Here is a 57531-nt window from a genome sequence, read left to right as displayed (position 1 = left end):
GCGCGGTCCTGCGGGGCGCGGGGCTCGAGGGCCGTCGCCAGGACGCGGTCGTCGAGGCGGACGAGGACGACGAGGGGGTGCTGCCGGTGCTGCGCATGGGGGTGATGCTCCAGGGGCCAGGCCGTCTCCGGAGCGGAGGCGGCACGGGGTCCGGCTCAGGCGCCGCGCGGCGCCGAGCCGGGTCGACTGCCTCAAAATAGGCCGAAAACTCCGCTGGCGGATGAAATCGCAAGAAGATGCGCAATTGTTGCCGAGATGGGGCGGCGGGAGATGCCCGCGCCCGGCGGCGAGGGCCGACAGCGCCCATGCAGAAGGCCCCCGGGGCCGTCTGGCGACGGGCCCGGGGGCCTTGGAGGGAGGTGCCCGAGATAGGATTCGAACCTACGACTTCCTGCTCCGGAGGCAGGCGCTCTATCCCCTGAGCTACTCGGGCGGGGGCCGACGACGCAGGCGCAGGGCCGCGATCGACCCGTCGACTCTATCACCACGCGCGCCGTGCGGCGCACGCGGCCCGGCTGCCCGGGCGGATCGGCCGCCGCCGGGGCCGCAGGTACACTGACCCGGTGACTCCCGAAGAACTCTCCGCCGCCCTGTCCGCCGGTCTCGAGCAGGCCGTCTCCTCGGGGGAGCTCACCCTCGCCGAGGACGCGCAGCTTCCTGAGGTGAAGGTCGAGCGGCCCAAGAGCCGAGAGCACGGGGACTGGGCCACGAACGTCGCCATGCAGCTGACCAAGAAGCTCGGCCTGCCGCCGCGGGAGGTCGCCGGCATCCTGAGGCCCCGCCTCGAGCAGATCGACGGGATCGCCTCGGTCGAGATCGCCGGGCCCGGGTTCCTCAACATCGTCCTGGACGCCGCCGCCGCCGGCGAGCTCGCGCGCACCGTCGTGGAGGCCGGCCGGGACTACGGCCGCGGCGAGGCCATGAAGGGGCAGAGCATCAACCTGGAGTTCGTCTCCGCGAACCCCACGGGCCCGATCCACCTGGGCGGCACCCGCTGGGCTGCGGTCGGCGATGCCCTGGCCCGCGTCTTCGAGGCCCAGGCCGCCGAGGTCACCCGGGAGTACTACTTCAACGACCACGGCGCCCAGATCGACCGGTTCGCCCGCTCCCTGCTGGCCCGCGCGAAGGGCGAGCCCGCCCCGGAGGACGGCTACGGCGGCGAGTACATCTCGGACATCGCCCAGCGCGTCCTGGCCGCGGACCCCGGGGCGCTGGACTCGGCGGATCCGCAGGAGGCGTTCCGCGCCGCCGGCGTCGAGTTCATGTTCGGGGACATCAAGGAGTCGCTGCACGAGTTCGGCGTCGACTTCGACGTCTGGTTCCACGAGGACTCCCTGTTCCAGGACGGCTCCGTCGAGCAGCTGCTCGAGCAGCTCAAGGGCAGCGACGCGCTGTACTTCGCCGACGGCGCCTGGTGGATCCGCTCGAGCGATCACGGCGACGACAAGGACCGCGTGGTCGTCAAGTCGGACGGCGACGCCGCCTACATCGCCGGCGACATCGCCTACTACCGCAGCAAGCGCGAGCGCGGCGCCGACCTGTGCCTCTATCTGCTCGGGGCCGATCACCACGGCTACGTCGCCCGCCTCAAGGCCGTCGCCGCGAGCCTGGGCGACTCCCCGGACCGGGTCGAGGTCATGATCGGGCAGATGGTCAATCTCGTGCGGGACGGGGCGGCCGTGCGCATGTCCAAGCGCGCCGGGACGGTCGTCACCATGGAGGACCTCGTCGAGGCCGTCGGCGTGGACGCCGCGCGGTACTCGCTGACCCGGTACTCGATCGACTCGAACATCGACATCGACCTGGACCTGCTGACCAGGCGCTCGAACGAGAACCCCGTGTTCTACGTCCAGTACGCCCACGCCCGCACGTGCGCGGTCGGGCGCAACGCCGAGGCCGTGGGCGTGTCCCGGACCGCCGAGGACGACGCAGCGTCCTTCGACGCCTCCCTGCTCTCGCACGAGACCGAGACCGAGCTGCTGGCCGGGCTGGGCCAGTACCCGCGGGTCGTGGCCGAGGCCGCCCAGCTGCGCGAGCCCCACCGCGTGGCCCGCCACCTCGAGGCCCTGGCCGGGTCCTACCACCGCTGGTACTCGGCCTGCCGCGTCACCCCCCAGGGCGACGAGCAGATCACCGACACCCATCGCACCCGCCTGTGGCTCAACGACGCCACGCGCCAGGTCCTGGCCAACGGCCTGGACCTGCTGGGCGTCAGCGCCCCGGAGAGGATGTGAGCATGACGCACGACAGCACCGAGGATCCCGATCAGGTCGAGGACGTCGTGACCACGGGCTTCCGCCTGCAGCCGGTCCCGCTGCTCGAGCCCGCCCGGCAGGAGGACATCCACACCGGCCCCAGCCCGCTGGCCCCGCAATGGCTCGAGATCCCGCAGGACTGGGCCCAGCTCGACCCCGTCATCTGGCCCGAGCAGTTCGGCCGGGACGAGGACGGCACCCTGACCGTCTCGGGGATGCCCGTCACGGCCCTGGCCGAGACCTACGGCACGGCCCTGTACGTCGTCTCGGAGGACGCCTTCCGCGAGCGCGCCGCGCAGTTCCGCCGCTCCTTCGAGGAGGCCTTCGCCCGGATCGGCGCCGAGGTGTCGGTGTACTACGCGGGCAAGGCCATGCTGACCCCCGAGATCGCCCGCTGGGTGCAGGAGGAGGGTCTGCGCCTGGACACCTCCTCCGGCGGCGAGATGGCCGCCGGTCTGCGCGGCGGCATGCCCCCCGAGCGCATGGCGCTGCACGGCAACAACAAGTCCGCCGCGGAGATCACCATGGCGCTCGACGCCGGCGTGGGCCGCATCGTCGTGGACTCCCTCCAGGAGATCGAGCTCGTCGGCCGCCTGGCCCGCACGCTGGGGGTCAGGGCCCCCGTGATGATCCGGGTGACCCCGGGGATCCACGCCGAGACCCACGAGTTCATCGCGACCGCGCACGAGGACCAGAAGTTCGGCCTGTCCATGGCCGCCGACGGCGGCGAGTCCCCGGCGCTGCATGCCGTGAGCGCCTGCGTGGCCCACCCGGACATCGAGCTGACCGGCCTCCACTGCCACATCGGCTCCCAGATCTTCGACGCCGACGGCTTCGCCCAGGCCGCCGATCGCGTCCTCGGCCTGATGGCGGAGATCTCGACGCGCTTCGGCGTGCGCCTGCCGCAGCTGGACCTCGGCGGCGGCCACGGCATCGCCTACACGGCGGCGGACACGCCCCGCTCCGCCGCGGCGATCGCCGAGGACATCGCCGGCGCGGTGCAGTCCTCCTGCGCCCGCCTGGGCCTGGACGTCCCGCACGTGTCCTTCGAGCCGGGGCGCTCGATCGCCGGGCCGGCAGGGATCAGCCTCTACACGGTCGGGACCTGCAAGTCGGTGCCGGTCGGGGACGGGCTGCGCCGTCGCTACATCTCGGTCGACGGCGGCATGTCCGACAACGCCCGCCCCGTGCTCTACGGCGCGGACTACTCGGTCGTCGTGGCGGATCGGGCGCACGAGCACCGCGGCGAGGCCGCGGCGCTGTCGCGCGTGGTCGGCAAGCACTGCGAGTCCGGCGACATCCTGGTCCACAGCGCGTACCTGCCCGAGGGCGTGCGCGCGGGGGACCTGCTGGCCGTGCCCGCGACCGGGGCCTACTGCTGGGCCCTGTCGAGCAACTACAACTGGCTCCCTCGCCCTGCCGTGGTCGCGGTGCGCACCGCGGACGGCCGCCCCGAGGCCCGCATCATCGTGCGCCGCGAGACCGAGGACGACCTCTTCGCCCGCGACGTCTCCCAGGATCCCGAGGGCTCCCGGCCGCTGCGCCTCGAGGCCCGCTGACGCGCAGCGGCGCGCCGCCCTGGGACGGCGCGCCGCGGCCGTCGCCCCCCGTCCCACCGCCCGCCCCGACCCCATTCGTCTGGAGCACATCCGTGTCAGTCACCCCTTCCGCCGCCCCCGACGTGCGATCCGACGTCGTGCGCATCGCCCTGCTCGGCGCCGGCAACGTCGGCGCCGAGGTGGCTCGCATCCTGCTGGAGCAGTCCGAGGAGCTCGGCCGGCGCATCGGCGCCCGCCCGGAGCTGATCGGGATCGCCGTGCGCGACACCTCGGCCCCCCGCACCGTCGACCTGCCGCAGGAGCTGCTGACCACCGATGCCGACGCCCTGATCGAGGCGGCCGACGCGGTCGTGGAGCTCACGGGCGGGATCGAGCCGGCGCGCACCCGCATCCTGCGCGCCCTGGAGGCGGGCAAGCCCGTCGTCAGCGGCAACAAGGCGCTGCTGGCCCGCCACGGCGCCGAGCTGCACGCGGCCGCCGACGCGGGGCGGACCACCCTGAGCTACGAGGCCGCCGTCGCCGGGGCGATCCCGATCGTGCGCCCGGTCCTGGAGTCGCTGTCCGGGGACCGGATCAATCGCGTGCTCGGCATCATGAACGGCACGACCAACTACATCCTCGACCAGATGGACACCACGGGCGCCACGTTCGACGACGCCCTGGCCGAGGCGCAGCGCCTGGGCTTCGCCGAGGCCGATCCGACCGCCGACGTCGAGGGCCACGACGCCGCCTCCAAGGTCGCCATCCTGGGCGGGCTGGCCTTCCACTCGTCGTACACGTTCGACGACGTGTACTGCCGGGGCATCCGCGGCATCACCGCCGCCGACGTCGAGGCCGCGCGCTCGGCAGGCTTCGTGATCAAGCTGCTCGGGGTGGCCGAGAAGGTCTCCTCCGGGGTCAACCTGCGCGTGGTGCCCACCATGATCCCCCGCAGCCATCCGCTGGCCAGCGTCCGCGGCGGGTACAACGCGGTGTTCGTGGAGGCGGAGGGCGCCGAGGAGCTCATGTTCTACGGCCCCGGCGCCGGCGGCGGTCCGACCGCCTCGGCCGTGCTCGGCGACCTGGTCTCCGCCCTGCGCCGCGTGGTCGCGGGCGGCCCCGGCATCGGCCCGGCCGTGCACGCCGACCTGCCGGCCACCGGCGTCGACGACGTCCTGACCAGCTTCTCCCTCACGCTGCTGTGTCCGGACCAGACCGGCGTCCTGGCGGCCGTGGCCGGGGTCTTCGCCGAGCACGGGGTCTCCGTGTCGACCATGCGCCAGGACGACGTGCCGAACGACCCCGACCGCCCCGGCGAGGAGCTGGCCCAGATCCGGATCGTGACCCATCGGGCCCGCAATGCGGATCTGGTCCGCACCGTCGAGGCGGTCCGGGAGCTCGATGCCGTCTACGATCTCTCCGGTCTCATCCGCGTCGAGACCGCGGACTGAGCCGGACCGGACCGTCCCGCAGGACCGGGCGGCCCCGGAAGCGGTCCGCCCGCGACAGCCCAGAGGAACCCGCAGCGAATCGAGGAGCATCAGCAATGGCACACCAGTGGCAGGGCGTCATCAACGAGTACCGCGACCGCCTCCCGGTCACCGACGCGACGCCCGTGGTCACCATGGGCGAGGGCGGCACGCCGCTGATCCGCGCCCGGGCGCTGTCCGAGCTGACCGGATGCGACGTGCGGGTGAAGTTCGAGGGCATGAACCCGACGGGCTCCTTCAAGGACCGGGGCATGACCATGGCCATCACGAAGGCCAAGGAGGAGGGCGCCGAGGCCGTCGTGTGCGCCTCGACGGGCAACACCTCGGCCTCCGCCGCGGCCTATGCGAAGCAGGCGGGGCTGCGCTGCGCCGTCCTGGTCCCCGAGGGCAGGATCTCGATGGGCAAGATGGCCCAGGCCGTGGCCCACGGCGCCGACATCATCCAGATCACCGGCAACTTCGACAACTGCCTCGAGGTCGCCCGCAAGCTCTCCGAGTCCTACCCCGTGTTCCTGGTCAACTCGGTGAACCCGTACCGCATCCAGGGGCAGAAGACGGGCGCGTTCGAGGTCGTCGACGCCCTGGGCGACGCCCCGGACCTGCACATCCTGCCGGTGGGCAACGCCGGCAACATCACGGCCTACTGGAAGGGCTACCAGGAGTACGCCGCGCCGTTCACGGCCGAGGACGGCACGGTCCTGCAGCCCGTCGCCACGAGGACCCCGGCCATGTGGGGCTTCCAGGCCGAGGGGGCCGCGCCCCTGGTCGCCGGGCACCCGATCGACGACCCCGACACCGTGGCCACCGCGATCCGCATCGGCAATCCGGCCTCGTGGGACACGGCCGTCGCCGCGCGCGACGAGTCCGGCGGGCTGATCGAGTCCGTCACCGACACGGAGATCATCGCCGCTCAGCGCTTCCTGTCCTCGAGGGACGGCGTGTTCGTCGAGCCGGGCTCGGCCGCCGGCGTGGCGGGGCTGATCAACAAGCACGAGCAGGGGCAGGTGCCCTCCGGGGCCCGGATCGTGATCACCGTGACCGGCCACGGCCTCAAGGACCCGCAGTGGGCGGTCAAGGGCGCCGAGGCGGAGGATCCGCACGCCACGGAGCCCGTGCGCGTCGACTTCGACGTCGTCTCCGTGGCTGCGGCCCTGGGCCTGGAGTGAGCCCGGTGGCGCAGAACCTCGACTGGCGCGACGTCCTGGTCCCGGGGCGGTCGGTCTCGGTCAGCGTCCCGGCCTCGACCGGCAACGTCGGGCCGGGCTTCGACAGCCTGGGCCTGGCCCTCGAGCACCGCGACACCGTCGAGCTCACCGTCCTCGCCTCGGGCCTGGAGTTCGAGCTGCAGGGCGAGGGCTCCGAGTCCGTGCCGCGCACCGAGGACCACCTGCTCGTCCGCTCGGTGCGCGCGGCGTGGACGGCGGCGGGGCTCGCGGATCAGCCGGGCATGCGCATCGCAGCCCGCAACCGCGTCCCGCACGGCCGGGGCATGGGCTCCTCCGCCGCGTGCGCCGTCGCCGGCGTCGTGGCGGGCAACGCCCTGCTGGCCGAGGGCCATCGGCTCGACGACGACGGCGTCTTCCAGGTCAGCGCGAGCATGGAGGGCCATCCCGACAACGTGGCCCCGGCGCTGCACGGCGGCCTGACCATCTCCTGGGGCGAGCCCGGGGCATGGCGCACGGCGCCCGTCGACGTCCTGGACGAGATCGTCCCGATCGTGGCGATCCCCAACTACGAGGTGTCGACGGCGCTGGCGCGCTCGCTGCTGCCCGAGACCGTCGCCCACCGGGATGCCGCTCGCAACGCCGGGCGCGCCGCTCTGCTCGTGGAGGCGATGACCCGTCGCCCCGAGCACCTGCACGCCGCGACCGCCGACAGCCTCCATCAGCCCTTCCGCGCCCCGGCCATGCCGCCGAGCGCGGCGCTCGTGTCCGCCCTGCGCGAGCGCGGCCATGCCGCGCTCATCTCCGGCGCGGGACCCACGGTCCTCGTGCTGGCGGCCTCCGCCGCCGAGGCCGACGCCGTCGAGGCGGCCATCGCCGAGCCGGCCGCCGGGCAGGACCGCAGCGGCGAGCACATCACCTGGCGTGTTCTGCGTCTGACGGTGCCGGAGCAGGGTGCTACCCTGAGCATGCACCCGCACAGCATCTAGGGTGCATCCGGGCGTTCGAGCCCGACCCGACGAGCCCCAGGCCCGTCGGCGGTCCTCGATCTCCTCGCCCGATCCGACGCAGGCCCCCGCCCTCAGCGGCAGGGCGGCTCGTCGAGCTCCGACGCGACTGCCTCCGGTCTGCCCTGTGCGCATGCCATCGGGCGTCGCAGGGGCCCAGGGGAGACGTCGTCGGAAGCGATCGCGGCCATCTGATGCGCGCGATCAGGCCCGCAGCTCGCGGCCCACCATCTTGCACACGAGGTCCGGCGTCTGAGTGCCGTGGCCTCCCCGCCGAGGGAGAAGGAAACCTTCGTGACCGATTCCACCGACCTGACCCCAGGTGCGGAGCAGTCCGCCGATCAGCCCCAGGGCACGGGGCTGTCCGGGCTCAAGCTCGCCCAGCTGCAGGCGCTGGCCGCCCAGCTCGGCATCACCGGCGCCCGTCGCATGCGCAAGTCGCTGCTGGTCGACGCCATCCAGGCCCATCAGCGCGGCGGCGCCGTCGCCGAGCGCGATGCCGAGGTGGCCGAGAAGATCGAGCAGACCGCGCAGCGGGCGGCGGCGAAGGCCCAGACCGGCGACGACGCCGGCTCCTCGGCCCAGCGCGGCGCCGAGCAGGACGCCGAGTCCGCCGACCTGCCCGAGGTCTCGGCCCGCACGGGCCGCGGCCGCCGCGCGTCCGGCTCCGCCGGGGCCCCTGCCGAGCAGAAGGGCGCGGAGCAGAAGGACTCCGGTCCGAAGGACGACGCGAAGGACGCCGAGCAGGGCGACGCCGCGCAGGATGCGCAGGACGACCAGCAGCGCTCCGAGGGCGGGCGCCCGTCGCGCTCCCAGCGCCGCGGCCGGGGGCGCCAGGGCGGCTCCGAGGAGCAGTCCGGCGACCAGCAGGGCGATGATCGCCGCGACGGCGGCCGCAGCTCCTCCGACGCCGACGAGCAGCAGAAGGGCCGCTCCCGTCGCGACGGCGGACGCGACTCCGAGGCGGAGTCCTCGGAGGACGGCGGACGCCGACAGAACGGCCAGAACGACGCCGCTCAGCAGGGCGACGGCGGCAAGGGCGGCCGGAACCAGAAGGGCCGCGGCAAGGGCCAGGGCGGCCAGAGCGGCGGCGACGGCCAGCAGGGCGGCAAGGGCCAGAACGGCGATGGCCAGCAGGGCGGCGGCAAGGGCCAGAACGACGGCGGCAAGGGCGGCAAGCAGCAGTCCAAGCGCGCCGGCGGCGGCGACCAGAACGACGGCGACGAGGGCGGATCCCGCCGCAGCCGTCGCAACCGCAACCGCAACGACCGCGGCGGCGACCGTCGGAACAACCGCCGCAGCCGCGGCGGGAACGGCCCGGAGGTCGATGACACCGAGCTGACCGAGGACGACGTCCTGCTGCCCGTGGCCGGCATCCTGGACGTGCTCGACAACTACGCGTTCGTGCGCACCTCGGGCTACCTGCCCGGCCCGAACGACGTCTACGTCTCGCTGGCCCAGGTCAAGAAGAACAACCTGCGCAAGGGCGACGCCGTCGTCGGCGCCATCCGCGCCCCGCGCGAGGGCGAGGAGCACCACCGCGGGCAGCGGCAGAAGTTCAACGCGCTGGTGCAGCTGACCAGCGTGAACGGCAAGAAGCCGGAGGAGCAGGGCGATCGCACCGAGTTCTCCAAGCTCGTGCCGCTCTACCCGCAGGAGCGCCTGCGCCTGGAGACCGAGCCCAAGAAGGTCGGCCCGCGCGTCGTCGATCTGGTCTCGCCCATCGGCAAGGGCCAGCGCGGCCTGATCGTCTCCCCGCCCAAGGCCGGCAAGACGCTGATGCTGCAGTCGATCGCGAATGCGATCACCGCGAACAACCCCGAGGTCCACCTCATGATGGTGCTCGTCGACGAGCGCCCCGAGGAGGTCACGGACATGCAGCGCACGGTCAAGGGCGAGGTCATCGCCTCGACCTTCGACCGCCCGGCCGACGACCACACCACGGTCGCGGAGCTGGCGATCGAGCGCGCCAAGCGCCTCGTGGAGCTGGGCATGGACGTCGTCGTGCTGCTGGACTCGATGACCCGCCTGGGCCGCGCCTACAACCTCTCGGCGCCGGCCTCGGGCCGCATCCTCTCCGGCGGCGTGGACTCGGCGGCGCTGTACCCGCCGAAGCGTTTCTTCGGCGCGGCGCGCAACATCGAGAACGGCGGCTCGCTGACCATCCTGGCCACCGCCCTGGTGGAGACCGGGTCCAAGATGGACGAGGTCATCTTCGAGGAGTTCAAGGGCACCGGCAACATGGAGCTGCGGCTGTCCCGCCAGCTGGCGGACAAGCGCATCTTCCCGGCCGTCGACGTCAACTCCTCCGGCACGCGCCGCGAGGAGAACCTCATGGGCGCCGACGAGCTGCGGATCATGTGGAAGCTGCGTCGCGTGCTCTCGAGCCTCGACCAGCAGCAGGCCCTCGAGCTGCTGACCAACAAGCTGCGCGACACGCAGTCGAATGCGGAGTTCCTCATGCAGGTCCAGAAGACCACGCTGAACGTGAAGGCGGACGACGACCGCTGACCCGCCCGCGCCCAGCCCCGGCGACCGCCTGCCGCGCAGTCGGTCGCCGGGGCTGAGTCGTCCCGCAGCACCCGCATCGCCCGGACAGCCGCGTCCGGCCGCCCCGCCCGGGCGGCCGCCGGGGCCCGCGGCCGCACCGCCACCAGGAGATCCCTCCCGTGACCGATCACGACGCCCACGAGGACACCGGGCCCCTCGACGCCCTGCTGCAGGAGCACGAGCAGCTCCAGCAGCGCCTGGCGGATCCCGCCGTGCACGCGGATCAGCTGCTCGCGCGGCGGCTCAACCGCCGGTACGCCGAGCTCGACCGGGTGGCCGAGGCGCACCGGGAGCTCGAGCGCCTGCGCGCGGATCTCGGCACGGCCGAGGAGCTCGCCGCCGAGGCACCGGAGTTCGCGGCCGAGGCCGAGCAGCTGCGCGCGCGGATCGATCCCGCCCGCGAGCACCTGCGCCGGCTGCTGATCCCGCGCGATCCCGACGACGCCCGCGACGCGATCCTGGAGATCAAGGCGGGGGAGGGCGGCGCCGAGGCGGCGCTGTTCGCCGGGGACCTGCTGCGCATGTACCTGCGCTACGCCGAGGCACAGGGCTGGAAGACGGAGGTCCTCTCCGACACCCCTGCGGATCTGGGCGGGCACAAGGACGTCCAGATCGCGGTCAAGGGGCGGTCCCAGGACCCCGCCGAGGGGGTGTGGGCCCGGTTGAAGTACGAGGGCGGCGTCCACCGCGTCCAGCGGGTGCCCGCGACCGAGTCCCAGGGCCGCATCCACACCTCAGCCGCCGGCGTCCTGGCCTTCCCCGAGGCCGACGCCCCGGAGGAGGTCGAGCTCGTGCAGAACGACCTGAAGATCGACGTGTACCGCTCGTCCGGGCCCGGCGGCCAGTCCGTGAACACGACCGACTCCGCGGTGCGCGTCACCCACCTGCCCACGGGCATCGTCGTCGCCATGCAGAACGAGAAGTCCCAGCTGCAGAACAAGGAGGCGGCCATGCGCGTGCTGCGCGCCCGCATCCTGGCCCACCAGCAGGAGCAGCGCGACGCCGAGGCCTCGCAGGCCCGCCGCAGCCAGGTGCGCACGATGGACCGCTCCGAGCGGGTCCGCACCTACAACTTCCCCGAGAACCGGATCGCGGATCACCGCACGGGGTACAAGGCGTACAACCTGGACGCGGTGCTCGACGGCGCGCTGGGCCCGGTCATCGACTCGGCGATCGAGCTCGACGAGCGGCACCGGCTCGAGGCGATCGGGCAGGGCGCCGGATCCCAGGGCGGCGCCTGATGGCCGAGACCCTGGCCCAGGCGCTGCGGCGGGGCACCGAGCAGCTCTCCCGCGCCGGCGTCACCGCGGCCGAGGCGGACGCGATCGCGCTCGCCGGGCACCTGCTCGGCCTGGACCGCGGCGAGGTCTCGGCGCGGGCCATCATCGGGGCACCCGCGCCCGAGGGCTTCGGCGAGCTCGTGGAGCGCCGGGCCGCCCGGGAGCCGCTGCAGCACATCGTGGGCACCGCGCCCTTCCGCCGCCTGGAGATCGCGGTCGGCCCGGGGGTCTTCGTCCCGCGCCCGGAGACCGAGCTGCTCGTCGAGCTGCTGATCGACCGGCTGCGCGACGAGCAGGCCGAGGGCCTGGCCCGCCCGGTGGTCGTGGACCTGTGCACGGGCTCCGGGGCGATCGCCGCGGCCGTGGCCGACGAGGTCCCCCACGCCGAGGTCCATGCGATCGAGCTGGACCCGGACGCGCTGGAATGGGCGCATCGCAATCTCGACGGCCGCCGGGTGACCCTGCGGGCCGGCGATGCCACCCGGGTGCCCGAGGACCTGCGCGGGCGCTGCGCGGCCGTCGTGTCGAATCCGCCGTACGTCCCGGGGGCCGAGCCGATCACCCAGCCGGAGGTCGCCGACCACGACCCGGCCGTCGCCCTGTGGGGCGGCGGGGACGACGGCATGCAGATGCCCCGGCGCATCCTGCATGCCGCGGCAGGCCTGCTGCGTCCCGGGGGGTGGTGCGTGCTCGAGCATGCGCAGTCGCAGGAGGACGCGATGGCCGGGGCGTTCCGCGCCGCGGGGCTGGAGGCGGTCCAGGGCCATCACGACCTCGCCGGCCGGCCCCGGGCCACCAGCGGCGTCCTGCCGGAGCGGCCCTGAACCGGCGCATCCCGGGCCGGGGCGGCGGAGTGCAACAATGAGCGACGTGAACGAGACCCCCAGCGACGAGCCCCAGAACAGCACCGACCCGCAGCGCGAGGACGCACGGAGCACCGACGCGGGCCGCGCCGGCCCGCAGGAGCAGGGCGAGGACCGCCGGCCGACGGCTCCCGGGCAGGCGCAGTCCGCGGACGAGGCCCAGCCCGACGAGGACGCTCCGTTGCCCGCCGAGTTCTTCACGATCACGGGCGAGCGCTCGCGCGCGGCAGCGGTGGATGCGGCCCGTCGCGAGCTGGCCCGGCACGAGGTCGTCGTGATGCCCACGGACACGGTGTACGGCATCGCCGCCAATGCGTTCTCCGCCCGGGGCGTCGAGCGGCTCCTGGAGGCCAAGGGCCGCGACCGCACCATGCCGCCGCCCGTGCTCATCGCCCACGCCGGGGTCCTGGAGGGGCTGGCCGACGAGGTCTCGGAGGAGGCCCGCGCCCTGGCCCAGGCGTTCTGGCCGGGAGGCCTGACCCTGATCTGCCACGCGCAGCCCTCGCTGCAGTGGGATCTCGGCGAGACGCGGGGCACGGTCGCCCTGCGCGTGCCGGACGACGCCGTCGCGCAGGCCCTGCTGCAGGAGACGGGCCCGCTCGCGGTGTCCTCGGCGAACCGGACCGGGATGCCCGCGGCCGTCACGGCGGAGCAGGCGCGCGAGATGCTCGGCGACTCGGTGCGCGTGTACCTCGAGGACGGCCCGCGCACCGAGGGCATGGACCCGGCGCCCTCGGGTGTCGCTCCCGCGCCGGTCTCCTCCACGATCGTCGACTGCACGGGCGGGACGCCGGTCGTCGTGCGCCACGGCCGGATCTCCCTGACGCGCCTCCGGGAGATCGTGCCGTCCGTGATCGGGGACGGCGGCTCCGGCGCCGCGCCCGGGACGGCCGAGGCCGGCGGCGCACCCGCGCAGGAGCCGACGCAGCCGCCGGAGGACGAGCAGGCCGCGGCGGAAGGAGCCTCGAGCGGCGGAAGCACCGTCGCCGATCCGGAGATCGGGATCGTCGAGCAGGCCCGGGCCGAGCAGGAGCGCTCCGAGGACCGGGAGGCGGACTTCACGGGCGCGCGGACCGCCGGCGCTTCGACGGCCGCCGCGGTGGTGGCCGCCGGTGGACGGCGCGCCGCGTCATCGTCGCGCGGCGCCCCGGATCAGGACCGCACGCGCACGAGCGCGCCGTCCTCCGAGGAGACCCGTCCGCTCGGGGTCGCCGAGGCCAGCGCCCTCGTGGCCTTCAGCGCACCGGGCGACGATGCGCCGACGGGGCAGCTGCGCGACACGGGGGTGGATCAGCAGCGCTGACCCGGCAGGGCCGGCGGCGCCGCGCCGATGACGCGCGCCCGCCGCGGCGCGATGCGGACGCGGCATGCGGGGAAGCGCTCAGCCGGCCTGATCCGTGTGCACGGCGCGCAGCACCGGCGTGATGGCCGGCGCGGGCAGCAGCCCGTGCTCCTGGACCCAGCCCGGGACCTGCTGCTGGCCGAACCACGTGACCTCGATCCGCCGCAGGGCGCCGTGCCAGCGGCTTCCGGCCGCGCTCGAGACGAGATGCCCGAGGCTCAGGGCCGCCCGGCACAGGACGGCGGGCAGGTGCCGGGGCTCGCGGCGCCCGGCATCGCGCAGGATCGACGCCGTCGTGGCGCCTTCCCACGGCTGCAGCAGGATCCGCGGCAGCTCGCCCTCGTGCGTGCCGAGGGTCTCCACGAGCTCGGCCAGCGCCTCGACCGAGGTGACGGGCGTGTGCGCGGTGCCGGCGCCGGCCACCGAGCTGAACGGCGACCCGGCGAACCTCGCCAGCCGCCGGGTGGTGCGCCGCCCGCGGCCCTGGACGGATGTGGCGCGCAGCAGCACCAGCTCCGGGAGGGCGGTGCGGTCCCCGGCGTCGCGCTCGAGCACGCGCAGCAGAGCGCGCTCCGCCAGGGCCTTGGAGAAGGAGTAGGGGGAGAAGGGATCCGTCTGCTCGGTCTCGTCGAGGCAGTCCGCGCTGCCCTGGACCGCGGCGGTCGACAGGTGGATCACCCGGGTGGCCCCCGTGCGCTCCGCCGCGGCGAGGATCAGCAGGGGCAGCAGCGCGTTGGCGCCCACGAGCGCGTCCTGATCGGAGCCGTCCGGCTGGGCCATGCCGGCGGCGTTGACGACGACGTCCGCTCCGGCGAACGAGTCGGCGAGGTAGTCGATGACGGATTCGAGGTCCCGCGCGCGCTCCATCAGGTGGTGCACGGTCCGAGCGCTGCTCGACAGCCGAGGCGCCGAGACGCGCTGGACGGCATGCCCCTGGGCCTCGAGCCGGGCGGTGATCGCCGAGCCCGCGAACCCGCTGCCTCCCACGACTCGCCAGTTCCTCGCCGTCATGAGCTGTCTCCTGTCTGCCGTCGGGAGCCGCGGCGCCGCGGCCTCATCGCTGCTCATCGTACAGACGGCACCGCGCGCGACAGGCCCGCGGGCGGCCTCAGGAATGCCCCGGTTCGGTCCCAGATGGAGCGGAGGAACCGGTGCTACTGTTCCGGAGATCTCAGGGGCCGCCGGACAGCCGTGGGCTGCACGGCGCACCGTCCGCGGCTCGTCTTCCCCCGGTGAGGAGCTGTGCTGTGCCCGACTCTGCACGAGAGCCCGTGGTCGCGGCCGTCGTCGTGAGCTGCAATCGACGCGACCTGCTGTCCACGACGCTGCAGGGCCTGGCCTCCGGCCGGCGGGTCCCCGACGTCCTCGTCGTCGTGGACAACGCCTCCGAGGACGGCGCCCCGGCCGTCGTCGAGCAGTTCGCCGCGACCGTCGCGGGGCGCCCCGGGGCCGCCCCGGAGGTCGACCTGATCCGCCTGCCGCGCAACGTCGGGGGAGCCGGGGGCTTCACCGTCGGTCTGGACCGGGCCGCCCACCACCACCGCGCCGATCTCGTCTGGGTCATGGACGACGACACCGAGCCCCTCGAGGACACGCTGTCCACGGCACTGGCGGCCTGGCGGGACTACGACCCGGAGGGCGGCCGTCGTCCGGCGTTCGTGGCCAGCCGCGTGCTGTGGACCGACGGGTCCGATCACCCCATGAACTCGATGATCGAGCGCATCGGGGCGGGCAGGCGGCGCCGGCGCCTCGCGGAGGCCGTCGGGGCTCGCACGATCCGCTCCGGCTCCTTCGTGTCCCTCCTGCTCGACGGCGACGCCGTCCGGGCGGCCGGCGCCCCGTACGCGGACTTCTTCATCTGGAACGACGACTTCGAGTACTCGACCCGCCTGGCCCGGTGGGGCGATGCGGTCCAGCTGCCGGCCTCCCAGGTCGTGCACCACACGCGCAGGCCGGTGACCACGGACGTCGATCCCGGGCCGCGCTTCTACTACGACGTGCGCAACAAGCTCTGGGTCTTCACCCGCAGCGCCTCGCTGGCCCCGTGGGAGAAGGTTCTCTACGGCGGCGCGACGGCCCGGCTGTGGCTGCGGACGCTGCGCCGGTCCCGGGAGCGCGGGCAGGTCCTGCGCCGCCTCGGGGCGGGCGTGCGCGACAGCCTCCGGGCCCCGCGCGGCAATGCGGAGGTCCTCGACGGGGTGTGGGCCCTGCAGGGCCCTGGGACGGACGGGCCGAGCGCGGCGTCGGATGCTCCGGCGGGGGAGGGCGAGCTGCCGCCGTTCTCCCTGCTGCTGCCCGTCTACGACGGCGACTCCCCGGAGCGCTTCCGGCGAGCCGCCCTGTCCTCCGCGCTGGAGCAGACCGTCCGCCCGTCCCAGGTCGTGATCGTGCGCGACGGCCCGGTGCGGCCGCAGCTGCAGTCCGTGCTGGACGAGATCACCGCGCAGCTGCGGGCAGCGCAGCCGCCGATCGAGGTCGTGCGCGCGGACCTGCCCGCCAACCGGGGGCTGACCGCCGTCCTCCGCCACGGCCTCGCCCTGTGCTCCCACGACGTGATCGCCCGGGCCGATGCCGACGACGTCTCCTACCCGGGGCGCTTCGCGGCCCAGCTGCCGCTGATCGCCGGAGGCGCGGATCTGGTCGGGTCCTCGATGCACGAGATCGACGACCGGGAGGAGGTCCTCGCCGTCCGCGCGGCTCCCACGGGGAGGCAGCGCATCCAGGAGGTCTCCCGGCTGCGCAATCCCGTCTCCCATCCCACCGTCGTCTTCCGCCGCCGGGCGGTCGACGCCGTCGGCGGCTACCAGGAGGTCCCCCTCGCGGAGGACTACTGGCTGTGGGTCCGGCTGCTGCGCGCGGGGGCCGACGTCCGCAACGTCGCCGAGCCGCTCGTGGGCTACCGCGTCTCCGACGGGGCCTACCGCCGCCGCGGCGGTCCGGAGGTCTTCGCCGCGGAGATGCAGCTGCAGTCGCGGCTGCACGCCATCGGGCACATCAGCCGGCTCGAGCTGGCCCGCAACATCGTGGTGCGCGGCGGCTACCGCTTCATCCCCCGCCGGCTGCGCGAGCGCAGCTACCGCGCGCTGGTCCGCGCCCGCGCCGCCTGAGCGGCTGCGCCCTGGCGGGGCACTTCCCGGCTGGGAGCGCGAGAGCGCCTAGTCTGGGACGACCGCAGGCGCGGATCCCGCGGCCTCCCGGCTCTGCCGGCACGCGGCATCCGCACCGCCCATCCTCACCGTCCAAGGAGGGACCGACCTCGATGCAGTCATCGCACGACGGAGACGGCGCCGCAGCCGTCCCGCGGGGATCCTCCTCCGCCGCCTCCGGCACGGGCCGCGCGGGGACCGCGGAGAAGCCCCCGGCCTGGCTGTGGATCCAGATGATCCTGGACTCGCTGTCCTGGATCGCGGCGATGATCGTGGCGCTGGTGCTGCGCTACGAGCTGCACCTCGAGTTCATCAGCACGTGGGGGATCCTGCTGGTGTGCGCGGTCGCGGTCGTCGCGCAGCTGGCGGTGGGCTACTCGTTCGCGCTGTACCGGGGCCGCTACTCCTTCGGCAGCTTCGACGAGGCCAAGCTGCTGGTCGTCGTGACGCTGATCGTGGCGGCCGTCGTGCAGATCCTGCTGCTCGTCGCGGGACCGTCGATCGGCGTCCCCCGCTCGGTCGGGCTGATCGCGTTCCCCTTCGCGTGCCTGCTCATGGCGGCCTTCCGCTACCTCAAGCGCATGTACCAGGAGTCCCGGTCCAAGCCGGGCGAGGCCGCTCAGCACGTGGTCGTCTACGGGGCAGGGCAGTCCGGGACCTTCATCATCCAGCGCATGATGCAGGATCCGGACTCCGAGTACCTGCCCGTCGGGATCATCGACGACGACCCTGCGAAGAAGCACCTGCGCATCTCCTCCGTCCCCGTGCTCGGCACGCTCGACGACGCGACCCGCGTTCTCGAGCAGACGCGCTCGCAGATCCTGCTCGTGGCCATGTCGGGGGCGGACTCGAAGAAGCTGCAGCGCGTGGCCGACACCGTGGCCGGGACGGGCACGCGGGTCATGACCGTGCCGCCGCTGAGCAGCATGCTGACCGGCTCCGGCACGCGCGTGGACATCCGCGACGTCAATCTCGAGGACCTCATCGGCCGCAGCCCGGTGGACATCGACGCCCAGGGCATCTCCGGCTACGTCACCGGCCGGCGCGTCCTGGTGACGGGTGCCGGCGGGTCGATCGGCTCCGAGCTGTGCCGCCAGCTGCTGGCCTTCGAGCCCGGCGAGCTCATGATGCTGGACCGCGACGAGACCAACCTCCAGTCCACCCAGATCTCCATCACGGGCCGGGGCCTGCTCGACGGCCAGGACACGGTGCTGGCCGACATCCGCGACGCCGAGGCCCTCGAGCGCATCTTCGTTGAGCGCCGCCCGGAGGTCGTCTTCCACGCCGCCGCGCTCAAGCACGTCTCCCTGCTCGAGAGCTACCCCGACGAGGCCTGGAAGACCAATGTGCTCGGCACCCTGAACGTGCTCGAGGCGGCCCGCCGCGCCGACGTCGGCGTCTTCGTCAACGTCTCGACCGACAAGGCCGCCAACCCCACGACCGCCCTGGGGCACTCCAAGCGGGTCGCGGAGAAGCTCACCGCCTGGATGGCGCAGCAGACGGGCCGGCGCTACGTCTCGGTGCGCTTCGGCAACGTGTTCGGCTCCCGCGGGTCGATGCTGCCGCTGTTCACCGAGCAGATCCGCCAGGGCGGGCCCATCACCGTGACCGATCCGGAGGCCACGCGGTACTTCATGACGATCCCCGAGGCCTGCCAGCTCGTGGTGCAGGCAGGGGCGATCGCCCGGGGCGGCGAGGTGCTGATCCTGGACATGGGGGAGCCCGTGCGGATCATCGACATCGCCGAGCGGCTGCGCACCCTCTCGGGCCGCGAATCGGTCGAGATCGTGATCACGGGCCTGCGGCCCGGGGAGAAGCTGCACGAGGAGCTCATCGGGCTCGGGGAGTCCGACGAGCGGCCCTTCCACCCCAAGATCTCGCACGCCCGGGTGGCCGCGCTGTCGCCCGAGGGCCTCGACCGGCACACCTGGAAGCTGCGGGGGAACATGCCCACCACGGGCATGATCCCCGTCGTCCGCTCGCACACCCAGCCCTCGCCCACGGACTTCCGCTCCGCGCGACGCGAGTCCAGCTCGGTGCACGACATCACGCGCAAGGACGATGCCGAGGGCAGACGCCCCGGCGAGGACGCCCCGCAGCTCGACGCCGCCCGTGCACCCCGCGACCGGGACACCGCCTCATGATCGCCGCCGCGCCGCTGGCCGCCCAGGAGCCCGCTCCGCCCTCGGTCCTCTCGACGGATCCGGGCGCCTGGCCCACGCCCGACGAGCTGCAGACCCTCCTGCGCCTGGCGCTGTCCTTCGGCACCGCCGCCCTCGTGCTGAGCCTGCTCCTGCCGCTGGCCGTGAAGCCCGTCCTGCGCCGGCTCGGCGTCGTGGACATCCCCAACGAGCGCTCCTCGCACACGCGCACGGTGATCCGGGGCATGGGCCTGGCCGTGGCGGTGGCCGTGGTGGTCGTGCAGCTGCTGGCCGTGGCCCTGGGCGCCGTGGCCGTCGACCGCTCGGTCGCGCTCGTCGTGCTCACGGGCACCGCACTGGCCGCCGCGCTCGGCTGGACGGAGGACATCCGCGGCCTCTCGGTGCGCTGGCGCCTGGCCGGGCAGCTGCTCATCGGGGCCGGCTGCGCGGGGGCACTGACCCTCATCCTGGAGACCGGCATCTGGTGGTGGCCCGTGTGCGCGGTCGCCGTGGTGGCCTACATCAACGTCGCCAACTTCATGGACGGCGTCAACGGCATCTCCGGGATGCACGGCTTCGTCGTGGGGCTGGTCTACTCGTGGGCCGGGGCCTCCAACGACATGCCCTGGATGATCGTCGCGGGGCTCGTCGTGGCCTTCGCCTTCCTGGGCTTCCTGCCCTGGAACTTCTCCCGCGACTCGGTCTTCCTGGGCGACGTCGGGTCGTACCTGCTCGGGGGATCCCTGATCCTGATCGCGATCGCCGCGTTCCTGTCCGGGGTCTACGTCGAGTACCTGCTGCCCGCGCTGTCGGTCTACCTGGCAGACACCGGCTGGACCCTGCTGCGCCGGATCCGCCGCGGCGAGGCGTGGTGGCGCCCGCACCGCGAGCACGTCTACCAGCGGCTGACCGACGTCGGGCTCTCCCACGCCGCCTCGTCGCTCACGGTCGCCGCGTTCACCCTGGTCTGCTCGCTGATCGGCCTGGCGGGCCTGTGGCTGCACGGGCTGCCCGCCGTCGTCCCCGGTGTCGCCGTCCTGCTGGTGCTCGTGCTGTACCTGAGCCTTCCCCGGATCCTCGACCGGGGCCGGACGCGCCCCGGGGCCCCGCACAGGGCCGGCGCGTGACGCGCCCGAGCGCCGGCCGCGGGCCGATGCGCACCGTCCCGGGCAGCCCCTGGGCGGTGATGCTGCGCCACGCGGCCCTGCCCGCGCTGATCGCCCTGCTCGCCGTGGTCGCCCTGGCCGCGGCCGTCGACGGCGCGGACGCCGCCGGCAGCGCCGGTGTCGCAGGCGCTGCGGTGCTGGCCCCGTTCGCCGCGACCGGGCTGATCCTGTGGGCCGCGAGCAGGGTGTCGCCGCAGGCGCCGGCCCTGGCCATGGTCAGCAGCTACGTGGTCCTGGTGCTGCTGGGCGCGGTGCTGCTGGCCGTCGTGACGACGCCCGCCTGGATCCGCGGGGCTTGGGCGCTCGCCGCGGCCGTGGCCCAGGTCGTCGTGTGGCTGGCCGGCACCGCCGCGGGACTGCGCCGGGCGCGGCTGCCGGTCTACGACCTGCCGCAGGCGTCGCAGGAACGGCTGCCGCGGGACCATGCCGGAAGCACTGCAGGCGGGCCCGGACAGGGCCGCGGGAGCGGGCCTCGCCGCCGAGAGGAGCATCGATCATGACTGATCAGGACAGGGACCCGAGCACGGGCCCGACGAGCCGCCGCAGCCGGCTGCGCGACGACCATCTCAACAGCACCGCGGAGCTCGTGCAGGCCGGCGGCAACCGCGGCGCACTGGGCATCATGCTGTACCTGGTGATTGGGACCGCATTCTGGGGTCTGATAGGATTCCTGCTGGATTACCTGGTGGGAACAGAGTGGATCGTGTTCCTCGGAGCAGGCATCGGCCTGGCCGCCGGCATCGCTCTGTCCTACCTCCGCTTGCAGTCCGGACTGCGGACCACTGACGATCCCCAGGACGACGATGGCGCCGCCCGGAACCGCCGAAACGCCCCGTACCCCACCTCCGCGCAGCGAGGCGGACACGGCGGCAGCAGAAAGGACCGCCCGTGATCTTCGCGCCGCCCATGGAGGGGACAGGTCTCCAGGCCCCGACGGTTGAGGACATGCACCTCCCGCCGTTCTTCGAGATCGGATCCTTCGCCTTCGGCAAGCAGATGCTGCTCATCCTGCTCTCCGTGGTGCTGATCGCGGCGTTCTTCATGTGGGCCATCCGGCGCCAGGCCCTGGTCCCGTCCAAGCCGCAGTACCTCGGCGAGGTCGGCTACGACTTCGTGCGCAACTCCCTGGGCCGCGAGCTGATCGGCGAGAAGGAGTTCCGGCCCTGGCTGCCGCTGCTGTTCAGCTTCTTCTTCTTCATCCTGGTGAACAACCTGTTCGGGTCCATCCCGCTGCTGCAGCTGCCGACGCTCTCGCACGCCGGCTCCGCCTACGTCCTGGCGATCCTGGCCTACGTGATCTGGGTCGGCGCGGGCATCCGCCGCCACGGCCTCGGGAAGTTCGCCCGCAAGATGACCATGCCGGAGGGCGTCCCCCCGGTCCTGTACATCATCCTGATCCCGATCGAGTTCCTCTCGAACATGATCATCCGCCCGGTGACCCACGCCCTGCGTGTGTTCGCGACCATGTTCGCCGGTCACATGGCGATCATGGTGGCCGCCGCCCTGATGGGGCACCTGTTCTCCAACGTCGGCGGCTTCGGCGGCGCCCTGGGCGGGATCGGGTCGCTGCTGCTCGGCGTCTTCATCTACTTCCTGGAGCTGCTGATCCAGGTGCTGCAGGCCTACATCTTCACGCTGCTGTTCGCGGTCTACGTCGACGGCGCGCTGAAGGAAGGGCACTGACCCCACAGACTTGGTTCGGCAGCGACCGAGCCACACGCGGAGTACCGCTCCGACCTGTCAACCGCCATTCGTGGCACACCGCTCGCGCACCGCGGGCAGTCTGAAAGGAAACTCCAAGAATGGATATCACTGGTTCGCTCTCCGCCATCGGCTACGGTCTCGCTGCCATCGGCGGCGGCATCGGCGTGGGTCTGATCTTCGCCGCGTACATGCAGGCCGTCTCCCGCCAGCCGGAGGCCCAGCGCGTCCTTCAGCCCATGCTGTTCATGGGCTTCGCCGTGGTCGAGGCCCTGGCCATCCTGGGTCTGGTCCTCGCCTTCATCATGTGATCTTCGCTCTGGAAGCGACCATGACCCGAGACGAAGAGAACAGGACCGTCGTCCATGACCACTGACATCACGGCAGCCGGAGAGAATCCGCTGGTGCCCGACGGCTGGGAGATGCTGATCACCCTCATCGGGTTCCTCGTGCTCCTGTTCGTCGCCACCAAGTGGATCGTCCCGATGTTCGAGCGCACCTACGCCGAGCGCAGCGAGGCGATCGAGGGCGGGCTCGCCAAGGCCGAGAAGGCGCAGGCAGAGGCCGACCGCGCCCGTGACGAGTACAACCAGCAGCTGGAGAGCGCTCGTCTCGAGGCGCAGAAGATCCGCGAGGAGGCCCGCCTCGAGGGCGAGAAGATCCTGGCCGACTTCAAGGACCGCGCGAACAGCGAGTCCGCGCGCATCACGGAGAAGGCCCACACGGAGATCGCCGCCGAGCGCTCCGCCGCGGCCCTGTCGCTGCGCACCGAGGTCGGCTCGCTGGCCACCCAGCTCGCCTCCAAGGTCGTCGGCGAGTCGCTGTCCGACGACGATCGCTCGCGGCGCGTCATCGATCGGTTCATCTCCGAGCTCGAGAGCGCCCCGGCCGATCAGGGTGCGCAGAAGTGAGCGCCGCACGGTCCGGGCTCGGCCGCGCCGATGCGGCGTCGCTGCTGCGCCCGTGGGCGCAGCAGGCGCACTCGACGCAGGCGCGTGAGCTGTTCGACGCGCTCGAGGCCGTGCAGGGCAACGATCTGCTGCGGCGCTCGCTGACGGATCCCTCCCGCTCCGGCGAGGAGCGCGGCGCCCTGGCCCGCCGGATCTTCGGATCCGCCTTCGGGGATGCCGCCACCGGGATCCTGGAGATGCTCTCCGCCCGCACCTGGGCCACCGAGGACGCGTTCGTCGAGGGCCTCGAGTCCGCGGCCGTCGTGCATGCCGGCCTGGCGGCCGAGCGCCGCCTCGGGGCCGAGGGCCTGGACGGCGTCGTCGACGACGCCCTGGGCACGCAGGCGCTCCTCGAGGAGGACCCGCAGCTGCAGCAGGCGCTGACCGACGCCCGCGCTCCCCGCGAGGCCAGGCTCCGACTGCTGGACCGCGTCGCGCCGTCGCTGGGGGAGGAGGGCCGCCTGCTCGCCGAGCAGGCCGTCCTGACCCCCCGGGAGCACCGGCCGCACCGCGTGCTGGCAGACTGGGCCCAGCTGCTCTCCGAGGTCCGCGAGGGCGGCATCGCCCGCGTGCGCTACGCGGGAGCACTCGACGACGCTCAGGTCGAGCGTCTGCGCGGCGCGCTGTCGCGGCTCTACGGCCGCGACCTGAAGATCGTGCTCGACGAGGACCGCACGCTGGTCGGGGGTCTGCGGATCACCGTCGGCGACGAGGTGATCGACGGCTCCGTGGCCGGGCGGCTCGACGAGCTGCAGTCGCGCATGCGGGCCTGACCCGAGCCACCGGACGACGCACACCGCGCTCCGCCGGTCGGGCAGAAGCCGACCGCACAGACGAAACAGCTGGTCATCGCCACGATGATCACGAACGAGGAAGCAGGGACACGAGATGGCCGAAGTGACCATCAATGCCGATGAGGTCCGCAGCGCGCTCCAGGAGTTCGCGGCGTCCTACGATCCCGGCACGACCGAACGCACCGAGACCGGCCGCGTCACCAGCGCCGCCGACGGCATCGCCCGAGTCGAGGGACTGCCGTCGGTCATGGCCAACGAGCTGCTGCGCTTCGAGAACGGCGCCCTGGGCCTGGCCCAGGACCTGGACGTCCGCGACCTCGGCGTGGTCGTCCTGGGCGACTTCCGCGAGATCGAGGAGGGCCAGAGCGTCGAGCGCACCGGGGAGATCCTCTCCGTGCCGGTCGGCGACGCCTTCCTCGGCCGCGTGGTCGACACCCTGGGTCAGCCGATCGACGATCTCGGCCCGATCGAGGCCGAGGGCCGTCGCGCCCTGGAGCTGCAGGCTCCGGGCGTGACCATGCGCAAGTCGGTCCACGAGCCGCTGCAGACCGGTCTGAAGGCCATCGACGCGATGGTCCCGATCGGCCGCGGGCAGCGCCAGCTGATCATCGGCGACCGCCAGACCGGCAAGACCGTCATCGGCATCGACACCATCCTCAACCAGCGGGAGAACTGGGAGAGCGGCGATCCCGAGAAGCAGGTCCGCTGCATCTACGTGGCCATCGGCCAGAAGGCCTCCACGGTCGCGGGCATCCGCAAGACCCTCGAGGACAACAACGCGCTCGAGTACACGACCATCGTGGCCGCCTCGGCCTCCGACTCGGCGGGTCTGAAGTACCTCGCCCCGTACGCCGGCTCGGCCATCGGCCAGCACTGGATGTACGGCGGCAAGCACGTCCTGATCATCTTCGACGACCTGTCCAAGCAGGCCGAGGCGTACCGCGCCACCTCGCTGCTGCTGCGCCGCCCGCCGGGACGCGAGGCCTACCCGGGCGACGTCTTCTACCTGCACTCCCGCCTGCTCGAGCGCTGTGCCAAGCTCTCGGACGAGCTGGGCGCGGGCTCGATGACCGGCCTGCCGATCGTCGAGACCAAGGCCAACGACGTCTCGGCGTTCATCCCGACGAACGTCATCTCCATCACCGACGGCCAGATCTTCCTGCAGTCGGACCTCTTCAACGCGGATCAGCGCCCCGCGGTCGACGTCGGCATCTCGGTGTCGCGCGTCGGCGGCGCCGCGCAGATCAAGGCCATGAAGAAGGTCTCCGGCACGCTGAAGCTGGACCTCGCGGCCTACCGCTCCATGCAGGCCTTCGCGATGTTCGCCTCGGACCTGGATGCGGCCTCGCGCCAGCAGCTGACCCGCGGCGCCCGCCTGATGGAGCTGCTGCGCCAGAAGCAGTACTCGCCGTACCGCGTCGAGGACCAGGTCGTCTCGATCTGGGCCGGTGCCAACGGCCACCTGGACGACATCGAGGTCGCCGACGTCCTCGACTTCGAGCAGGCCCTGATCGACCAGGTCCGCCGCACGACCAACGTGACGGACTCGATCGCCTCCACCGGCAAGCTCGAGAGCGACGCCGTCGAGGCCCTCGAGACGGCCGTGGCCGAGGTCAAGCGCGACTTCCGCGGGACCAACCGGGACAACCACGCACCGGGCCACGAGGAGAGCGCTCCGCTGTCCGACGACGAGGTCGGCCAGGAGCAGATCTCCGCCGGCGGCAGCACTCGCGCCAACTGACGCCTGCCCCCGGTGCGCCGCGCTGCGGGCGCGGCGCACCGGGCGGCACAGAAAGGAAGCTTCATGGGAGCCCAGATCCGGGTCTACCGTCAGAAGATCTCCTCCACGCAGTCGATGAAGAAGATCTTCAAGGCGATGGAGATGATCGCGACCTCGCGCATCAGCAAGTCGCGGGAGCGGCTGGCCGCGGCCTCGCCCTACGCGAATGCGCTGACCCGCGCGCTGTCGCAGGTGCTGTCCCAGTCCGGGACGTCGAGCCATCCGATGCTCAACCAGCGCACCGAGACCTCGCGGCGCTCGGCCGTCGTCGTCTTCAGCTCGGACCGCGGACTCGCCGGCTCCTACTCGGCCAACGTCCTGAAGAAGACCGACTCCCTGCTGGCCCGCTTCGCGGATCAGGGCACCGAGCCGACGCTGTACGTCATCGGCCGCAAGGCCAAGCAGAACTTCGACTTCCGGGGCCGCGGCTACGAGCAGGCGCTCGAGGGCAACACGGACAACCCCGAGCCGGAGCGCGCCGAGGAGCTGGCCGACATGCTGGTCGAGCTCTACACGAAGCCCTTCGACGAGGGCGGCATCGACGAGATCCACCTCGTCTACACGCGCTTCGAGTCGCTGGTCAAGCAGGACCCCGTGGTCGTGCGCCTGCTGCCCCTCGAGGTCGTGGACGCCAACGCGCTGCAGGACGAGGTCGCCGAGAACTACGGCGAGGTCTCCACGGCGGACACCGGCTTCGAGTTCGAGCCCTCGCCGGAGGAGTTCCTGGACAAGGCCCTGCCCCGGTACATCCGCGCGCGGATCTACTCCAGCATGTGCCACGCGGCGGCCTCCGAGCTGGCCTCGCGCCAGCGCGCCATGAAGGCAGCCGGAGACAACGCGGGCGAGCTGATCAACAAGTACACGCGCCTGATGAACAACGCCCGCCAGGCCGAGGTCACCACGGAGCTCACGGAGATCGTCTCGGCCTCCGAGGCCCTGTAGCCCCGGACCCTCCGCCGGGCCGCCGCATTCCCCAACGCCACCCACGAACAGTGAAGTGAGAGACATGTCTTCCACCATCAACGAGCAGGACACCACGCCTGTCGCTGGCGCCGCCGTCGGCCGCGTCGCCCGCGTCAAGGGCTCGGTCGTCGACATCGAGTTCCCCGAGAACCAGATGCCGGAGATCTACAACGCGCTGACCACCGATCTGGTCTTCGAGGGCGAGCAGAAGACGATCTCCCTCGAGACCTCGCAGCACCTGGGCGGCAACCTGGTCCGCGCCATCTCGCTGCAGCTGACCGACGGCCTGGTCCGCGGCGCCGAGGTGCGCGACACCGGCGCCCCGATCTCCGTGCCCGTGGGCGACGTCGTCAAGGGACACATCTTCAACGTCGTGGGCGACTCCCTGGACATCCCGTCGGATCAGCTGGAGATCACCGACCGCTGGTCGATCCACCGCGATCCGCCCCCGTTCTCGGAGCTCGAGGGCGCGACCGAGATGCTGGAGACCGGCATCAAGTCGATCGACCTGCTGACCCCCTACATCCAGGGCGGAAAGATCGGCCTGTTCGGCGGCGCCGGCGTGGGCAAGACGGTGCTCATCCAGGAGATGATCACCCGTGTGGCCCGCAACTTCGGCGGCACCTCGGTGTTCGCCGGCGTGGGCGAGCGCACCCGCGAGGGCAACGACCTGTGGGTCGAGATGGAGGAGGCAGGGGTCCTCAAGGACACCGCCCTGGTGTTCGGCCAGATGGACGAGCCGCCCGGAACGCGTCTGCGCATCGCGCTGACCGGCCTGACCATGGCCGAGTACTTCCGCGACGTGCAGAACCAGGACGTGCTGCTGTTCATCGACAACATCTTCCGCTTCACGCAGGCGGGCATGGAGGTCTCGACGCTGCTGGGCCGCATCCCCTCGGCCGTGGGCTACCAGCCCACGCTGGCCGACGAGATGGGCGTCCTGCAGGAGCGCATCACGTCGACCCGCGGCCACTCGATCACCTCCATGCAGGCGATCTACGTGCCCGCTGACGACTACACCGACCCGGCGCCGGCGACGACGTTCGCCCACCTCGATGCGACCACCAACCTGTCGCGCGACATCGCCTCCCGCGGCCTGTACCCCGCGATCGACCCGCTGGCCTCGACCTCGCGCATCCTCGACCCGCAGTACGTGGGCCAGGAGCACTACGACGTCGCGACCCGCGTCAAGTCGATCCTGCAGGAGAACAAGGAGCTGCAGGACATCATCGCGATCCTCGGCGTCGACGAGCTCTCCGAGGAGCAGAAGGTCGTCGTCTCCCGGGCGCGGCGCATCGAGCAGTTCCTGTCGCAGAACACCTACACCGCCAAGCAGTTCACCGGCGTCGAGGGCTCCACGGTCCCGCTCAAGGAGACCATCGAGTCCTTCAAGAAGATCTGCGACGGCGAGCTGGACCACGTCCCCGAGCAGGCGTTCTACAACGTCGGCGGCCTGGACGACGTCATGGAGCAGTGGGATGAGATCAAGCGCTCCACCGGAGAGAAGTGACCATGGCTGATCCCCTGATCGTCGAGGTCGTCGAGGTCGCCCAGTCCGTGTGGAGCGGGGAGGCCCGGCAGGTCATCGTCAACACCACCGAGGGGGAGATCGGCATCCTGGCCGGTCACGTCCCGGTGGCTGGCGTCCTGCAGGAGGGCCGTGTGATCATCGATCCGATCGACGGCTCCCGCATCGAAGGGCGCATCGACGGCGGCATCCTCTCCGTCGACAGCAACCGCGTGACCATCGTGGCCGACCACTACTCCGAGGGCGCTGCCCCGCGGAAGTGAGCCCGTGAGCCGCCCGCCCCGTCCCGGATCCTCCGGGCGGGGCGGGCGGCTTCGTGCTGTGCGAGGGCCGCGCCCTCCCGAAGGAGCCCAGCAGTGCCCCAGAGCCCAGACCCGGACCCTCGGACCGAGCGCGAGCACCTCGCCGCGGCGGTGCGGCTGGCTGCGCAGGCCGTGGCCGACGGCGGCGGCCCGTTCGGCGCCGTCGTCGTGACGGCCGGCGGAGACCGCTACAGCGCGGTCAACGATGTGACGCGCACGTGCGACCCCACGGCCCACGCGGAGATCGGAGCCATCCGGGCGGCCTGCGCGGGGGAGGGGGTCTTCGCCCTGCACGGAGCCGTGCTCTACTCCTCGTGCCGGCCGTGCCCCATGTGCTTCACGGCGTGCCAGTGGGCGCGTCTGGAGCGCGTGGTCTACGCCGCGACCGACGAGCAGGCCGCGGCCGCCGGCTTCGACGATTCCCTGCTGCACCGTGCCGTGCGCCTCGAGGCGCAGCCTCCGACGCCCGTCGACCCCGCCTCGCCCGAGGCCCTGGCGGGGATCGACCCGGACCTGCCCTTCGAGCTGTGGCGCGCCTCGGACACGCGCGTCGACTACTGACCGGCCGCCGCAGGGCAGCGCGCAGGACCGAGCGGACTAGGATGCTGACACATCACCGACAGCGCATCCGGTGCGTCGGACATCCTGCGGCGCCCCTGCTCGTCATCGCGCGTCCCGTCGCCGACGCACGCGCGCACGCACCGGAATCCGCGGAACGACCCGGGCCCTGATCCGATCCCGGCGGCCGATCGCCGCCGCCGCGCCTCCGGCCCGGCGCCGGACCCCACAGACCCCCCCAGGAGACCCAGAGCATGGAAGACAAGATCGTCGTCCGCGGCCGCACCTCGGTCGACGGGACGCTGCCGGTCCACGGCGCCAAGAACAGCGTCCTGAAGCTGATGGCCGCGACGCTTCTGGCCGAGGGCCGTTCGCGCATCACGAACGTCCCGGCGATCCAGGACGTCACGATCATGGCCGAGCTGCTGCGCCGACTGGGGTGCCAGGTCGACTACGACCGAGCGGCCAGGGCGGTCACGATCGACGTCCCGGCCGAGCTGCACCACCAGGCGGACTACGACCTCGTGCGGGCCATGCGCGCGTCGATCTCGGTGCTCGGGCCGCTGACGGTGCGCAGCGGCGCGGCCGAGGTCGCCCTGCCCGGCGGCGACGCGATCGGCACGCGCGGGCTCGACATGCACCGCGCCGGCCTCGAGGCCATGGGCGCTCGGCTGCGCACGGAGGGCGGGTACCTCAAGACCTCGGTCGAGGGCCGGCTGCACGGTGCGCACTACCGCCTGCCGTACCCGTCGGTCGGGGCGACCGAGAACCTGATGACCGCGGCGGCTCTCGCCGACGGGGAGACCGTCCTCGACAACGTCGCGCGCGAGCCGGAGATCGTCGACATCTGCACGATGCTCGTGGACATGGGCGCCAGGATCGAGGGCGTGGGCACCTCGACCCTCACGATCACCGGCGTCGAGCGCCTCCAGCCGGTCGAGCACCGCACCGTCGCCGATCGCATCGTGGCGGGGACCTGGGCCTTCGCCGCGGCGATCACCGGCGGCACCGTCGTCGTGCAGGGGGCCGAGGCCGGGCACCTGGAGGTCGTGCTCGACAAGCTGCGCGACGCCGGCTGCCGGATCGACGTGCTCGACGACGGCTTCCGGGTCCAGGGTCCGGAGCGGCCCCGGCCGGTGAACGTCTCGACCTTCCCGTACCCCGGGTTCCCGACCGATCTGCAGCCCTTCGCCGTCGCGCTCAATGCGGTGGCGGAGGGGCCGGGCATGATCACCGAGAACGTCTTCGAGGCTCGCTGGGGCTTCACCGCGGAGCTCGAGCGGCTGGGGGCCGTCGTGCGCCTGGACGGGCACCACGCCTGGATCGACGGGGTCGAGTCCCTGTCGGGCGCCCCGGTCGAGGCCATGGACATCCGCGCAGGGGCCGCGCTGGTCATCGCCGGGATGCGCGCGGAGGGCGAGACGATCGTCGGGGGAGTCGAGCACATCGACCGCGGCTACGAGCACTTCGTGGAGCACCTCACCGCCGCCGGCGCGGCCGTCGACCGCAGGCTCCAGGGCGGCGTCTGACGGAACGGGCGCCGGATCCGTGCTCGGGTCCGCAGCCGGGGCGGGCGCGCCGCGGCGACGCGCGGCTCAGAAGAGCCGGGAGCCGACGTCGTCGACGCCGCGCATGGCGTCGTAGTCCAGGGCCAGGCAGTCGATGCCCCGGTCCGCGGCCAGGGTCCTGGCCTGCGGCTTGATCTGCTGGGCGGCGAAGATCCCCTTGACCGGGGCCAGGCGGGGATCGCGGTTGAGCAGCTCGAGATAGCGGGTGAGCTGCTCGACGCCGTCGATGTCGCCGCGGCGCTTGAGCTCGATGGCGATCGTTCCGCCGCGCGGATCCCTGGCCAGGATGTCCACGGGGCCGATCGCGGTGGGGAACTCGCGGCGCACGAGCGTGGTGCCGTCGGCGACCAGGTGGAGCTGCTCGGCCAGCAGGCGCTGCAGATCGGCCTCCACCCCGTCCTTGATCAGCCCGGGGTCGATGCCGAGATCGTGGGAGAGCTCGCCGTGGCGGGCGTGGATCAGCACGCGCAGGACGTCGTCGGACTTGGCGGCCTTCACGGTCCAGACCTCGGTGACCCCTGCGGCGGCCTGGTCCTCGTCGGGCGCGGTCTCGATCATCCGCGCCGGCGGGGACATCCAGTTCAGGGGCTTGTAGCTGCCGCCGTCGGAGTGCACGAGCACGGAGCCGTCGGCCTTCACGAGCAGGAGGCGGCGGGCCAGCGGGAGGTGGGCCTTGAGGCGGCCCTCGTAGTCGACGGAGCAGTCAGCGATCACACAGCGCACGGCCGACAGTCTCGCACAGCCCCTGCTCCGCCAGGGCACCGCGGTCGGGCCCCGCAGCGGTGCCCGACAGGAGGCCGGCGGCCCCGGTGCGCTGTCAGCGAGCACTGCGGCGACGACGCTCGCCAGGCGCGGGGGCCTCGATAGAGTTGTGCGCATGAGCATTCCGAGCGATCCCCGAAACCCTGCAGGAGCCGCGGGAGCCGCGGCAGAGTCCGCGCCCCAGGGCGGCCGGGAGCAGGACCTCCCGGCCTCGGTGCGCGGCGCCGTGGACCTGGGCCGATCCGGCGCCCAGGGCGGCGGCGCGGCGTCGGGCGGCTCCGGCACGTCCGGCGGCTCCGGCGCGGGCGGATACCGCCGCGATGTCGGCACCGCGGAGCAGTTCCAGGAGATCGCCGAGCAGTCCGACTCCGTGCCCGTGGTGCTCGTGCTGTGGGCCGGCTACTCGGAGCAGTCGCGCGCGTTCGTGGACCAGGTCGCCGGCGAGATCGACCGACGCGCCGGGCGCCTGCTGCTGGGGGCGGTGGACATCGAGCAGCTGCCGCAGGTCGCAGAGGCGCTGCAGGCGCAGTCGGTGCCCACCACGGTCGCGCTGATCGGCGGCCGCCCGGTGCCGATCGGGCAGTCCTCGATCCCCATGGACCAGCTGAGCTCCGTGCTCGACGAGCTGCTCCAGCTGGCCGAGCAGCACGGCGTCGCGGGGACCGCCGAGCCCTCCGCCGGCGAGGCGGAGGAGCAGAAGCCCCTGCCGCCCCTGCACCAGGAGGCGGTGGATCGTCTGGAGGCCGGCGACCTCGACGGGGCCAAGGACAGCTACGAGCGGGCCCTGCAGGAGAACCCGGGGGACCACGAGGCGAAGCTCGCCCTGGCCCAGGTCGAGCTCCTGCGCCGGGTGAGCCCCATGGACGCCGACGCCGTGCGCGCCGCGGCGGCCCAGGACCGCGGCGACATCGCCGCGCAGCTCGACGTCGCGGATCTCGACGTCTCCGGGGGCCACGTCGAGGACGCCTTCACCCGCCTCCTGCAGCTCATCCGCCGCACGGCAGGCGAGGACCGGGAGACGGTCCGGCAGCGGCTGATCGAGCTCTTCGACGTCGTGGGCTCGGAGGATCCCCGCGTGCTCGCGGCGCGCTCGCAGCTGATGCGCGCCCTGTTCTGAGCCGCGGCCGTCCCCGACCGTCGAGCCGCGGCGCTGGGTCGCCCCGTGCCGTGGAGTCAGCGCCGATCGTCGGTGCCGGCGGTCGGTGCCGCGCGCATCGTGCGCATCCGTCTCGAGGGGGAGGCGCCCGGGGCGTCGTCGTCCCTACCGTGGGGTCATGACTCAGACCTCGATCCCGCCCGCCCGGGCCGCGGTCAGCCTCAGAGGCCTCACCCGCGTCTTCGGTTCGCAGACCAGCCCGGCGGTGGCCGTCGACCGGCTCAGCCTGGATGTGCCCCGCGGGGCCTTCTACGGGCTGGTGGGCCGCAACGGCGCCGGCAAGACCACGGCCCTGTCGATGCTCACCGGCCTGCTCCGGCCCACCGAGGGACAGGCCGTGGTCTCCGGGATCGACGTCTGGGCCGAGCCTCGTGCGGCCAAGGCCAGGATGGGTGTGCTGCCCGACGGCGTGCGGCAGTTCGACCGCTTGGCCGGGCGCCAGCTCGTCACCTACTCCGGTCTGCTGCGCGGCATGGACCGGGAGACGGTCGCCGAGCGCACGGAGGATCTGCTCCAGGCCATGGACCTCGTGGAGGCCGCCGGCACCGCGGTGCAGGACTACTCGGCCGGCATGACCAAGAAGATCGCCCTCGCGGCGGCGATGATCCACGCTCCGGACGTGCTGGTCCTGGATGAGCCGTTCGAGGCCGTCGACCCGGTCTCGGCGGCCCGGATCCGCGAGCTGCTGCACAGCTTCGCCCGCGCCGGAGGCACGGTGATCGTCTCGAGCCATGTGATGGACCTGGTCCAGCGCATGTGCGATCACGTCGCGATCATGGACGACGGCGTGCTGCGGGCCGCCGGCACGGTCGACGAGGTCCGCGGGCAGCGCTCGCTCGAGGAGGTCTTCGTGGACGCCGTCGGCGGCGTCGAGGGCGCGGGGGAGGAGCTGTCGTGGCTGAGGCCCCGGTGAGCCCCCGCGGCGGCGCGCAGCACGATCCCGGGCCCTGGCACGGCGCGGCCTCGCCGCCGGCCCCGGGCACAGAAGCCGCTCCGGAGGGGCCGTCGAGCGTCACGACCGCGCGGCTGGTCATGGAGCTCAAAGCCCGGCTGACCGCTGCGGCCATGCAGCGTAGCGCCTGGACCATCGTGGGCACGGTCCTGGGCGGGCTCTACCTGCTGGGCATGGTGGCCTCCGGGGCCGTCGTGGCCTGGGTCGGCGGCGGGGGCTCCGAGCCCCGGGAGGTCGCGGTGCCGGTGGTGCTGGTCGGCACGGTCGCCACGATCGGCTGGTGGGCCGCCTCCCTGATCACGGGCCGGGCCGATGCCACGGTGCACGCCGGGCGCTTCGCCCTGTATCCCGTGCCGCGCTCCGGCCTGGCCCTGGGTCAGCTGCTCAGCGCGGCCGTCGGGCTCGCCGGGCCCGTCACGCTGCTGGGCCTCCTGGCGCTGAGCCTGGCCTGGCGCGCGAGCCCGGTCGCCCTGGCTTCCTCGATCGTGCTCATCCCCGTTGCCTGGGTGCTGATGGTGCTGGGCAATCGTTGCCTGGCCTCGGCCCTGGAGGGCGTGCAGCGCAGCCGTCTGCTCGGCGACGCGGGCGCCGTGCTCGGCCTGGCGCTCCTGGTCCTGATGGGGCCCGCGATCGGCGGTCTCACCGGCCTGGTGGCAGGGGGTGCGATCGACCTCGAGCGGATCGCCGCGGCCGCATCATGGACCCCCTGGGGCGCGCTGTGGGCGATCCCCGCCGACCTGGCCGAGGGATCCGTGCCGGGGGCCGCGGGCCGACTGGCCGTGACTGCGGCCACCGGGGTGGTCATGTGGCTGGTCTGGACGCGCCTGCTCGAGCGCTCCCTCGAGCATTCGACGGCCTCGGTGCGCGGGTCCGGCTCGCGCGTGCGCGGGGCGGGCCTGCTGGGCCGCGTGCCCGCGACGCCATGGGTGGCCGTGGCGGCGCGCAGCATCATCTACTGGCTCAAGGACCCGCGCTACGCGGCCTCGGTCGTGCTGATCCCCGTGATGCTGGGGCTGATGTGGTTCGCCTCCGGGTCGGGGGAGGGCGGCCCGCTGCTGCTCGCGGGCCCGATCGTGGCCGCCATGATGGGCTTCGCGATCTCGGCGGACGTGGCCTACGACCATTCGGCATTCAGCCTGCACGTGCTCAGCGGGGTCCGCGGTCGCGACGACCGCCTGGGCCGGCTGGTCTCCCTGTGCGTCGTGGGCGGGGCCCTGAGCATCGCGGCCCTGCTGTTCGGCGCTGCGATGACGCAGACCTGGCACCTGCTGCCCGCCGTGATCGGCATGAGCCTGCTCGGCCTGCTCGGCGGCGGCGGGATCAGCTGCGTGCTCTCGGCGCGCTACACCTATCCCGTGCCGCTGCCCGGGGACTCCCCGATGAAGACCCCGCCGGGGTTCACGCTGCTCAATGTCCTGGTGCAGCTGGCCGTGATGCTGCTGATCGGCGCGGTGATGTGCCTGGCGGGCATCCCGCTGGTCGTGCAGATGGCCACCGGACAGGCCCTGTGGGGATGGATCGGCCTGGGCGCCGGCGCACTCGGAGGCCTGGGGCTGGCCTGGGGCGGCGTGGTGGCCGGCGGCCGCTGGCTGGATGCCCGGGCTCCGGAGCTGTTCCAGCAGGTCTCCTCCTACCGCTCCTGAGCTCGCCTCCGCCCCTGCCGGGGGCGGGCGCCGGCGGGGGCGCCGGGCAGCGGGAGTACACTGGCGCCCATGAGCTTCCACGACGACACCCATCCCGTGGCGGGTCCCTGGCCCTTCGGCCGGGGCACCTTGGACGAGCCCGTCGGCGGCACCTCGACCCTCGAGCGCGAGGAGACGCGCACGTTCGAGGAGCCGGGCGATCACGAGCGCTTCGCCCACTACGTCCGCAAGGAGAAGATCACCGAGTCCGCCGTCACCGGGGACCCCGTGATCGCCCTGTGCGGCAAGGTGTGGGTCCCGGGCCGCGATCCGGAGAAGTTCCCGGTCTGCCCCACCTGCAAGGAGATCTACGACGGCCTGCGCGCACCGCAGGACGGCGGCAAGTGATCTGAGCCTGCGCGCCTGCGGCCCCGTCGGGATCGACGGGGCCGTGCTCGTGCGCCCTCATCCCCTCCCGCACGGCCGGATCCGGCTCGGGATCGCGCTCGGCGTGCGATCCCGGTCCCGACGACCGTGATCCTCGAACCGCGAAAGGATCTGCCGGCCCCGTGACCGATGACTCCCAGCCCTCCCTGTTCGGCGGCCCCGCCGCCGAGATGCCCCCTGCCTATCCGGAGCGCGCCGCCTGGGGCACCGCGGGGAAGCTGCGCGCCTGGCAGGCGGAGGCCCTGGAGAAGTACTTCGCCTCCGAGCCGCGGGACTTCATGGCCGTGGCGACGCCCGGAGCCGGCAAGACGACGTTCGCCCTGCGGCTGGCCCGCGAGCTCGTGGACCGCGGCACGATCAGCCGGATCACGATCGTGTGCCCCACCGAGCACCTCAAGCGCCAGTGGGCCGATGCGGCGGCGCGGGTCAACCTGGCGATCGACCCCAACTACAGGAACGCCGACGGCAGCCACGCGCGGGGATTCATCGGGGTCGCGCTGACGTACGCGCAGGTGGGCATGAAGCCGCTGCTGCACCGGGCGCGCACCGAGCAGGGCCGCACGCTCGTGATCATGGACGAGATCCACCACGCCGGCGACGCCCGCTCCTGGGGCGACGGGCTGCGCGAGGCCTTCGACCCGGCCCATCGCCGCCTGGCGCTGACGGGCACCCCGTTCCGCTCGGACACGTCCCCGATCCCGTTCGTGACGTACCAGGAGGACCGGGACGGCATCCGGCGCTCGAAGGCCGACTACACGTACGGCTACGGCGACGCGCTGAAGGACCACGTCGTCCGCCCGGTGATCTTCATGGCCTACTCGGGGCAGATGCGGTGGCGCACCTCGGCCGGCGAGGAGATGGCCGCCGAGCTCGGCGAGGGCTTCACCAAGTCGATCACCGCCCATGCCTGGCGAACGGCGCTGGCGCCCGACGGCGCGTGGATCCCCTCGGTCCTGCAGGGCGCCGACCGCCGTCTCACGGAGGTCAGGCGGACCGTCCCCGATGCCGGCGGGCTCGTGATCGCGACCGATCACCAGGACGCCAGGGCCTACGCCGCGCTGCTCGAGCGGATCACGGGGGAGAAGCCCGCCGTCGTGCTCTCGGACGACAAGGGCGCCTCGGAGCGCATCGAGGCCTTCGCCGCGGGGGATCAGCGCTGGATGGTCGCGGTGCGCATGGTCTCCGAGGGGGTGGACGTCCCGCGCCTGGCCGTCGGCGTCTACGCGACCTCGACCTCCACGCCGCTGTTCTTCGCCCAGGCGGTCGGACGCTTCGTGCGATCGCGCAAGCGCGGGGAGACGGCCTCGATCTTCCTGCCCTCGGTCCCGCTGCTGCTCTCCCACGCCAACGAGATGGAGCACGAGCGGGACCACGCCCTCGACCGGCCCGCGGTGCAGGGCCCGGACATCGTGGACCTCTCCGAGCAGGGCTGGGACGACGACGCGCTCGCGGCCGCCAATCGCGAGGAGAAGGCCTCGTCCCAGCTGGCCGGCGGCGAATTCAAGGCCCTGGAGTCGGACGCGTCCTTCCACGGGGTGCTCTTCGACGGCGGCGAGTTCGGAGGGGGCGTGGCCGCCGGCACCGAGGAGGAGGCCGACTACCTGGGGATCCCCGGTCTGCTCGACGCCGAGCAGGTCACCACGCTGCTGCGCGAGCGGCAGTCGGAGCACGCGCGCCGCCGGTCCCGCTCCGCTGCCCCCGAGCAGCCGGAGCAGCCCGCGGTGCCGGACCACCGGCGGCTCAAGGAGCTGCGCAAGAAGCTGTCGCAGAACGTCTCGGCGTGGTCGGCGCGCACCGGCACGCCCCACGGGGTGATCCACAACGAGCTGCGCCGCGAGTGCGGCGGCCCGGCCGTGGCCCAGGCGACCGAGGAGCAGATCGAGGCGCGCATCGCCAAGATGCAGAACTGGTTCGTGGGCCGCCGGTAGGACCGTCGACGGCCCGGCGTCCCCGGCGCTCGGGGGCTGTCAGCCCCGCACGACCTCCACGGAGGCGTCCTCGAGCCGCTGGATCGCCTCGGCCGTGGTCTCCTCGGACACACCGGCGCTGAGGTGCAGCAGGACCCGGGTCTCGTAGCCGGCGTCGGCGGCGTCCAGGGCCGTGGCGCGCACGCAGTGATCGGCCGCCAGGCCCACGATGTCGACCGCGTCGATGCCGCGCTCGCGCAGCCAGTCGTCCAGGCTCACGGGCTCCTCGTCGTCCGCGTCCTCGGGATCCTCCTCGACGCCGCCCAGCGGGGTCGAGGTCTCGGGGGCGAGCACGCCCTCGAAGCCGGAGTAGGCGGCCTCGTACTCGCCCTTGCGGAACCATGCCTCGATGCGGTCGGTCTCGAGGTCGTCGTGCGTCTCGGCGCCCTCCGTCTCGGCGACGCAGTGCACCGGCCACGAGGTCCGGAAGTCCGGCTCCTCGGAGAAGTGCGAGCCCGGGGAGATGTGCCAGTCGAGGGTGCCCACGATGGCGTTGTAGTCGCCGTGGCGGGCCTCGATGTGCTCGGAGATCCCGGCGGCGACGGCCGCGCCGCCGGAGACGGCCAGGGATCCCCCCTCGCAGAAGTCGTTCTGGACGTCGACGACGATCAGGGCGGTGCGCATGGCGGGTCCTCTCAGCTCTCGATCACGGTGGGGATCGCGGCCTCGCCCTCGGAGAGGCGGGTGGCCGCGCGCGGCATCTCCTGCACGGAGGCCGCGTGGCGCTCGCGGGCGCGGTCCACGGCCTCGGCGCCGGTCCAGCCCTCGAGCAGCTCGCCGCCGCGCATGAAGTCCTGCATGAGCGGGCGGTCGTCGCCGTCGTCGGCGGGCTCGTGGCCGACCCCCACGATCTCGTGGGTGGCCACGCCGCCGAGGTCGCGCCGGCGCAGGGCCGACTTGCGCCCGCCCGTCGAGGCCTTGCCGGAGGACGCCTTGGCCACGGGCTCGAGCCGGCCGTCGGCGCCCTCGCGGGCCACGAGCTTGTAGACCATGGAGGACGTGGGGGCCCCGGAGCCGGTGACCAGGCGGGTGCCCACGCCGTAGGAGTCCACGGGGGCCGCGGCCAGGGCCGCGATGGCGTACTCGTCGAGATCGGAGGTCACGGTGATCCTGGTGCGGTGGTTGCCGAGGCTGTCGAGCAGCGCGCGCACCCGGCCGGCCTGATCGACCAGGTCGCCGGAGTCCACGCGGACGGCGCCGAGCTCCGGGCCGGCGAGCTCGACGGCCAGGCGGACCGCCTTCTCGACGTCGTAGGTGTCCACGAGCAGGGTGGTGCCGCGGCCCATGGTCTCGAGCTGGGAGCGGAAGGCCGTCTCCTCGTCGTCGTGCAGCAGCGTGAACGAGTGCGCGGAGGTCCCGATGGTCGTCAGCCCGTAGCGGAAGCCGGCCTCGAGGTTCGAGGTCCCCGCGAAGCCGGCGATCACCGCGGCGCGGGCGGCGGCCACGGCGGACTCCTCGGAGGCGCGGCGCGACCCCATCTCGAGGCAGGGCCGATCCCCCGCGGCGCTGATCATGCGCGAGGCGGCCGAGGCCACGGCGGAGTCGTAGTTGAGCACCGACAGGACGTAGGTCTCCAGGATGCAGGCCTCGGCGAACGTCGACTCGATGCGCAGGATCGGCGAGTGCGGGAACCACAGGTCGCCCTCGGCGTAGCCGCTGATGTCGCCGGTGAAGCGGAAGTCCGCCAGCCACTCGAGCGTCGATCCCTCGACGACGCCGGTGCGCTCCAGGAAGGCCAGGCGCTCGTCGTCGAAGCGGAACTGCGCCAGGCCCTCGAGGAAGCGGCCCGTGCCGGCCACGACGCCGTAGCGCCGCCCGGCCGGCAGGCGGCGGGAGAACACCTCGAAGACGCTGCGCCGCTGCGCCGTGCCGTCGCGCAGGGCGGCCTGCAGCATGGTCAGCTCGTAGTGATCCGTCAGCAGCGACGTCGGGGCGGGGGACCAGGTCCGGTTGCTCGATTCCACGGGGGCCACTGTACTGGCCGCGCCCGGCGGCAGGGGCCTGTCAGGACCCGCGCGGGTGTCGGAGCCGACGCCTACGATGGAGCCCATCATGCGCCTGCACACGAGAACCGGCCCGCACCTGCGCGCGGCCGCGACCATGGGTCCCGCCGCGCTCGGTCCCGATCTGGACGAGCGCGCGGACGTCGCGACCGAGCAGCGCACCTCCCTGGAGATCCCCTGGCACGTCGTGGTCTGGGACGACCCCGTCAACCTCATGTCCTGGGTGACCTGGGTCTTCCGCACCCACTTCGGCTTCAGCACGGCCAAGGCCCACGCGCTGATGCTCGAGGTGCACGAGCAGGGCCGGGCCATCGTCGCCGAGGGCACGCTCGAGGAGGCGGAGCGCCACGTGGCCGCGCTGCACGGCTACGGCCTCATGGCGACCTACGAGCGCGCCGGAGGAGACGGCGGCGACGCCGCGGGAGGCGGGCGCTGATGGCCCGCGGATTCCGCTCCGGGCCCGACGGGCTCACCGCCCGCCTCTCCGCCGACGAGCGCGGACTGCTGGGCCGGCTCTTCCAGGACATCATCGGGATGCTCGAGCTCCCGGCGGACGGCGCTGCGAGCGCTTCGGCGGATGCCGACCCGCTCGAGGTGCTGCTGGGCGCCGATGACCAGGTCGAGGCGCCGAGCGATCCCGCCGTGCGGCGGCTGCTGCCCGACGCCAGCGCGGACGAGGAGCGGGCCCGCGAGTTCCGCCGCTTCACCGACCGCTCCCTGCGCGAGCAGAAGGTCGCGTCGCTGCGCGCCGCCGCGCTGGCCTTCGAGTCCGACCCGGTCCGCCTGAGCCCGTCGGCCGCGGTGGACGTCTCGCGGGCGCTCAACGACGTCCGCCTGGTGCTCTCGACCCGTCTGGGCATCGATTCGGAGGAGGAGGCGCGCCGCGTGGAGAAGGCCGCGGGCGGGCGCGTGAAGGACACCGAGACCTACATGGCCGTCGTGTACTCGTTCGTCTCGTGGGTGCAGAACTCGCTGATCGAGGCCATGCTGCTCGACCTCCCGGAGGACCCCGCGGGCTCGGACGGCCCCGATCCGCAGCGCTCATGAGTCAGCGTGTGAAGTGATCTGCGCGACCTCGGAGCCGCTGAGTTCCGAGGCTCGCGCCGGCCGGGTCTACCCTGTGGGACTTATGCACGAGAACCCGGGGATCACAGAGGACAGCGGCGGGCCCGTCACGGGCCCGTCACCCGATGCTCCCATCGGAGTCTTCGACTCCGGGGTCGGCGGACTGACCGTCGCCCGGGCGATCATCGACCAGCTGCCGGATGAGCGCATCGTGTACGTCGGCGACACCCGGAACGGGCCGTACGGTCCGCTGCCGATCGCCGAGGTCCGGGCCCACGCGCTGCGGATCATGGACGAGCTCGTGGACTCCGGGGTCAAGGTCCTGGTCATCGCGTGCAACACCGCCTCGGCCGCCGTGCTGCGCGATGCCCGCGAGCGCTACACCCGCGCCTACGGCATCCCGGTGGTCGAGGTCATCCAGCCGGCGGTGCGCCGGGCGGTCTCCTCGACCCGCAACGGCCGCATCGGCGTGATCGCGACCCAGGCGACCGTCGGCTCCCGGGCCTACGAGGACACGTTCGCCGCGGCCCCGCAGCTCGACGTCCGGTCGGTGGCCTGCCCGCGCTTCGTGCCGTTCGTGGAGGCCGGCGTCACGACCGGTCCCGAGGTCCTCGAGACCGCGCAGGAGTACCTGCGTCCGCTGCAGGACACGGGCGTGGACACCCTCGTGCTGGGGTGCACGCACTACCCGCTGCTCACCGGCGTGATCTCCTACGTGATGGGGGAGTCCGTGACGCTCGTCTCCTCCGCCGAGGAGACGGCCAAGGACGTGTACCGGGCGCTCGTGCGCCACGACCTGGCCCGCGTCCAGCCGCCGCAGGTGCCCCACGAGTTCCTGGCCACCGGGGACCCCGAGCCCTTCCAGGTGCTCGCGCGCCGCTTCCTGGGCCCCGAGGTCACCGCGGTGCGCCATGTGGGCTCCGTCGCCGAGCAGTTCCCGACCGGCTCGCTGTCCGCGATCGCCCCGGACCGCGCGTCCGACGCCACCGCCTCCCTGCCCGTGTCCGCTCCCGCCTCCGACGCCGAAGGCACCGCCCCATGATCCTGACCGTCATCGGCTGCACCGGCTCCTTCGCCGGCCCCGATTCGCCCGCCTCCTGCTACCTGCTCACCGGGACCGACCACGACGGCCGGGACTGGCGGCTGCTCATGGACCTCGGCAACGGCTCCCTGGGCGCGCTGCAGCGGCACATCGACCTGAACGACATCGACGCGGTGCTGATCAGCCACCTGCACCCGGATCACTGCGTCGACCTGGCCGGGCTGCACGTCGCGGTGAAGTGGGATCCCCGCGGCTGGAGCGGCGGTCCGGTCCCGGTCTGGGGCCCGCCGCACATGGAGGACTACCTGCGCGCCGGCCACGTGCTGGACGCGGAGGCCCCGATCGATGCGGAGTTCACCGTGGGCGAGTGGCAGGAGGGGGTCGCCGTGGAGATCGGGCCGTTCCGGATCACGCCGCACCGCGTCGAGCACCCGGTCGAGGACCCCTTCGCGCTGCGCGTCGAGTACGACGGCCGCCACGGCACCTCGGTGCTCACGTACTCCGGGGACAGCGACGCCTGCGACGGCCTGACCGAGGCCGCGCGGGGAGCCGACCTGTTCCTGTGCGAGGCCGCCTACCACGAGGAGCGCGACGAGTTCCGAGGGATCCACCTCACGGGCCTGCGCGCCGGCGAGACGGCCGCGGCCGCGCAGGCCGATGAGCTCATGCTGACGCACCTGCCGGTCTGGAACTCGCCCTCGCGGGCGGTCGCCGAGGCATCCCGGGCCTTCACCGGGCCGATCTCGCTGGCTCAGCCCGCGACGTCGTACCGCATCGTCTCGGACCGCGCCCGCACCGCCGGCCGGCCCGTCTCCGGCGCGGCCGGCGCCGGGCCGGTGACCCGGGCCATGCGCGTGGTCGATCCGAACCAGGGAGCCTCCGCAGACCCCGCCGACCGCGCCTGAGCGCGCCGATCGGCGGTGGCCCATCCCGCCGCGTCACGGCTAGGCTGACGGCCATGACTCCCCAGGCCGACGCCCCGTCCGCATCCCCCTCCGCCGCAGCGATCCGCAAGGACGGCCGAGCGGTCGACGACCTCCGGCCCATCACCATCACCCGCGGCTGGTCGGCCCAGGCCGAAGGGTCCGCGCTGATCGAGTTCGGCCAGACCCGCGTGCTGTGCACCGCCTCCGTGACGGAGGGCGTGCCCCGCTGGCTGCGCGGCGAGGGCCGCGGCTGGGTCACGGCCGAGTACGCCATGCTGCCCCGGGCCACCGGCACGCGCTCGCAGCGCGAGTCCGTCAAGGGCCGGATCGGCGGCCGCACCCACGAGATCTCCCGGCTGATCGGACGCTCCCTGCGCGCGGTCATCGACCTCAAGGCCCTGGGGGAGAACACGGTCGTGCTGGACTGCGACGTCCTGCAGGCCGACGGCGGCACGCGCACCGCGGCCATCACCGGCGCCTACGTCGCGCTCAGCGAGGCGATGGCCTGGGCCCGGCGCGAGGGCCTCGTGACCGGCGATCCCCTCACCGACTCGGTCTCGGCCGTGTCGGTGGGCATCATCGACGGCACGCCCATGCTGGACCTGCCGTACGTCGAGGACGTCCGCGCCGAGACCGACATGAACGTCGTCGTGACGGGCTCCGGCAGCTTCGTCGAGGTCCAGGGCACCGCCGAGGGCGTCCCGTTCGACCGCGACGAGCTCAACGGGCTCCTGGACCTCGCAGTGGCGGGCTGCGCCGAGCTGGCCCGGATCCAGGAGCGCACCCTCGCGGAGAGCAGCGATGCCTGAGCCCAGCGCAGCGCCGGTGCGGATCCCGGAGGGCGCCCGGCTGGTGCTGGCCACCCGCAATGCCGGGAAGCTGGCCGAGCTGCGGGCCATGCTCGCCCAGCGCCTTCCGGACCTGGACGTCGAGGCCGCCGTGGTGGACGCGGGCAGCCTGGGGCTTCCGGACGTCCGCGAGACCGGGACGACCTTCGAGGAGAACGCCCTGCTCAAGGCCCGCGCCGCGGCCGAGGCCTCGGGCCTGCCCGCGGTGGCCGACGACTCCGGGCTCGCCGTCGACGTGCTGCACGGCGCCCCGGGCATCTTCTCGGCGCGCTGGTCCGGCAGGCACGGCGACGACCGCGCCAACCTGGATCTGCTGCTGGCCCAGCTCGCCGACATCGACGACGAGCACCGCGGGGCGGGCTTCGTCTGCGCGGCCGCCCTCGTGACCCCCCGGGGAGAGGAGCGGGTCGAGCTCGGCCGGCTGCGCGGCACCGTGCTGCGGGAGCCTGCGGGCGAGCACGGCTTCGGCTACGACCCCGTGCTGCGCCCGGAGGGGCTCGAGCTCACGTGCGCCCAGCTCGAGCCGGAGCACAAGAACCGGATCAGCCACCGGGGCCGGGCCATGGCCGCCCTCGCGCCGCATCTGGTGCGCCTGCTGTCCCCCGGGCCCGGCGATGACGGGACGGGACGGAGCGAGGTGTCCTGACATGGTCGCTCTCGGCATGAAGCGCATGCTCCCGTTCGCCGACGTCGTCGACGCGGCCCTGGACGAGCTGGGGGAGCGCTCCGATCCGAGCACCTGGAGGATGATCACCAGCGGGTCGGCGCATGTCGTCGTCGACGTCGACGGGCGGCTGTGCGTGCGCATCGCCAAGAACCCCTCGGCCCGCCGCAGCCTGTCCCGCCGCACGGAGGTCCTGCGGCGCCTGCCCGAGTACTCGTTCGCCACGCCGCGTCCGCTCACCCGGGTCCACAGCCGGCGCGGCCACGCGGCCGTGGCCCTGTCGTGGGTGCGCGGCGCGCATCGGTGGGGCAGCGCCGAGGGCGCGGAGCTCGTGTCGCTGCTCGAGCAGCTCTGGGGCACGGACACGGACTCGTTCGACGGCTTCCTGGACCGGCCGGGAGAGCACTGGGGCGGGCACCGGCGCCGCCGCATCATGCTCGACGACGTCGTGCCGCGGCTGCTGCCGCGCAACCGCGATCTGGCCCGCCGCGCGATCCGCGACCTGGCCGAGCTCGACGTCGTGCCGCCGCACCTCGTGCACTCCGATCTGATGAGCCACAACATGATCTGGGACGGGGAGCGGCTGGCCGGCGTCATCGACTGGGACCACGCCTGCCTCGGCGACCCGGCCCAGGACGTCGCGACGCTGGCGCTGTCCTACGGGTGGGCCCGCCTGGACCGCCTCCTGCCCTCGGAGACCATGCACCGCGCCCGGCTGCACGCCCGGATCACGCCCATGCAGTCGGTGGCCTACACCCTGGTCCAGGATCTCGACACCGCCCAGGTCAACCAGGCGGTGGCCCGCGCCGACGAGTGGATCGACACGCGGCTGCGCGCCCTGCTGCGGCGCTGATCAGCCGGTGATGCCCAGGCCCTCGACCCATCGGCGGGCGGCCTCCTCGATCACCTCGCGGGCGTCGAGCCGCGCGAGCCGCGCCTCCGGCAGGGCGGCCGCGCCCAGGGCGGCTGCGGTGAGAGACCCTGCCACGGGCGCACAGGTCCGCTCGCGTCCGGCGTCGCCGCCCAGGGCCGCGGTCACGGCGGACTCCCACTGCTCCTCGGGGTCGACGCCGCGCTCCTCGGCGTGGAGCGCCGCGCGGACCCCCCGAGCCACGGCTGCGGGGGCCGAGCCGTCGTCCTGCCCGGCTGCGTGCTCCGGAGCCTCGTCGTCCACGGCCTCGCGCAGCAGCTGCGCGGTGCGCTGCGATGGCCGGGTGAGACGGTCGAGCACCGACAGCGCGGCCTCGGCGGCGGCGCGCACCGGCTGCGGCTCGCCCCGGCAGCCGGCCGCCGCGGCGGCCTGCAGCGTGAGGGCCAGCGCCGTCGAGGCGGTCTGGGCCTCGGCGTCCCCGTGGGTGATGGCTGCGGCATCGATCGTCAGGGGGGCGATCGAGCGCCACCCCACGGGCAGCAGGCCGTAGGGGATCGAGCGGACGGCGACCGTGCGGTCGTCCGCCTCGGGCAGGACGGGCCGCTCGACCTCGCCCATCATCCCCGTGCGCAGCGCTTCCAGGGTCTGTCCCTGATGGCCGCGGTCGGCGTGGAGCACCGCGCGGTCGTCGATCCATCGCGGCAGGGGCGAGGGCGCCTGCTCCGGCCACTCGACGTCCTGGGTGCGCAGCCACCGCAGCTGGGCCAGCCACTGGCAGGCGGTCTCATCGGCGGCCTCGCCGGCGGCGGCCCATTCGATCGCCTCGAGCAGGCCGTCCATCGTGTAGAGCGACAGCTGGGTGTCGGCGCCGATCCGCAGCGGACGGTCCTCGCCCGCTGCGGTCGCGGCATCGGGCCCGGCCGCTGCCGCGTCGCGGGCGGCCCCCGCGCCGCCTTCGCCATCCGCGCCGTCCGCCCGCGCGGACAGCGCCAGGGCATCGGCCAGTGCCCCGCCCAGCATGGTCGCGCGCACGCGCTCGGCGAGGCCGGGGAGGTCCCCGGCGGGTCCGTGATCGGCGGGGAGCAGGTCCGGGGCGGGGGAATCGGTCATGGCTTCCATCCTAGGAGCCGGGGCCTCCGCGCCCGACCGGGGTTAGGGTGGTCGCCGAGCGCGCCGGGACCGGGGCGCAGCGGACGGCCGCCAGACTGCGAGGAGCGCGATGACCGAGACGGGCAGACCCGGCCCCGGCCAGGACCCCGCGTCCTCGAGCCCGGCCCCGCCCTCGGGCGCGCCGCCGGCGCCGGAGGAGTCCGATCTGCGCGCGGCGGATCCCGCGCCCGAGTCCGCAGCCCCCCGCCGCGGCCGGCTGCGCACCCTCCTTGCGGGGGACTACCCCCGGCTGCACGAGGTCGTCTCGCGCTGGTACCTGGTCCTCACGCTCATCGTGCGCCTGCCGTCGGTCATCCTCCCGCTCACCGTGCTGACGTACGTGACGGCCGTGTCCGGCCACGAGATGTGGGGCGCGATCTGCGCGGGGTCCGTGCACCTGGGCCAGGCGGTGTCCGTGCTGGCCCTGCTGCGCGACGGCAGCATCCGGCGGCGGCAGTGGGTGCTGCTGCTGCACACCGTGGCGCATGTGGCGGTCATCTGCTGGCTCGTGGTCCGCTTCGCGGAGCAGGCGCGCACGGCCCCGGAGCAGCCGTGGCCGTGGCTGCTGTGCCTCCTGGCGGGGCTGTCGGCGCCGCAGCTGGGGAACGCCACCCGGATGCGGTGGAGCACGATCCTCGAGAAGCACCGCAGGATCGACCTGGTCCTGCCGAGCATGCGCCACGACGCCGTCATGGATGCGATCGCGCTCGTGCTGGGGGCGCTGATCGTGGGCGTGCTGGCGGTGACCCTCGGACCGCTGCTGGGCATCATGGCCGCCGCCGGCCTGCTCGTGCTCTGCACGACGGCGCTGCTGCTGCATCCCACGGCCGACTTCCTGACCCCGGCCGCCGCGGATCCCGGATCCGTCGCCGCCGCGCCCGTGCTGAACCGCGCGATGCGGCGTCGGCTGCGCACCCAGCGGCGCATGCGCCTGCTTCCCGTCATCGGCGGCGGCTGCATCGGGCTGATGCTGGGGTCCATCCAGATGTGCCTGGTCTACTTCACGGCCTCGGTCGAGGCCATCGAGACGATCGGCGCGCAGTTCGCCGCGCTCGGTCTCCTGGCGGGCATCGCCGCGGTCCTGGCCGCCGGGGCGCGCCCTCGGCGGCCGTGGAACCTCTGGATCATCTTCGGGGCGCTGACGATGATCGCGACCCTCATGATGTCCCTGCCGGCGCGCCCCTCGGGCATGGTCGTGACGCTGGCGATCATGGGGGCCGCGATCGGGCCCACGCTCGTGGCCGTGTTCTCGACGGTCCCGCTGATCACCCCGCGCAGCGAGGTCGGCCGTCTCACGGCCGCCACGAGCGTCCTGATCCAGCTCGGCATGGGCCTGGGTGTCGCGCTGGCCGGGATCATCGGCGATCAGGCCGGCTACGAGACCGCCGTGCTGATGCCGGTCCTGGCCGCGGCTGCGCTGCTGGCCACCGCGTTCCTGTTCATGGAGCGCCGCAGCCGCGTTCCGCTCGACACCTCGGAGCGACCGATCCCCGGCACCGAGTCCGTCCAGGAGCTGCTCTCCGAACCGCGCTGAGCGCCGCGGCCCCTCCCGACCCGGACAGGGGCAGGGCCGCCGCATCCGGATCTCTCCGGCGTGCGACGGCCCCGTGCTCAGCTGCTCCTGCGGAGGCGTCGGGCGCGGCTCAGTGACCGCGGTCGAGCCACTCCTGGACGTGCGGCGCCTCGTCGCCGATCGTGGTGAGATCGCCGTGCCCGGTGAGCACCGCGGTGGACTCGGGCAGGCTCAGGAGGCGCTCCCGGATGGACTCCACGATCGCGGGGAAGTCCGAGTACGAGCGTCCCGTGGCTCCGGGGCCGCCCTGGAACAGGGTGTCGCCGGAGAAGACGACCCCGCTCAGGGGCTGGGTGACGATGCCGTCCTCGCCGAGCGTCCCCAGATCCGGGCCGTGCAGGCACACCGATCCCGGCGCATGGCCGGGGGTGTGCAGCGCGGTGAGCGTCACGGGGCCGATCGAGAACTGTGTGCCGTCCTCGATCTCGCGATCCGGCGGGGTCTGCGGGTGCGTGGCATCCCACAGGACGCGATCGGCCGGGTGCAGCCAGGTCTGCGACCCGAGCTGCTCGGCCACCTGGGGCGCGACGCCGACGTGATCGTCGTGGCCGTGGGTCAGCACGACCGCCTCGACCTCGCGGCCGGCGACCGCGTCGCGGACCGCCTCGGGGGAGTGGGCGGGGTCGATCACGAGGCAGCGCTGGTCGTCGCCGACGATCCAGACGTTGTTGTCGACCTCCCACGTGCCGCCGTCGAGGGAGAAGGTCCCGCTGGTCACGATCCGCTCGACGCGCACGGAGCCGTCTGCGGACAGGGCGATGGTCTCGGGTGCGGTGCTCATTCGGCCACCTCCACGACGGAGCGCAGGACGCGCCCCGCCTTCATCTTGTCGAATGCGGGCTGGATGTCGTCCATGGTGATGCGCTCGGTCACGAAGCCGTCGAGGTCCAGGCGGCCGAGGCGGTACTGGTCCACGAACATGGGGAAGTCGCGCTCCGGCAGGGTGTCGCCGTACCAGGCGGACTTGATCGATCCGCCGTGGCTGAAGACCTCGTCGAGCGGGAGCTCGGCGGTCGTGCCCGGGTCCGGCACTCCCACGAGGACCATGCGACCGGCGAGGTCGCGGGCGTCGAAGGCCTGGCGGAACGTGGGGGCGATGCCGACGGCGTCGATCACCAGATCGGCGCCGAAGCCGCCGGTCAGCTCGCGGACGGCCTCGACCGGGTCCTTCTCCTTCGAGTTGATCGTGTGCGTCGCGCCGAAGGATTCGGCGGTGCGCAGCTTCTCGTCGTCGATGTCGACGGCGATGATCCGCGTGGCGCCGCCGAGCTGCGCGCCGGCGATCGCCGCGGTGCCCACGCCGCCGCAGCCGAACACGGCCACGGACTCGCCGCGCCGGACGGCCCCGGTGTTGAGCACGGCGCCCAGGCCGGCGGTGACGCCGCAGCCCAGGAGGCCGACGCCGGCGCGCTGGTGCGGCTCCAGGGACCCGCCCGGGATGCGGGTGCACTGCCCGGCGGCCACGAGGGTCTTCTCGGCGAAGGCGCCGATGCCCAGGGCCGGCTCGAGGGGCGTCCCGTCCTGCAGCGTCATCTTCTGGGTCGCGTTGAGGGTGTCGAAGCAGTACCAGGGCTCGCCGCGGTGGCAGGCGCGGCACTGGCCGCACACGGCGCGCCAGTTGAGCACGACCTCGTCGCCCACGGCGATGTCGGTGACGTCCTCGCCCACGGCGGCCACGCGCCCGGTGGCCTCGTGGCCGAGCAGGAACGGGAAGTCGTCGGAGACGCCGCCGACCTGGTAGTGCATGTCTGTCTGGCAGACGCCGCACGTGAGGATGTCCACCAGCGCCTCTCCGGGGCCGGGATCCGGGACCCGGATGGTCTCCACGACGGGGGCTTCGTTCTTGGCCTTCACGACGACGGCCTGGACTTCATGCATGGCGGAGTGCTCCTCGTGCGTGTCTGGGGACGGGGTGCGGATACGACGGAGGCGCCGCGGCACCTGGGCCGCGGCGCCTCCTGCCACTCTATCGAACGGCGGCGACGTCGCCGGGGGAGCGCTGCGCGGCGCTCGCGGCAGCGCTCACACGTCGCGACGGCGATGCTGCTCGAGCATCTCCTTGGCGTCGTCGTCGAAGTTCGCGACCTCGGCGGTGCCCTCCTCGGAGTCCTTGCCGGCCTCCGAGTAGTCCAGGCCGGAGGAGGAGTCCAGGCGCATCTGGCGGCCCTGGTCCATGAGCTTCTCCTCCTTCTCCATGCGGCTGACGATCGTGCCGACGTCGCGCGGGGGCAGCTGGAGCATGTCCTCGGCGGGCAGACCGGCCTGCAGCTCGCGGGTGCGCTCGACCTCGGCGTCGATCTCGGCGCCCAGCAGGATCACGTTGTTGATGATCCACACGCCGAGCAGACCCAGGATGACGCCGCCGATGACGCCGTAGGTGGCCGTCTGGGTGGCGAACTGGGTGGCGTAGATGGAGAACGCGCCGGCCGCCAGGATGGCGCCCAGGATCGCGAAGATCGCGCCCGGGGACACCCAGCGGAACTTCGGCTGCTTGACGTTCGGGGCCGCGTAGTACAGGACGGCCATCATCAGCATCAGCAGGACGAGGATGACCGGCCACTTGGCGATGTTCCACACCGTGACCGCGGTCGAGCCCAGGCCGATCGCATTGCCGACCGTCTCGGCGATGCCGCCGGAGAGCAGGATCATCAGGGAGATGAGCACGACGGTGACCACGACGACCAGGGTCACGAGGAGCATCGTGCCCTTGAGCTTGACGAAGCCGCGGCCCTCCTCGACCTCGTAGATGCGGTTCATCGAGCGGGAGAGAGCGCCCACGTAGCCGGAGGCGGTCCACAGACCGGTGGCCACACCGATGAGCAGCGCGATGATGCCGCCGCCGGTCGAGCTCGTGAGGTTGTTGATCGGCCCCGAGAGCAGCTCGTTGAGCTCCGGGGGGACGCGTCCCTCGAGGAACCCGGTGATCGCCTGGGTGGTCTGCTCGCCCTGTCCGAAGACGCCCAGCAGGGAGACGACGGCCAGCAGGCCCGGGAAGACCGCGGACACCGAGAAGTAGGTCATGGCTGCCGCGAGGTCGGTGCAGCCGTCCTGCGAGAACTCGGAGAAGGCCCGCTTGAGGACGTACCCCCACTTCATCTTGGCCGGCGAGTCCGGCTTCGAGCTGTTCTCGGCCGAGGGGGCCTCGGCTCGCTCGAGGGTCTCGCGAAGGTTGTTCTTCGCCACGTGGTGCTCCTTGCTGAGGGTCGAGGGGCCTGTGGTGCTCGGACGGCGCCGGCCGGCGCGCGCCGAGCACGTCCACAGTGTACTGAGGACTGGGCCGGGCGTCGCACCGCGGCGGTGCCTGCGCCGGATATGCGCGGCCCCCCCTTGGGCGGGGCGGGGGCGGGGGGTGGGCGCGGGGCGGGATAGGGGCGCCCCCCGGGGAGGCGATCCGGGCAGGGATCGCCTCGACGGGGGCCGCAGGACGTGTCCCGGGGCGGGGCCCGCACCGGGATCCGGGTCGGTCAGTCGCTGAGGCTGTGGCGCAGGCGGTCGGAGAGCCGCGTCAGGATGCGCAGCTCCTCGGGGTCGAGTCCGGTGGCCATGAGCTCGTGCACATGGCGGTCGAAGTGCTCCGCGATGCGCTGCTGCAGGTCCTGGCCGTCCTCGGTGAGGCGGATGCGGAGGCCGCGCAGGTCCTGGGGGTCCTGCCAGCGGTGGACGAGGCCCTTGGCCTCGAGCCGCTCGAGCATGCGCGAGAGGCTGGACTGCGTGAGGAGCACGTACTCGTTGAGCTCGTTGAGGCGGATGCCGCGGTCGTCGGCGCGCGCGAGGTTGAACAGGACGTCGTATTCGCGCATGGACAGATCCGCGAACTCCTCCTGTCGCTGCAGGCGGCGCATGACGGTGACCTGAGCTCGGTACAGGGCTTCCCAGGCGGTGGTGGAGGTCTCGATGGGGTCGTGGGCGGGTTCAGAGATGGGCACGGGTCACACTCTAGGACATCCAAGTCGATTGCATGAGTCTTCTCGTGCGGGTCGTCCCGAGCTCGCTCCCGGCCCCGGCGGCGTCGCCCACGGCCGGCCTCGAGGCCGGCGGGCCCGTCTGGGGACGGCGCCGCGCCGGCGACGACGGCGGGCCCCCCCCCCCGCCGGCGGGGGGGGGGGGCGCCCCGGGCGGGGCGGGGCGGCGCCCCCCCCGGCGCAGGGGGGGGGGAGGCCGTCGTCTCGGCGGGGAGCGGGCGGGCTCAGCCGATGCCGAGCACCTTGCCGGTGCGGCCCATGACCTCGTCGGCCAGCGCCGGGTTGTCGTCGAGCCGCTGCCCGAGGCTGGGGATCAGCTCCGTCAGGCGGGACTGCCACCTCGACGCGTGGCGAGGGAAGCAGCGCTCGAGCAGATCGAGCATGATCGGCACGGCGGTCGATGCTCCCGGCGAGGCGCCCAGCAGGCCGGCGATCGATCCGTCGCCGGCCGTGATCAGCTCGGTGCCGAACTGGAGCACGCCGCCCTTCATCTTGTCCTTGCGCATGACCTGGACGCGCTGGCCGGCGTGCACCAGCTCCCACTCGTCCGCGTCGGCCTCCGGGTAGAACTCGCGCAGCGCGTCCATGCGCTGGTTCTTGTCCTTGGCCAGCTCGGAGATCAGGTACTTGACCAGGTCCAGATTGGCCAGGCCTGCACGGGCCATCGGGTAGACGTTGTGCGCGCGCACGGACTTCGGCAGGTCCAGCAGCGAGCCCTGCTTCAGGAAGTTCGGCTTGAAGCCGCCGTAGGGGCCGAACAGCAGGGACCTGCGGCCGTCCTCCCAGCGCGTGTCGAGGTGGGGCACCGACATCGGGGGCGCGCCGACGGCCGCCTGCCCGTAGACCTTGGCATTGTGCCGCTCGGCGGTCTCCGGGTTGCCGTTGCGCAGCCACAGGCCGGAGACGGGGAAGCCGCCGAAGCCCTTGATCTCGGGGATGCCGGACTTCTGCAGCAGCGGCAGCGCGCCGCCGCCGGCGCCCACGAAGACGAACTTGGCGCGGATCTCGCGGCTGTCCTCGGTGTTCAGGCGGTTCTCGGTGCGCACGATCCAGGTGCCGTCCGGCTGCTGGTCGAGGCCCTTCACCTGGATCCCCGTGCGGATCTGCGCGCCGTTGGCCTCCATGTGGCGGGTCAGCTGGCGGGTCAGCTCGCCGAAGTCGACGTCCGTGCCCTCGGGGGCGAAGGACGCGGCGACCGGGCCCTCGCTGCGGCCCTCCTGGGTCAGCGGCGCCCACTGCGCGAGCTGGTCGCGGTCCTCGGAGTACTCCAGGCGCTCGAACAGCTTGTGCTGGGAGAACGCCTGCTGCCGGGCGCGCAGGTACTCGACGTGATCCTGGTTGAAGACCATCGAGATGTGGGGGACCGGGTTGATGAAGGCGCTGGGGTCGCCGAGCTTGCCCTCGGTGACCATGCCCGCCCAGAACTGCCGGGACACCTGGAACTGCTCGTTGATCTTCAGGGCCTTGGTGGGGTCCACGGTGCCGTCGGCCGCGCGGGGCGCGTAGTTGAGCTCGCACAGCGCCGAGTGGCCGGTGCCCGCGTTGTTCCACACGGACGAGCTCTCCTTGCCCACGTGGTCGAGCCGCTCCAGCAGCGTGATGTCCCATCCGGGCTCGAGCTCGGTGAGCATGGCCCCGAGCGTGGCGGACATGATGCCGCCGCCCACGAGCACGACGTCGGTGGTTTCCATGGTCTGGGTCACTTGTCAGGCCTCCGTCTCTGGGGCGCGGAGCAGCCGTCCGATCCGGGGCCTCCGCGCGCATGGTCTCCTCCAGGCTACTCCGTCGCGCCCCGAAGCCGTGTGCGGGCGGGGCACAGGCGGTCGGCGCCCGGGGCGCCAGGGCAGGGCCGCCGACGGCGCCTCAGCCCTCGGCGAGCTCGACCTCGCGGAACGGCTCGAAGCCCGTCGAGCTCAGGGGGAAGGAGCTCGTGCGTCGGTTCACGGCCACCGCGGTGATCGGGAACGCCAGGGGCAGGGCCGCGCGATGCTGGGTCACGCGGGTGCTGACGTCCGAGTAGAGCTCCTGCCGCGTCTCGCCGTCCGGCTCCTGGGCCGCCTTCTCGACGGCCTCGTGCAGGCTCGGAGCCTCCAGCGCGAGCTCCGGCGTGGTCGCGGAGAAGAGCACGGCGGTGAAGAAGTCCTGATCGCGCAGCCCGCCGCTGAGCCCGTTGAGGAAGAGATCGTGATCGGCGGAGCGCACGCGCAGGGTCTCGGAGTACGTGCTCCAGGGGATCGGCACGGGCTCGATCTCGAAGCCGGAGCGCACGAGCTGGGCCGAGATGTCCGCGTACAGGCGCTCTGGCTCGAGGGCCCACGACCGGGATGCGCCGGTGGGGTAGGCGAAGCGCAGGGCGGTGCCGTCGTAGCCCGTGTCCTCCAGGATCTTCCGCGCGCGCTGGGGGTTGTAGCCGGGGTAGCCGGCGTCGGGGTCGGGGATGTCGAAGCGCGCGGGCAGGAAGTCCGCGGCCACGCTGGTGCCCTCCGGGTAGTGGTCGCGCACGAGGGCCTGACGGTCCACGGAGGACATCACTGCATCGCGGATCTCGAGCTTCCGCAGCCACGGCGAGGTGTTGTGCATGCCCAGGTAGGACACCGCGTAGGGGTCGCGCTGCAGGACCTGGACCCCCTCGCGGGCCAATGCGGCGAAGTCGGGCAGCCCCACCAGGTCGTAGGCGTCCACCCGGCCCGTCTCGAGGGCCGAGTACCGCATCCGCGCATCCGGGACGGCGATGAACTCGAGCTCCCCGATGTCGCCGACGCCGTTCCAGTGCTCGGGGAACGCCTCGAGCTCGATGGGCTCGTCGGCGCGCTGACCGGCCCCCGAGGCGATCCCGCGCACGATCCGGAACGCCCCCGTCCCGGCCGGGGCGGTGCCGACGGTGTCCTCCTCGATCGAGCGCAGCGAGGCGATCCCGAAGGCCGGGTGCGTCAGGCTGGTGACCAGCGCCGGGTACCTGCGGGTCAGCAGCAGCCGGAAGGTGTGCTCGTCGAGCGCCCGGCAGCCGTCGTAGAGGCTGCCCTGCTCGGTGCCGCGGCGGAAGATCGCGTCGAAGAGGCTGTGCCGCCCGGAGGCGGTGTCGCGCACGGAGGCCGCGGCCCAGCGCTCGAAGTTGCGCCGCACGGTCTCGGCGGTGAGCCGCTCCCCGTCGTGGAAGACGACGTCGCGGCGCAGGGCGAAGTCCAGGGTCAGCCCGTCGGCGGAGGCCTTCCAGCTCTCCGCGAGGGCCGGGACCGGCTCGCCGGTCAGGGAGTCGGGGGCCACGAGTCCGTCGAGCACCTGCCGGGCCACGCGGTTGGTCTCGACGTTGTCCGTCAGGGCGGGATCCAGCGACGGCGCGGTCGCCGCATTCGCGAAGACGTAGCGGGCCGCCGGGGCCTGCGCCGAGCCGGGCTGGGCGCCGCGGGACGGCTCCCCCCGGGAGCATCCGGCCAGCACGACGGCGGATGCGCCGAGCAGGAAGCCGCGGCGGGACGGCGAAGCTGCCACGGTTCCTCCTGGGGCGGTCGGTTCGGGGGCGGGCCGCTGCGACGACGGCCGCAGGGGGACGGTGCCGCAGTGCGCGAGACGGGACTCGAACCCGCACGCCGGAGCACAGGAACCTAAATCCTGCGTGTCTGCCAGTTCCACCACTCGCGCGCACCCGTGGACGGGAGCCGCCCGATCATAGCGTCGTGCCCTGGCCGTCCGCCGGGCAGGGGCTGGGCGAAGCGGGTCTCGGGTCCCGGTCTCAGGCGTCGAGGCCGAGATCCCTGCGCAGCTTCGCGACGTGGCCCTTGGCGCGGACGTTGTACTGCGCCAGCTCGACCCGTCCCTGCGCATCCACCACGACCGTCGAGCGGATCAGGCCCTCGTAGACCCTCCCGTAGTTCTTCTTCTCGCCCCATGCCCCCCAGCGCTCGGCGACGGCGTGATCGGGATCCGACAGCAGCGGGAAGCCGAGCGACTCCTTCTGCGCGAACCGCTCGAGGGCGGCCGGGACATCGGGGGAGATGCCCAGGATCTCGAAGCCGTCGGCGCGGAAGGCCTCCATCCGGTCCTGGAAGTCGCAGGCCTGGGTCGTGCAGCCGGGGGTCGCGGCCTTCGGGTAGAAGTAGACGATCGTGCGCGTGCCGCGCAGGTCGCTGAGCGAGACCTCCTTCCCCTGGGAGTCCTGCAGCGTGAAGTCGGGGGCCTGCTCGCCCTCGATCAGCCGTGCGCTCATGATCCGGATCCTCTCCGTCGGAAGTGCTGCCGGTCCGCACCGCATCGGGTGCCGTCGGCGTGCTGCGGCGCCCGCCGAGGACCCCATGGTCCCAGACGGGCCGCCGGAGTCGCGCGTGCCCTCGGGGGCCCGGCCCCTGCCGCACGTGTCGGGGGTCCTTCCCCCGTCATGGTTACAATCGGCCTATGTCCCAGAACGCCGAGTGGTCGACCAACCGTCTCCTGTCCACGGCAGCTCGCCTCGTCGAGCACTCGTGGAACGAGCGGCTGGCTGCTCTGGGGGTGACCCATGCCGGGCGCATGGCGCTGGACGTCCTGCGCGAGCACGGGACGCTGAGCCAGGCGCGGCTGGCCCAGGAGGTCCGCGTCCAGGCGCAGACCATGGGCAAGACCCTGCACCGGCTCGAGGCCCACGGGCACATCAGCCGCAGCCCGAACCTGCAGGACCGGCGCAGCCATCTGGTCTCCATCACCGAGGCCGGCGAGAACATGCTCGACGAGGCCGCCCGCCTGGAGGAGGGCCTGATCCACGACGGCGCCCTGGCCGACGAGCAGCTGCGCCGCAGCCTCGCGCACATCATCTCGACCCTCGGCGCCTCCCGCTGGAAGCTCGATGTCGACGAGCAGGGCGCCGTCCACGAGGTCGGGTCCGCCGGCGCCGACGACACGGCGAGCATCCAGGCCGCCGAGGGCCCGGGCGAGGCGCCGTCCTCCGCCGGGGACGCCGAGCGCGGCAGCTGAGCCCGGGCGGGCGTCGTCCCTGCCGCTGCGGAACCCGGCTGCGCCCCGTTCCCGGGCCCATGCGCGGTGCCAGGACGCGGCACAGCAGAAAGCGAAGGGCCCGCATCCATCATGGATGCGGGCCCTTCGCTGCGCTGTGCGCCCCCTCGGACTCGAACCGAGAACCCGCTGATTAAGAGTCAGCTGCTCTGCCAATTGAGCTAGAGGCGCGGGAGGTGTGCTCGCGGGAGGCGTCGTGCGGACGTCCTCCGTCGAACTGCGCCGTAGGACACTACCACAGGGCTTCCGACGGCCCGCACCGATGCCCGCTCGACGGCGGTGGCGCGGCGTCCGCGCAGGTGGTCTGCGTCGCGACGACGAAGAAGCAATGTACTCGGATTCCTGCGACTTGTCCATTCGAGGGCCTCGACGTGCTCTGTCTCACGATGCGGGACGGGGAGCCCGCCGATTGACACGCCCGCGCCGGTGCCCGGACGATGTGGAGCATGCAGTGGATCACAGCGCGCCCCGTCCCGGCCCTGCCGACCGGACCGATCGTCCTGGTCGGACGCCGGGTCTGAGACGCGCTGCAGGTTCCGCGAGAGCAGCAGGGCCCCGGCGCTCGTCCGCACCAGGACGACCGGGGCCCTTCCGCTCATCCGGGCAGCACCGGCGGCCGCGCCCCGTCACCCGGGGCGGTCGTCGATGCACGGCGGGCCCGATGGTCCGTCGGCGCGGAGGCCGGACGGTGCACCACCTCGCACCGCGGCCCTGCGTGCCCGACGATCCCGGGAGGCGCCCGCGCGGTGCGTCGGCTCGCAGATCCGGGAGAGAATGTCCAGGAACGGCCGCTGGGCCGAGGACCGCATCGCCGAGGAAACGGCACGAAGGACGATGACATGAGCAGTGGATCAGACATCAGCCCCGCGCTGATGGCCGGCCGGCGCACGGGCGCCGGGCATCAGAGGGCGGCCTCCGACTCGGGTGTCGTCATGCCGCGGGTCATGGGGCCCAACGAGGTCATCGGGCCGGTGCAGACCACCGGGTCGGGGGCTGTCATCAAGTCGCTGGAGGCCCTGGGCGTCACGGACGTGTTCGGCCTGCCGGGCGGGGCCATCCTGCCCACCTACGACCCCCTCATGGACGCCGACGGCATCAACCACGTCCTCGTGCGCCACGAGCAGGGCGCCGGCCACGCCGCCGAGGGGTATGCGATGGCCTCGGGCCGCGTGGGCGTGTGCATCGCGACCTCCGGCCCCGGAGCGACCAACCTCGTCACGGCCCTGGCCGACGCCAACATGGACTCGATCCCCATGGTCGCGATCACCGGCCAGGTGTCGTCGAACCTGATCGGCTCGGACGCCTTCCAGGAGGCGGACATCGTCGGCATGACCATGCCGGTGACCAAGCACTCGTACCTGGTCACCGATGCGGACGATGTCCCGCGCGTGCTGGCCGAGGCCTTCCACCTCGCCTCGACCGGGCGCCCCGGGCCCGTTCTGGTCGACATCGCC

At 73.0% G+C, this 57531-nt stretch carries 52 protein-coding genes and 3 tRNA genes (2 of these 55 only partly in view); 39 read left to right on the top strand and 16 right to left on the bottom strand.

The window, feature by feature from the left end:
• Both FSY66_RS05635 and FSY66_RS05630 read right to left on the bottom strand, forming a co-directional pair.
• Positions 1–97: the 5' end (the start) of an LPXTG cell wall anchor domain-containing protein gene (locus tag FSY66_RS05635; protein WP_144792042.1), read on the bottom strand. Its footprint begins 4922 nt before the window's first position; only the first 97 of its 5019 coding nucleotides appear in the window; its start codon is at positions 95–97; its stop codon lies beyond the left edge, outside the window.
• A 263-nt stretch (positions 98–360) separates the two neighbouring features.
• Positions 361–433: transfer RNA gene (locus FSY66_RS05630), tRNA-Arg, on the bottom strand.
• A 130-nt stretch (positions 434–563) separates the two neighbouring features.
• Here FSY66_RS05630 and argS point away from each other — a divergent pair.
• The 9 genes from argS to FSY66_RS05585 all read left to right on the top strand — a co-directional run bounded on the left by argS (position 564) and on the right by FSY66_RS05585 (position 13449).
• The gene (gene argS, locus FSY66_RS05625; protein WP_144792040.1) at positions 564–2234 is read left to right on the top strand and encodes an arginine--tRNA ligase; all 1671 of its coding nucleotides are present in this window, start codon (positions 564–566) and stop codon (positions 2232–2234) included.
• Between the two features lie 2 nt (positions 2235–2236).
• Positions 2237–3814, top strand: a complete 1578-nt coding sequence (gene lysA, locus FSY66_RS05620) for a diaminopimelate decarboxylase (protein ID WP_144792037.1) — start codon at positions 2237–2239, stop codon at positions 3812–3814.
• A 92-nt stretch (positions 3815–3906) separates the two neighbouring features.
• Complete coding sequence (locus FSY66_RS05615) at positions 3907–5244, top strand: homoserine dehydrogenase (protein ID WP_186304433.1); 1338 nt, start codon at positions 3907–3909, stop codon at positions 5242–5244.
• Between the two features lie 95 nt (positions 5245–5339).
• On the top strand, positions 5340–6449 hold the full coding sequence (gene thrC, locus FSY66_RS05610; RefSeq protein ID WP_144792035.1) for a threonine synthase: 1110 nt from the start codon (positions 5340–5342) through the stop codon (positions 6447–6449).
• Positions 6450–6454: 5 nt separating this feature from the next.
• Positions 6455–7435, top strand: a complete 981-nt coding sequence (thrB, locus tag FSY66_RS05605; protein WP_144792033.1) for a homoserine kinase — start codon at positions 6455–6457, stop codon at positions 7433–7435.
• A gap of 312 nt (positions 7436–7747) precedes the next feature.
• On the top strand, positions 7748–9964 hold the full coding sequence (rho, locus tag FSY66_RS05600) for a transcription termination factor Rho (protein WP_144792031.1): 2217 nt from the start codon (positions 7748–7750) through the stop codon (positions 9962–9964).
• A gap of 158 nt (positions 9965–10122) precedes the next feature.
• Positions 10123–11244: a peptide chain release factor 1 gene (gene prfA, locus FSY66_RS05595; RefSeq protein WP_186304431.1), complete on the top strand. Its 1122-nt coding sequence runs from the start codon at positions 10123–10125 to the stop codon at positions 11242–11244.
• On the top strand, positions 11244–12107 hold the full coding sequence (prmC, locus tag FSY66_RS05590; RefSeq protein ID WP_144792028.1) for a peptide chain release factor N(5)-glutamine methyltransferase: 864 nt from the start codon (positions 11244–11246) through the stop codon (positions 12105–12107). Before prfA ends, prmC begins: the two co-directional genes overlap by 1 nt.
• A gap of 46 nt (positions 12108–12153) precedes the next feature.
• The gene (locus FSY66_RS05585) at positions 12154–13449 is read left to right on the top strand and encodes an L-threonylcarbamoyladenylate synthase (RefSeq protein WP_260853489.1); all 1296 of its coding nucleotides are present in this window, start codon (positions 12154–12156) and stop codon (positions 13447–13449) included.
• Between the two features lie 78 nt (positions 13450–13527).
• Here FSY66_RS05585 and FSY66_RS05580 read toward each other — a convergent pair whose 3' ends face one another.
• Positions 13528–14499: an NAD-dependent epimerase/dehydratase family protein gene (locus tag FSY66_RS05580; protein WP_144792024.1), complete on the bottom strand. Its 972-nt coding sequence runs from the start codon at positions 14497–14499 to the stop codon at positions 13528–13530.
• A gap of 236 nt (positions 14500–14735) precedes the next feature.
• Between FSY66_RS05580 and FSY66_RS05575 the strand changes: the two genes are divergently transcribed.
• The 15 genes from FSY66_RS05575 to murA all read left to right on the top strand — a co-directional run bounded on the left by FSY66_RS05575 (position 14736) and on the right by murA (position 30046).
• Positions 14736–16595 (top strand): glycosyltransferase, encoded by a 1860-nt coding sequence (locus tag FSY66_RS05575; RefSeq protein ID WP_144792022.1) that lies wholly within the window; start codon positions 14736–14738, stop codon positions 16593–16595.
• Positions 16596–16747: 152 nt separating this feature from the next.
• Positions 16748–18778: a polysaccharide biosynthesis protein gene (locus tag FSY66_RS05570; protein WP_144792020.1), complete on the top strand. Its 2031-nt coding sequence runs from the start codon at positions 16748–16750 to the stop codon at positions 18776–18778.
• The gene (locus FSY66_RS05565; RefSeq protein ID WP_144792018.1) at positions 18775–19902 is read left to right on the top strand and encodes an MraY family glycosyltransferase; all 1128 of its coding nucleotides are present in this window, start codon (positions 18775–18777) and stop codon (positions 19900–19902) included. The genes FSY66_RS05570 and FSY66_RS05565 overlap by 4 nt, the downstream gene beginning before the upstream one ends.
• On the top strand, positions 19899–20441 hold the full coding sequence (locus tag FSY66_RS05560) for a hypothetical protein (RefSeq protein ID WP_144792016.1): 543 nt from the start codon (positions 19899–19901) through the stop codon (positions 20439–20441). The genes FSY66_RS05565 and FSY66_RS05560 overlap by 4 nt, the downstream gene beginning before the upstream one ends.
• A complete protein-coding gene (locus FSY66_RS12535; protein WP_186304429.1) occupies positions 20438–20833 on the top strand; it encodes a hypothetical protein in 396 nt (131 codons plus the stop codon). The genes FSY66_RS05560 and FSY66_RS12535 overlap by 4 nt, the downstream gene beginning before the upstream one ends.
• A 14-nt stretch (positions 20834–20847) precedes the next feature.
• Positions 20848–21624: a F0F1 ATP synthase subunit A gene (gene atpB, locus FSY66_RS05550; RefSeq protein ID WP_144792209.1), complete on the top strand. Its 777-nt coding sequence runs from the start codon at positions 20848–20850 to the stop codon at positions 21622–21624.
• A gap of 119 nt (positions 21625–21743) precedes the next feature.
• Positions 21744–21953, top strand: a complete 210-nt coding sequence (locus FSY66_RS05545; protein ID WP_144792014.1) for an ATP synthase F0 subunit C — start codon at positions 21744–21746, stop codon at positions 21951–21953.
• Positions 21954–22007: 54 nt separating this feature from the next.
• Positions 22008–22553 carry a F0F1 ATP synthase subunit B gene (locus tag FSY66_RS05540; RefSeq protein ID WP_144792012.1) on the top strand — a complete coding sequence of 182 codons (546 nt, stop codon included), beginning with the start codon at positions 22008–22010 and terminating at the stop codon, positions 22551–22553.
• Positions 22550–23365: a F0F1 ATP synthase subunit delta gene (locus FSY66_RS05535; protein ID WP_144792010.1), complete on the top strand. Its 816-nt coding sequence runs from the start codon at positions 22550–22552 to the stop codon at positions 23363–23365. The genes FSY66_RS05540 and FSY66_RS05535 overlap by 4 nt, the downstream gene beginning before the upstream one ends.
• Before the next feature lie 115 nt (positions 23366–23480).
• Positions 23481–25127, top strand: a complete 1647-nt coding sequence (gene atpA / locus FSY66_RS05530) for a F0F1 ATP synthase subunit alpha (protein ID WP_144792008.1) — start codon at positions 23481–23483, stop codon at positions 25125–25127.
• 63 nt (positions 25128–25190) lie between these two features.
• Positions 25191–26108 (top strand): F0F1 ATP synthase subunit gamma, encoded by a 918-nt coding sequence (locus FSY66_RS05525; protein ID WP_144792006.1) that lies wholly within the window; start codon positions 25191–25193, stop codon positions 26106–26108.
• A gap of 64 nt (positions 26109–26172) precedes the next feature.
• On the top strand, positions 26173–27639 hold the full coding sequence (gene atpD, locus FSY66_RS05520) for a F0F1 ATP synthase subunit beta (RefSeq protein ID WP_144792004.1): 1467 nt from the start codon (positions 26173–26175) through the stop codon (positions 27637–27639).
• A gap of 2 nt (positions 27640–27641) precedes the next feature.
• The gene (locus FSY66_RS05515; RefSeq protein WP_144792002.1) at positions 27642–27920 is read left to right on the top strand and encodes a F0F1 ATP synthase subunit epsilon; all 279 of its coding nucleotides are present in this window, start codon (positions 27642–27644) and stop codon (positions 27918–27920) included.
• Positions 27921–28013: 93 nt separating this feature from the next.
• Positions 28014–28520 (top strand): nucleoside deaminase, encoded by a 507-nt coding sequence (locus FSY66_RS05510; protein ID WP_144792000.1) that lies wholly within the window; start codon positions 28014–28016, stop codon positions 28518–28520.
• 251 nt (positions 28521–28771) lie between these two features.
• Positions 28772–30046 (top strand): UDP-N-acetylglucosamine 1-carboxyvinyltransferase, encoded by a 1275-nt coding sequence (gene murA, locus FSY66_RS05505; protein ID WP_144791998.1) that lies wholly within the window; start codon positions 28772–28774, stop codon positions 30044–30046.
• A gap of 66 nt (positions 30047–30112) precedes the next feature.
• Here the strand turns inward: murA and nucS are convergent, their stop codons facing one another.
• On the bottom strand, positions 30113–30808 hold the full coding sequence (nucS, locus tag FSY66_RS05500) for an endonuclease NucS (RefSeq protein ID WP_144791996.1): 696 nt from the start codon (positions 30806–30808) through the stop codon (positions 30113–30115).
• Between the two features lie 154 nt (positions 30809–30962).
• On the opposite strand from nucS, the gene FSY66_RS05495 reads away from it, so the two are divergent.
• From FSY66_RS05495 to FSY66_RS05475, 5 genes are all read left to right on the top strand, one after another.
• The gene (locus tag FSY66_RS05495) at positions 30963–31964 is read left to right on the top strand and encodes a co-chaperone YbbN (protein ID WP_144791994.1); all 1002 of its coding nucleotides are present in this window, start codon (positions 30963–30965) and stop codon (positions 31962–31964) included.
• A 157-nt stretch (positions 31965–32121) separates the two neighbouring features.
• The gene (locus FSY66_RS05490) at positions 32122–32916 is read left to right on the top strand and encodes an ABC transporter ATP-binding protein (protein ID WP_144791992.1); all 795 of its coding nucleotides are present in this window, start codon (positions 32122–32124) and stop codon (positions 32914–32916) included.
• Entirely contained in the window at positions 32898–34598 is a 1701-nt protein-coding gene (locus FSY66_RS05485; protein WP_144791990.1) for a hypothetical protein, read from the top strand. The genes FSY66_RS05490 and FSY66_RS05485 overlap by 19 nt, the downstream gene beginning before the upstream one ends.
• Positions 34599–34667: 69 nt before the next feature.
• A complete protein-coding gene (locus tag FSY66_RS05480; protein ID WP_260853485.1) occupies positions 34668–34985 on the top strand; it encodes a DUF3039 domain-containing protein in 318 nt (105 codons plus the stop codon).
• 209 nt (positions 34986–35194) lie between these two features.
• Positions 35195–36952: a DEAD/DEAH box helicase gene (locus FSY66_RS05475; RefSeq protein WP_144792205.1), complete on the top strand. Its 1758-nt coding sequence runs from the start codon at positions 35195–35197 to the stop codon at positions 36950–36952.
• 39 nt (positions 36953–36991) lie between these two features.
• Here FSY66_RS05475 and FSY66_RS05470 read toward each other — a convergent pair whose 3' ends face one another.
• Together FSY66_RS05470 and FSY66_RS05465 are read right to left on the bottom strand one after the other, a co-directional pair.
• Complete coding sequence (locus FSY66_RS05470; RefSeq protein ID WP_144791988.1) at positions 36992–37615, bottom strand: isochorismatase family protein; 624 nt, start codon at positions 37613–37615, stop codon at positions 36992–36994.
• A gap of 11 nt (positions 37616–37626) precedes the next feature.
• Positions 37627–38964: a nicotinate phosphoribosyltransferase gene (locus FSY66_RS05465; protein ID WP_144791986.1), complete on the bottom strand. Its 1338-nt coding sequence runs from the start codon at positions 38962–38964 to the stop codon at positions 37627–37629.
• Between the two features lie 79 nt (positions 38965–39043).
• On the opposite strand from FSY66_RS05465, the gene clpS reads away from it, so the two are divergent.
• From clpS to FSY66_RS05430, 7 genes are all read left to right on the top strand, one after another.
• Positions 39044–39430 (top strand): ATP-dependent Clp protease adapter ClpS, encoded by a 387-nt coding sequence (gene clpS / locus FSY66_RS05460; RefSeq protein WP_260853482.1) that lies wholly within the window; start codon positions 39044–39046, stop codon positions 39428–39430.
• Positions 39430–40041, top strand: coding sequence for a DUF2017 family protein (locus FSY66_RS05455; RefSeq protein ID WP_144791984.1), 612 nt, complete (start codon positions 39430–39432; stop codon positions 40039–40041). Before clpS ends, FSY66_RS05455 begins: the two co-directional genes overlap by 1 nt.
• An 82-nt stretch (positions 40042–40123) precedes the next feature.
• Positions 40124–41101 carry a glutamate racemase gene (gene murI, locus FSY66_RS05450; RefSeq protein WP_144791982.1) on the top strand — a complete coding sequence of 326 codons (978 nt, stop codon included), beginning with the start codon at positions 40124–40126 and terminating at the stop codon, positions 41099–41101.
• Positions 41098–42006 carry an MBL fold metallo-hydrolase gene (locus FSY66_RS05445; protein WP_144791980.1) on the top strand — a complete coding sequence of 303 codons (909 nt, stop codon included), beginning with the start codon at positions 41098–41100 and terminating at the stop codon, positions 42004–42006. Before murI ends, FSY66_RS05445 begins: the two co-directional genes overlap by 4 nt.
• 53 nt (positions 42007–42059) lie before the next feature.
• Entirely contained in the window at positions 42060–42836 is a 777-nt protein-coding gene (gene rph / locus FSY66_RS05440) for a ribonuclease PH (RefSeq protein WP_144791978.1), read from the top strand.
• Positions 42829–43521, top strand: coding sequence for an RdgB/HAM1 family non-canonical purine NTP pyrophosphatase (rdgB, locus tag FSY66_RS05435; RefSeq protein ID WP_144791976.1), 693 nt, complete (start codon positions 42829–42831; stop codon positions 43519–43521). Before rph ends, rdgB begins: the two co-directional genes overlap by 8 nt.
• A gap of 1 nt (position 43522) precedes the next feature.
• Positions 43523–44392, top strand: coding sequence for a phosphotransferase family protein (locus FSY66_RS05430; RefSeq protein ID WP_144791974.1), 870 nt, complete (start codon positions 43523–43525; stop codon positions 44390–44392).
• On the opposite strand, the gene FSY66_RS05425 is transcribed toward FSY66_RS05430, so the two are convergent.
• Entirely contained in the window at positions 44393–45520 is a 1128-nt protein-coding gene (locus FSY66_RS05425) for an ADP-ribosylglycohydrolase family protein (RefSeq protein WP_144791972.1), read from the bottom strand. It lies immediately after the preceding gene.
• Positions 45521–45629: 109 nt separating this feature from the next.
• Here FSY66_RS05425 and FSY66_RS05420 point away from each other — a divergent pair, with 109 nt between their 5' ends.
• On the top strand, positions 45630–47093 hold the full coding sequence (locus tag FSY66_RS05420; protein WP_144791970.1) for an MFS transporter: 1464 nt from the start codon (positions 45630–45632) through the stop codon (positions 47091–47093).
• A gap of 109 nt (positions 47094–47202) precedes the next feature.
• On the opposite strand, the gene FSY66_RS05415 is transcribed toward FSY66_RS05420, so the two are convergent.
• From FSY66_RS05415 to bcp, 8 genes are all read right to left on the bottom strand, one after another.
• Positions 47203–47913, bottom strand: coding sequence for an MBL fold metallo-hydrolase (locus FSY66_RS05415; protein ID WP_144791968.1), 711 nt, complete (start codon positions 47911–47913; stop codon positions 47203–47205).
• Positions 47910–49010, bottom strand: coding sequence for an S-(hydroxymethyl)mycothiol dehydrogenase (locus FSY66_RS05410; RefSeq protein ID WP_144791966.1), 1101 nt, complete (start codon positions 49008–49010; stop codon positions 47910–47912). The genes FSY66_RS05415 and FSY66_RS05410 overlap by 4 nt, the downstream gene beginning before the upstream one ends.
• A 144-nt stretch (positions 49011–49154) precedes the next feature.
• Positions 49155–50315 carry a YihY/virulence factor BrkB family protein gene (locus FSY66_RS05405; RefSeq protein WP_144791964.1) on the bottom strand — a complete coding sequence of 387 codons (1161 nt, stop codon included), beginning with the start codon at positions 50313–50315 and terminating at the stop codon, positions 49155–49157.
• Positions 50316–50596: 281 nt separating this feature from the next.
• Positions 50597–51058 carry a MarR family winged helix-turn-helix transcriptional regulator gene (locus tag FSY66_RS05400; RefSeq protein ID WP_260853480.1) on the bottom strand — a complete coding sequence of 154 codons (462 nt, stop codon included), beginning with the start codon at positions 51056–51058 and terminating at the stop codon, positions 50597–50599.
• A gap of 260 nt (positions 51059–51318) precedes the next feature.
• The gene (locus FSY66_RS05395; protein ID WP_396350877.1) at positions 51319–52797 is read right to left on the bottom strand and encodes a malate:quinone oxidoreductase; all 1479 of its coding nucleotides are present in this window, start codon (positions 52795–52797) and stop codon (positions 51319–51321) included.
• 160 nt (positions 52798–52957) lie between these two features.
• On the bottom strand, positions 52958–54583 hold the full coding sequence (locus FSY66_RS05390) for an ABC transporter substrate-binding protein (protein ID WP_144791962.1): 1626 nt from the start codon (positions 54581–54583) through the stop codon (positions 52958–52960).
• 70 nt (positions 54584–54653) lie between these two features.
• Positions 54654–54733 (bottom strand) — tRNA-Leu (locus tag FSY66_RS05385).
• A gap of 91 nt (positions 54734–54824) precedes the next feature.
• Entirely contained in the window at positions 54825–55298 is a 474-nt protein-coding gene (gene bcp / locus FSY66_RS05380) for a thioredoxin-dependent thiol peroxidase (protein WP_144791960.1), read from the bottom strand.
• Positions 55299–55483: 185 nt separating this feature from the next.
• Here bcp and FSY66_RS05375 point away from each other — a divergent pair, with 185 nt between their 5' ends.
• Complete coding sequence (locus tag FSY66_RS05375) at positions 55484–56038, top strand: MarR family winged helix-turn-helix transcriptional regulator (RefSeq protein ID WP_144791958.1); 555 nt, start codon at positions 55484–55486, stop codon at positions 56036–56038.
• Between the two features lie 137 nt (positions 56039–56175).
• Here FSY66_RS05375 and FSY66_RS05370 read toward each other — a convergent pair.
• Positions 56176–56248: transfer RNA gene (locus FSY66_RS05370), tRNA-Lys, on the bottom strand.
• Positions 56249–56916: 668 nt separating this feature from the next.
• On the opposite strand from FSY66_RS05370, the gene FSY66_RS05365 reads away from it, so the two are divergent.
• Positions 56917–57531: the 5' portion of an acetolactate synthase large subunit gene (locus tag FSY66_RS05365; RefSeq protein WP_144791956.1), read on the top strand. Its footprint extends 1263 nt past the window's final position; 615 of the gene's 1878 nt are visible here — the first part of the coding sequence; the start codon lies at positions 56917–56919; its stop codon lies beyond the right edge, outside the window.

The organism is Kocuria palustris, assembly GCF_007666205.1.
In the GTDB taxonomy this organism is placed as follows: Bacteria; Actinomycetota; Actinomycetes; order Actinomycetales; family Micrococcaceae; genus Kocuria; species Kocuria palustris_A.
This window is presented reverse-complemented; position numbering and strand designations above follow the sequence as displayed.

Coding starts and splice junctions, on each gene's coding strand:
- rdgB (WP_144791976.1), top strand. CDS start 42,829: ATGCCTGAGCCCAGCGCAGCGCCGGTGCGGATCCCGGAGGGCGCCCGG.
- FSY66_RS05475 (WP_144792205.1), top strand. CDS start 35,195: ATGCCCCCTGCCTATCCGGAGCGCGCCGCCTGGGGCACCGCGGGGAAG.
- rph (WP_144791978.1), top strand. CDS start 42,060: ATGACTCCCCAGGCCGACGCCCCGTCCGCATCCCCCTCCGCCGCAGCG.
- FSY66_RS05580 (WP_144792024.1), bottom strand. CDS start 14,499: ATGACGGCGAGGAACTGGCGAGTCGTGGGAGGCAGCGGGTTCGCGGGC.
- FSY66_RS05430 (WP_144791974.1), top strand. CDS start 43,523: ATGGTCGCTCTCGGCATGAAGCGCATGCTCCCGTTCGCCGACGTCGTC.
- FSY66_RS05565 (WP_144792018.1), top strand. CDS start 18,775: ATGATCGCCGCCGCGCCGCTGGCCGCCCAGGAGCCCGCTCCGCCCTCG.
- FSY66_RS05455 (WP_144791984.1), top strand. CDS start 39,430: ATGGCCCGCGGATTCCGCTCCGGGCCCGACGGGCTCACCGCCCGCCTC.
- FSY66_RS05410 (WP_144791966.1), bottom strand. CDS start 49,010: ATGCATGAAGTCCAGGCCGTCGTCGTGAAGGCCAAGAACGAAGCCCCC.
- FSY66_RS05425 (WP_144791972.1), bottom strand. CDS start 45,520: ATGACCGATTCCCCCGCCCCGGACCTGCTCCCCGCCGATCACGGACCC.
- prmC (WP_144792028.1), top strand. CDS start 11,244: ATGGCCGAGACCCTGGCCCAGGCGCTGCGGCGGGGCACCGAGCAGCTC.
- FSY66_RS05415 (WP_144791968.1), bottom strand. CDS start 47,913: ATGAGCACCGCACCCGAGACCATCGCCCTGTCCGCAGACGGCTCCGTG.
- lysA (WP_144792037.1), top strand. CDS start 2,237: ATGACGCACGACAGCACCGAGGATCCCGATCAGGTCGAGGACGTCGTG.
- FSY66_RS05540 (WP_144792012.1), top strand. CDS start 22,008: ATGACCACTGACATCACGGCAGCCGGAGAGAATCCGCTGGTGCCCGAC.
- FSY66_RS05420 (WP_144791970.1), top strand. CDS start 45,630: ATGACCGAGACGGGCAGACCCGGCCCCGGCCAGGACCCCGCGTCCTCG.
- FSY66_RS05570 (WP_144792020.1), top strand. CDS start 16,748: ATGCAGTCATCGCACGACGGAGACGGCGCCGCAGCCGTCCCGCGGGGA.
- bcp (WP_144791960.1), bottom strand. CDS start 55,298: ATGAGCGCACGGCTGATCGAGGGCGAGCAGGCCCCCGACTTCACGCTG.
- FSY66_RS05445 (WP_144791980.1), top strand. CDS start 41,098: ATGATCCTGACCGTCATCGGCTGCACCGGCTCCTTCGCCGGCCCCGAT.
- murI (WP_144791982.1), top strand. CDS start 40,124: ATGCACGAGAACCCGGGGATCACAGAGGACAGCGGCGGGCCCGTCACG.
- FSY66_RS12535 (WP_186304429.1), top strand. CDS start 20,438: ATGACTGATCAGGACAGGGACCCGAGCACGGGCCCGACGAGCCGCCGC.
- atpA (WP_144792008.1), top strand. CDS start 23,481: ATGGCCGAAGTGACCATCAATGCCGATGAGGTCCGCAGCGCGCTCCAG.
- FSY66_RS05545 (WP_144792014.1), top strand. CDS start 21,744: ATGGATATCACTGGTTCGCTCTCCGCCATCGGCTACGGTCTCGCTGCC.
- clpS (WP_260853482.1), top strand. CDS start 39,044: ATGCGCCTGCACACGAGAACCGGCCCGCACCTGCGCGCGGCCGCGACC.
- FSY66_RS05495 (WP_144791994.1), top strand. CDS start 30,963: ATGAGCATTCCGAGCGATCCCCGAAACCCTGCAGGAGCCGCGGGAGCC.
- FSY66_RS05490 (WP_144791992.1), top strand. CDS start 32,122: ATGACTCAGACCTCGATCCCGCCCGCCCGGGCCGCGGTCAGCCTCAGA.
- FSY66_RS05470 (WP_144791988.1), bottom strand. CDS start 37,615: ATGCGCACCGCCCTGATCGTCGTCGACGTCCAGAACGACTTCTGCGAG.
- atpD (WP_144792004.1), top strand. CDS start 26,173: ATGTCTTCCACCATCAACGAGCAGGACACCACGCCTGTCGCTGGCGCC.
- FSY66_RS05375 (WP_144791958.1), top strand. CDS start 55,484: ATGTCCCAGAACGCCGAGTGGTCGACCAACCGTCTCCTGTCCACGGCA.
- atpB (WP_144792209.1), top strand. CDS start 20,848: ATGGAGGGGACAGGTCTCCAGGCCCCGACGGTTGAGGACATGCACCTC.
- FSY66_RS05515 (WP_144792002.1), top strand. CDS start 27,642: ATGGCTGATCCCCTGATCGTCGAGGTCGTCGAGGTCGCCCAGTCCGTG.
- murA (WP_144791998.1), top strand. CDS start 28,772: ATGGAAGACAAGATCGTCGTCCGCGGCCGCACCTCGGTCGACGGGACG.
- FSY66_RS05525 (WP_144792006.1), top strand. CDS start 25,191: ATGGGAGCCCAGATCCGGGTCTACCGTCAGAAGATCTCCTCCACGCAG.
- FSY66_RS05480 (WP_260853485.1), top strand. CDS start 34,668: ATGAGCTTCCACGACGACACCCATCCCGTGGCGGGTCCCTGGCCCTTC.
- thrC (WP_144792035.1), top strand. CDS start 5,340: ATGGCACACCAGTGGCAGGGCGTCATCAACGAGTACCGCGACCGCCTC.